Genomic DNA, 57,671 nt, shown 5'->3' with positions numbered 1-57,671 from the left:
TCACCAGTATGACGTTGTAGTCATCGGCGCGGGGCCTGCGGGAGAAGGTGCGGCAATGAATGCTGCGAAGCACGGTAAGCGTGTCGCAGTCATTGAAGATAAACTGCAGGTGGGCGGTAACTGTACCCACATGGGCACCATCCCTTCCAAGGCGCTTAGGCACTCGGTAAAGCAGATTATTCAATTTAATACCAACACTATGTTCCGGGATATCGGGGAGCCACGTTGGTTTTCCTTTCCACGGGTGTTGAAAAGTGCCGAACGTGTTATCGCCAAGCAGGTGAAGTTGCGCACTAGGTTTTATGCCAGAAATCGAGTGGATCTATATCGGGGCAGGGCGCATTTTCTGGATCAGAATCGTGTGGAAGTACAAGGAGGGATTGCTGGTAGGGAAATCCTATGCGCTCAGCAGATCATTATAGCCACTGGCTCACGGCCCTATCTGCCTGAAGATATCAATTTTACTCACCAGCGGATTTATAACAGTGACAGTGTGCTTAGGCTTAGCCATACGCCGCGGTCGATCATCATCTATGGAGCCGGTGTTATTGGTTGTGAATATGCCTCTATTTTTGTCGGGCTTGGGGTGAAGGTCGATCTGATTAACCCGGGTGAAAGATTGTTGTCCTTTCTGGATGGTGAAATCTCGGATGCTCTCAGCTACCACCTAAGGGATAATGGCGTACTTGTTCGTCACAAGGAAAGGTATTCTTCGGTGGAGGCGGATGACCGGTCTGTGGTGCTGACGCTTGAAAGTGGTAAAAAAATTCGGGCAGATGCTTTCTTGTGGTGCAATGGGCGTACAGGAAATACCGATCGACTGGGCCTTGAGAGCATTGGGCTGGAGCCCAACTCACGTGGTCAGTTAGCTGTTGACGAGCATTACAAGACGGAGATTCCTCATATCTATGCTGTTGGTGATGTCATCGGATGGCCGAGTCTGGCCAGTGCTGCATATGATCAGGGGCGCTCAGCGTCTGCCGAGATACTGAAGGATGATTACATTCGATTTGTTAATGATGTGCCGACTGGTATTTATACCATTCCTGAGATCAGTTCCGTTGGAAAAACAGAGGAAGAGTTAACCGACGCCCAAATTCCGTATGAGGTTGGGCAGGCGTTCTTCAAGGATCTTGCAAGAGCGCAAATTACCGGCGATACCGTTGGAATGCTGAAAATCCTTTTCCACCGGGAGACTAAAGAGCTGTTGGGAATCCATTGCTTTGGTGATCAGGCGTCAGAAATCGTACACATCGGGCAGGCAATTATGAGCCAGCCTGGGGATTTGAATACTATTGAGTACTTCGTCAACACCACATTCAACTATCCCACGATGGCAGAGGCTTATCGTGTTGCTGCATTGAATGGGTTGAATAGAATCTTCTGATGGCATCGTAAACCAAAAAAGCCAGGCAAATGCCTGGCTTTTTTGGTTGGCTGTCTTAATCGCGCCTCTTAAGGAGGCGTTAGTAACCTATGCGTTTGCTGCTATTGAAAGTGAAAAGGGAGGTTCTCCTGTGACTGGAAATGCCTCAGAACATGCTGAGGGTAGTCTGTGATCACACTGTGAACTCCGAGCTGTTGTAAATGAAGAATCTCTGGAATAGTGTTAACTGTCCAGGTGGAAACCTGTAATCCGGCTTTCTGGCATTCCTCCATGACAGATTTATCCGCCAGCTTGTAGTAGAGCGCAAGCAGGCTGCAATCATGTTTGATCGCTGTCTGGACAGGACTTGGAAATCTTTTCTGTGCAACGTAACCGGTGTCGATAGTGCTGTTCAGGCGCTTGATCTGCTGCAATACCCAGGTGTTTGAGCTGGTGACGATACAGCGTCCAAATAGTTGACGTTTCTGAATGAGTTCAACCAGTCTGTTGCATAATGTGTTCATCCGGCTCCGGGTGTCTCCCTTAACCTCAAACTGGATAGATCTGAACTCTGGTATGGCGTCGAGAATTTCAGTTAACAAGGGGATGGGAGTCGGCGTGTGCCAGGGAGGGAGGTGTTGTCCGGCGTCCATGGCTCTCATTTCGTCAGCGTCAAGATCTGCGACCTTTCCGGTTTGTCCGGTGGTGCGGTCAACCGTCTTGTCGTGAATAACTACGAGCTGCCCGTCTTTACTCAGTTGAATGTCCAGCTCGAAATGTCTGATACCTGCTTCATATGCATTTGCGAACGACGCTACGGTGTTTTCTGGAGCTTCAGCTTTAGCTCCACGATGACCGACAATGATCATAATTCCCTGATTCCTGGTTTATCGAATGTTAACTGAATGAAATTATTTGCCTGACTGATAGATGTTCTGGCGTTTGAGATAGGTTTCCCGGCACAGAGTCATATCCTCCAGAAAGCGTGGAAGGTCATTCATTGTCAGCGCCTGAGGGCCATCCACGAAGGCTTCTGCGGGATGAGGATGGAAATCGATCAGGACCATGTTGGCGCCTGAAATAACGCCTTGAGCCGCAGCGTGTACGACATCCAGAACGCCGCCCGGATCTTTGTCATGATTTCCAACTGAGTGAGAAGGGTCAACGCATACCGGCATCCGAGTTAAACGTTTAACCACGGGAACATGGGCGAAATCGACCAGGTTACGGTGAGGGCTGCCAGCTTCTGTTTTCATTCCCCGGAGGCAGAATACGACATTGGCATTGCCTTCACTTGCCAAATATTCTGCTGCGTTCAGAGATTCGTTGAGGGTGATGCCGAAGCCGCGTTTCAACAAAGCTGGATAGCGCTTTTGTCTACCTATGGCTTTTAACAACTCGAAATTCTGTGTGTTTCGGGTTCCTATCTGTAGCATGACGCCGGTAGGATTCCCCGTTTTCTCCATGGCTTCGTTAATTTCATCAATGTGGCTTTCATGCGTAATTTCCATGGCAATGACTTTGATGTCGTATTTGCCTGCAAGCTCGAAGACATAAGGAAGGCAGTTCTTGCCGTGTCCCTGGAAAGTATAGGGGCTGGTACGGGGCTTATAGGCTCCCATGCGGGTGCATTGTTGTCCATGCTCCTTCAGTACGCGAATCATCTCTTCAACGTTTTTAGGATTATCAACGGCGCAAAGGCCTGCAAAAACATGAAAGCTGCTTTGATCAAAATGGACACCATTGTATTCAAATCCGGTTGTGCGTTTTTCGTCCTGATGTCGTCCGAGAATTCGATATTCTTCTGATATTCGGATGACTCTCTCAACAGCGGGTAGTGCGCTGATTTCTTCAGTGGTGAGTTTTTTGGTGTCGCCGAGAAGGTAGATCTCTGTCAGTTTCTGCTGTTTGCCCTGTATATCGTGCACCCGATAGCTGACGCCTTTTAAGCACTCCAGATGCTCAAGAGTCAGGCGATAATCTTCGGCACTTTTATCTGTATCAGGGTGAAGAATTAGTAGCATAGTTTGAATCCCGGGAAGAACATGGATTTTACGGTTGGCTATTTGTTACGGATGGCGCGCTTTTCCTGACGATGTAACCAGTCTCGGCGTATTTTTCGCCGCCAAAGATATTCAACAACAGCATAAGAAAGAACAGCAAAAAATATCCCGCAGACCAAGGAGCCGAAATAAAGGGGCAGGCCAACCTCATATAGCTTTTCTGTCACCCAGGAGAGACTGAGTTCAAAGTTGAAATGCATACGCGGTGTACCCAGTATGTAGGCTCCGACCAGGTAGTTGAAGTAAAAAATTGGCGGCATTGTCACCGGATTGCTGATCCATACCAGCGCAACAGACAATGGTAGATTACAGTTGATCCACACGGCCACAAAAGCCGCCAATACCATCTGGAAAGGCATCGGGATGAAACTGCAGAAGATGCCAACCAGAAATGCCTTGGAGACAGCATGTCGATTGATGTGCCAGAGGTTGGGCTCGTGCAGTACGTCACCCAGAAATCCCAGGGCTTTATTGGCTCGTATTTTTTCCGGCGTCGGAAGCCACTTTTTTATGAATTCTTTCGGCATTGATGTTACAACGTCTCTAAAAAGGCCCTGTCAGCCTGTTTAAATGGTAATATATGCCTGCTTTGTGTTGCAGGTTGCTGTCATCAGGGCTGGTGCCCGAAAATCACTGTTAGCAAAGGTAACTTATCTTACACCTGACGCTGCCGACAGGCGGCAGGGAAATATACAGTATTTAATCACGAATATGCAGTTAAATAGCTGGTTTCAGGTGCCGGTTGATAAAACTGCCTGTGTAACCGGACTGGATGCCGGGATATATTAGATTGTAGTCAACTATAAGGAAACCATAATGCGATCATGGATGATTGCGATTCTTTCCGGCTGGTACCTGATACTGGCTGTAGTCCCCTGGTGGCATGCTGCCGAGCGCTTGCTGAAACAATATGATGGGTTTTATCCTGCGCTGTCCCTGGGAATCGTCTTTACCGTACTGATAGTGCTTCTTCGTCGAAAAATATTTTCCTCTGGAAAACAGTATTATCGGCATTTCTTGGTTGTCAGCTCTCTGGTTCTGGTCAGTGGCGCCTTGGCCGCCGGTTATTCCTATCAGAAAGCCCACGCAATTCCAGTACAGCTTGATGGGGCGGTTGTCATTGTTAAGGGCAGGGTTTGTCCGGGAGGCAATGTTGGCGTTAATTCCTCAGGAGTGTCTGGCCCCGGTCATGTCCGGGCTCCATCAGTTCAACGATACCAGTTCTGTGCGGATCAGATTAATGCTGATATAAGAGGATTTAACTGGAAAGCATCCAATGCTGATTACCCGTTATTGCTATCCTGCTACTACTGTGACTATGGATTACAAACGGGCGTTACCTATCAACTGAGTATTCGCCTAAAAGCAAATCGGCCCTTGTTAAATTTCAGTCAGCCTTTCGCTTGGCAAAAAGTGTGGGCGTTACCGTCGATCGCCAAGGGCAGTATTCGAAAGATACTGCATCAGGAAGCGATGTTGGTCAGTGATGAGGTCTTTGATAAAACAAAGCTTCGCCACCGTATATCATCGATTTTGCAACAAAGCTCTCACGCAGCAAGTCTTACTGCCCTGATTCTGGGTGATCGCAGTTTGTTGAGCGACAGGCAATGGGAGCTGTTGAATCAGTCAGGTCTAACCCATTTACTGGTGATCTCTGGGCTACATATCGGGATGATTGCCTCCTTTGGCTTTTTGTTAGCAAAAGTACTGGGGCGCAAGCTTCCAAGGAAATTGCAGTTAGTGTTTGGGTCGATCTTGGCGCTGACATGTGTATTGTCTTTTGTGGCCGTCATCAATGTTGGGGTTCCTGTTGTTAGGGCGGCTTCTGCAACCATTATTGGTTTGCTTCTTCTCTATTGGCGCAAATCTGGCCTCATGTCCTCATGGCTGCTCTTGACCATCTGTGTTTGCAGTATTATCAGCCCATTTGCTGTGTTTAGTTCCGGATTCTGGTTGTCTTTTGGGGGCGTTGCTGTGCTGTTGGTTCTGTTCGGACGACGGCTTGGCAGAGAGAATTCCAAAATTATTGTACTTTGGAGGAGTCAGGTAGGGTTCTTTCTTGGCATGGCAGGACTGCTGGCCTTTTCTTTTGGTGGGGTCTCTTCTGGTTCCGTACCGGCCAATCTTGTTGCCGTTCCGCTCATTTGCCTGTTGGTGTTGCCTTTGGCTGTACTTGCAGTTGTTGCCGGTTTTTTATCTCCCGTGCTCTTGTCGCCTGTAATAAGTCATCAGTTGCTACAGGCGACATCCGCACTTCTTGACTGTTTTTGGTGGGTGGCAGAGAAGTGTTCAGGGTTTCCGGTCTTTGAGTTTTCCGGTGGCTTGTGGTTGGTTGTGGCATTGCTTGTGGTTGGTGGGATCTGTCTGCTCCATTTCAGAATACCGATGGTGGCTTGGGGGGTTCCACTTTTTGTGATGGCGGGTAGCCAGGGCGGCAAGCCAGAAGTAGGGGGGCTGGTAATTGATGTATTTGATGTCGGGCAAGGATTGTCGGTCATGTCGCGACACGATGGGCAAGTCGTGATTTACGATACAGGCCCGAAGTACGCGAAATGGGATGCTGGGAAATATGTTCTGACGCCGGCACTTATAGAGGCAGGGGTGGAGCGTCTTAGTGAAATCATTGTCAGTCACGGAGATCTGGATCATTCTGGTGGGGTGGCAGCCTTGAGGCAGCAGTTCGATATTGATTTGGTCAGAAGTGGAGAGCCGGAAAGGGTGACCGATAGTCGACTTTGTCTTCCGGGTACCACAAATTATTCAGAACTGTCTGTCGAAGTGCTATGGCCTTCTGTGCTTAGCGGAAAAGCAGGTGAAGGGGCCGGTTCAGAAGAAAAGCAAAGCTCAAACGACCGGTCCTGTGTCGTCAAATTTTATTACGGCGCCTTTTCCATGTTGTTGCCTGGAGATATAGAGGGGAAGGCTCAGATCGAATTGGTGAAGCAAAAAGGCTGGCTACTTAAGGCGGATGTACTGATATTACCTCATCATGGAAGTGGCAATGCATTTGTCCCGGAGTTTCTGAGTGCGGTGAATCCCCAGCTTGCAATCGCCACGACTGGCCACCTGAATGCTTTTGGTCATCCGAATAAATTATTTCGAAATTGGTTTCGTAATCGAGAGGTTCCTTTGTTGAACACGGCTGAAAATGGTGCGATCCGGCTCAAGGTCTCGGAAGGTGATTCCGGGAGTGCCTGGTGGGATGTCGAAACCGCCTGGCCGGATTTTGAACAGTATTCCTTTGTTACCAATCAATAATGTGGACCTTTTCACAGTGTTTGTGAAGTGACTGATTCTGTCAGCCTATGCTAAAGTATGGCGATTTTTTGTAGGAGGCAATTGAGTGTACGAATTGTTAAAAGCGGGCGGTCTGATCATGATCCCCATTTTGCTGTGTTCTATCCTGGCTCTGGCGATCATTATAGAAAGATTCTGGACACTGAGACCGGGCAAGATTGCGCCGCAGTCAATCGTGAATGACTTGATGGCCCGCTTAAAGAAAAAGGAACTTAATGGGAAGCGGCTCAAGGAGCTGCAACAGGAATCGCCATTGGGGCGTGTGCTTGCAGCCGGATTGTTAAACGCCAAGCACGGCCGTGAGATTATGAAGGAGAGCATCGAAGAGGAAGCAAGTCATGTCGTGCATGAACTTGAGCGTTTCCTGACGGCTCTGGGGACTGTTGCGGCGGTGACACCTTTATTGGGTCTGCTGGGTACTGTTATCGGGATGATCGATGTGTTTGCTGAAATTCAGGTTGCCGGTACCGGTAATTCCCAGGCGCTTGCCGGGGGGATTTCCAAGGCCCTGATCACTACAGCGGCAGGTTTGACGATTGCCATTCCCGCTTTGGTATGTCACCGCTTCTTTCAGCGTAAAGTGGATGAGATTGTTGTGGAAATGGAACAGCAGGCACTGAAACTTGTTGAAGTTGTCCACGGTGACCGTGATGTAGATATCGAAGGGGCCAAAGCCAAGTGAAGTTCCGACGTCAGAACAAAGAAGAGTTGTCAGTTAACCTGACGCCTTTGATTGATGTGGTCTTTCTGTTGTTGATCTTCTTCATGGTGTCCACCACCTTTACCAAGGAAGCCCACTTGCAGGTGGAATTGCCAAAGGCTTCAGGTACACCTTCTGAGGCCGAGGTGGAAATGATTGAAGTGGTCATCAATAAAGATGGCCAGTATACGGTTAACGACAGAGTGTTGATCAACAGTCAGGTCAGTACCTTGAAACGGGCAGTTGAAAAACTTTCTAAAGGCAATAATGAGCTTCCCTTTATCGTGACCGCGGATGCAAAGACGCCTCATGAGTTTGTCGTGCGGGCAATGGATATTGCCGGTCAATTGGGATACAAGAAGCTTAGCATTACAACGGAACGTTCGGAGGAAGGCAGCAACTAAGCTGCCTTTTCTCCTGTCAGTCAGAGCCTTTCACCAGACTAGAGAGATGCGTTGCCGTGAGTAAAGCGAATGACCAATATGCCGGTTGGCAGGTGTACAAGAGATTGCTTGGATACCTCAAGTCGGCTTGGTGGGCGTTTCTGATTGCGATTGTCGGAAACTTGACCTATGCCCTTGCCAGTGCAGCCATGGCGCCAGCGATGGAATTTGTGGTTGAGGCAATTGAAAACCCCAGTGCTGAAAATCGTCTTTTTGTACCAATGCTGATTATTGTCGTTTTTACAGTAAGGGGCGTCGGTTCATTTTTTAGTACCTATTTTATGGCTTTTGTTGCAAGAGCCATAATACATCGAATGCGGACAGAGTTATTTTCCCAGATAATCAGGCTTCCCTGCAGTTTTTTTGATGCAAACTCCACCGGGCATTTGGTGTCCAAAATTACCTATAACGTTGCGCAAGTTACCGGCGCTGCTACCAATGCCATCACTGTCATCCTTCGAGAAGGGTTTACAGTGATGGGGCTCTTGGGGTTCATGCTCTATTCGAATTGGCGTCTGACACTGGTATTCCTCATAGTGGGGCCAATTATTGGGGTGTTGGTAAGCGTGATAACAAAAAGCTTCAGAAAGGTCAGTAGTAATATTCAGACCTCCATGGGGGAGGTGACTCACGTTGCGTCAGAATCCTTCAATGGCTATCGCGTAATGCGGACTTTTGGAGGCGAGTCTCATGAAGAGACCCGTTTTAGTGACGCCAGTGAGCATAATATTTCACAAACATTAAAGCTGTCGTTTATTCAAGCGATATCAACACCGGTTATTCAGGTGCTGATATCTGTATCCATTGCGGTTTTGGTGTGGCTAGCTCTTTCTCCTCAGGTCTTGCAGAACATGACTTCGGGGGAGTTTATTGCATTTATTACTGCGGCAACGACTTGTGCCAAGCCTGTTCGTCAGTTGACAGAGGTGAATGCGGTGATCCAACGGGGAATTGCGGCTTCCCAGGATGTCTTCTCACAAATTGACCACGAGGTTGAAGCCGATGAGGGGACGGTCGAAACTGATCGATGCAAGGGTGATTTAAGAATCAATCATCTGTCCTTCGCTTATTCTGGAAGTGACAAGAAGGTTCTGGAAGATATTAACCTCCATATACCAGCAGGCAAAACTGTCGCTCTGGTAGGGCGTTCAGGTAGTGGTAAGTCAACTTTGGCAAGTCTTATTCCAAGGTTTTATGACTATGATTCAGGTTCAATTACTCTGGATGACATACCACTGAAGGACCTTAAGCTCGCTAGCCTGAGAGAGCAGATATCATTGGTTACCCAACAGGTAACGCTCTTCAATGATAGTGTTGCCAATAACATTGCCTATGGAACTCTCAAAGGTGCGCCCCTGGAGGATATTGAGAAAGCAGCCGAAGCTGCTCATGCCGTTGAGTTTATCAAAGACCTGGATAAAGGTTATGAGACCAAACTAGGCGATAATGGCGTGAACCTCTCTGGCGGACAAAGGCAGCGTTTGGCGATTGCCCGGGCTCTGCTAAAGGATGCGCCAATACTGATTCTCGATGAGGCAACGTCGGCTCTGGATACACACTCTGAGCGACATATTCAGGCAGCTCTGGAAAATGTCATGAAAGACAGGACGACACTGGTGATCGCTCATCGCCTGTCTACTATTGAGAATGCCGATCTGATTGTTGTCATGGAGCAGGGAAGAATTGTGGAGACGGGGACTCATGATGAGTTGCTGTCAAAACAAGGGGCTTATGCTGCATTGCACCAGCTTCAATTTAGTGAAAATGAGGCATGAACCAGTTTATTGAACGGTTATGGTATGAAAGAAGTCTGTGGCGACTGATTTGCCTGCCTTTTTTCCTGCCATTAACCTTCATATATGTCTTGGTAGTGTATTGTCGAAAGTGCTATTTTCTTTTTTTTGTTCGAAGACAGAGTCAATGTTCTGTTCCAGTGATTGTTGTTGGAAATATTAGTGTAGGTGGAACAGGAAAAACCCCGCTGACGTTGGCTCTCATCCGGTATTTTCATGGCCGAGGTTATAGAGTGGGTGTGATTAGTCGAGGGTATGGTGGTAAGCCAGATGTATACCCGCACAAGGTCCTGCCTACTGATGACCCTGGTACTTGCGGGGACGAGCCGCTTCTAATTTCACAGCGAACCGGCGCTCCGGTTGTGATCGATCCTGATCGGGTGGCCGCACTCAGATTTGTAATGGAAAGCTCTGAATGTGATCTGGTTATCAGTGATGATGGGCTTCAGCATCTAAACCTGCAAAGAGATGTTGAGATCGTGGTCGTGGACGCAAGACGAGGTCTTGGCAATGGGTGGTGTTTGCCGGCAGGTCCATTGCGGGAACCTGCATCTCGCCTGAAGTCCGTCGATTTCGTTATTGCTAACGGCGAAGGGAGTATTCCGGCGAATTATCAAATGCAACTGGCGCCGAGTCGCCTTGTTGCAGTAAGTGGTCATGACAGTAGATTGACTAATGACTTTGCTGGTAAAAGAGTTCATGGGGTCGCCGGAATCGGTAATCCGGAAAGATTCTTTTTGACTCTGGAGGCCCTCGGAATAGAAGTGATTCGTCATGCCTTTCCGGACCACCATAGATATACACGGCAGGATATTGATTTCAATGATGGACTTCCAGTCATTATGACTGAAAAGGACGCAGTGAAATGCCGGGTCTTTGAATTAAGTGATTTATGGTATCTGGAAGTTGAGGGTGTCGTCGATCAGTCATTCTTTGAGAATCTGGAAGCTTGCATTCAGAACAAACGATCCTTGCCGGAAAGGGCGGGTAGATAGCCGGTTCATCGTGGCCGGGCTGATAGAGTATTGATAAAGGCAGATAGTGAGCTATTTTTCCGATGTTGGAACTCCCTGTGCTGCCGAAACATATTAATTAAGTCGTATAGGCGAGTTGATGGATAAGAAACTATTGTCGATTCTGGCATGTCCAATCTGTAAGGGCGATGTTAAGTATGATCGGGAAAAGCAGGAATTGATTTGCAAAAATGATGGCGTAGCTTTTCCGATTAAGGATGGTATTCCTGTGATGCTTGAAAAAGAAGCCAGAACACTGACGACAGATGAGCGATTATCGTAATGGTTGAATTTACGGTCATTATTCCTTCGCGGTATGCCTCAACCAGGCTTCCCGGTAAACCTCTTCAGGATATTGCCGGAAAGCCAATGGTGCAGCACGTATATCATCGTGCTGAAGAAAGTCGGGCATCATCGATATACGTGGCAACTGATGATCATCGAATAGAAGCTGCGGTTACCGCATTTGGTGGAGGCTGTTTGATGACTTCCGCCAATCACCCGTCAGGAACTGACAGACTGGCAGAGTGTGCTGCGCTTCTGGAGTTGGATGATGATCATATAATTGTAAATGTCCAGGGAGACGAGCCGCTATTGCCAGCGGATCTAATCAATCTTGTTGCGGAAAACCTGGCCAGCCACTCGGATGCAGGTATCGCAACCTTGTGCGAGAAAATCCATGATAGGGAGACATTGTTTAATCCCAATGTTGTCAAAGTGGTAAAAGATGAAGCCGGCATGGCGATGTATTTTTCGAGAGCACCTATCCCCTGGGCTAGAGATTTTTTTGCCGAGAATTCTTCCGGATTGGATCAGAGCGTCGATTTTTATCGGCATATCGGAATCTATGCCTACCGCGTAGGGTTTCTAAGGTCATATGTCAATTGGGGGACTTCTCCGATTGAGGTTATTGAAGCGTTGGAGCAATTACGGGCGCTTTGGCATGGAGTGTCAATTCACGTCGGTGTTGTTACGCAATCACCACCCGCTGGAGTGGATACTCCAGAGGATTTGCAACGGGTGCGCAGTTTATTGATGAAGGATAATAACGGATAAATATTTTTGAAGCCTTCGGGGGAAAATATTGTGAAAGTATTGTTTGTCTGTATGGGTAATATCTGTCGATCTCCAACTGCCCAGGGTGTGTTTGAGGTTTTGTTGGAGGAAGAAGGGTTGAGGCGCCGGGTGGAGGTGGATTCTGCTGGAACCGGTCCATGGCATGCAGGCAAACAGCCGGATTCCCGGGCACAGGCAGCTGCCTCCAGTCGAGGATACAAGCTGGATAAGCAGAGAGCCCGGCAAGTCAAGGTTGAGGATTTCGACAAGTTCGATCTGATACTGGCGATGGATCAGGATAATATTGCTGAACTACACAAGATTTGCCCGGAGCATGAGCGGCACAAGGTAAAGTTGTTTCTTTCCTATGGAAACAGCTCTGAGTTTCAGGAAGTTCCTGATCCCTACTATGGCGGGCAGAACGGATTCGAGCTGGTGTTGGATTTGATCGAGGACGCCGGTAAAGGTCTGCTGCAGTCAATAAAGCATAATCTCGTCAGATAATTTTTGGTTCCAATTTAAAGTACCCCTACTTATGGAATATGTCGTCGGCCAGGATTTAACTTCTCTCCATACAATGGGGTGTCGCTCGCAGGCAGAAAAATTTGTCTCCATCAAGGATGTCCACCAGTTGCAGGAGGTCCTGCAGGATGCTCGGCAGAATGGGCTGCCACTGACTGTTTTGGGAGGCGGGAGTAATGTCCTGTTCAAGGAAGTCGTACATGGTATCGTTATCAGGATGGCGAACCAGGGGATAGAGATGCTCGAAGACGGCTGCTATTCAGGAGAGTGCGCCGCGGGATGTTCTTTTGTCAGGGTTCAGGCGGGTGAAAACTGGCACCGGTTTGTAGAGTGGACTCTTGAGAAGAGGTTGGGGGGGCTCGAGAACCTGAGTTTGATACCAGGTACGGTCGGCGCTGCGCCCATACAAAATATTGGTGCCTATGGTGTTGAGGTAAAGGACTCAATCGCTGAGGTGGTGGCGCTGGAAGTGAGCACTGGCGAGACTCTAAAGTTTTCAGCAGATGACTGCGAATTCAGTTATCGTGACAGTGTATTTAAAAGGCATCCCGGAAACTGGATAATTACTGAAGTGGTTTTTCGGTTATCATCAAAGGCGCCTCTACGTCTGGAATATGCTGAATTGAACAGGGTTTGGATGGAAGCTGGTGAGCCATCGAGTTACCAGGCTGTTGGAAAGCTTGTAGAATCTATTCGGCGCAATAAGCTCCCGGATCCAGACCACATCCCCAATAGCGGCAGCTTTTTCAAGAACCCCACAGTTGATGAAGCGTTATATCAGAAAATCTTGTCCAGATATCCGGATCTGGTGGCATTTCCTAATGGCGTTAATCATTGGAAGCTGGCTGCTGGCTGGCTCATTCAGCAGTGTGGCTGGAAGGGCTTTTTAAAAAACGGCGTTGGTGTATATGAGAAACAGGCGCTTGTTATCGTAAACCCGGGTCAGCGTACAGCAGAAGAGGTTAAAGCATTAGCCTCCAGAATTCAGCAGAGTGTATTGGACAAGTTTGACGTCTGCCTCGAAATAGAACCTATTATTTTGTAAACAATTTCCTCACGTTATATTTACGCCATCCTTCTCCCTGTCTTTCAGAGCACTGTAGACTCGTCTAATTGTCTACACTTATGGTCAAAATTCCTAAGAAATCGTCTCTTATTCGAAAATTCTATTTAAAATCGTAAACAAAAGTGTTTACAATTCCTCTCAAATGCGGCTTAAAATTTAAGCGAATCTAAAAACCATTTTGAAAATTGTAAACAAAAATGAAGTCTCCTGATTCCCGTACACAGGCTGATATCGCGTTTGAGTTACTACAGACCGCTATTGTCAAAGGTGAGATTCCGGCCGGACAAAAAATCAGTGAAGCCGACCTGATGCAAAAATTTGGATATGGTCGTGGACCTTTGCGAGAAGCGCTGCACCGGCTTGAAGGTCGAGGCCTGATTATTAGGAAAGCCCATTCAGGCGCTAAAGTGGTGTCCTTGTCGGTTGAAGAATTGATTGATCTCTATGAAGTCAGAGAAGCGCTGGAGGGAATGGCGGCCCGGCAGGCTGCCAGACGTATGCATACGGATGAAATAGACGATCTCAAGCGATTATTGGAAAGCCATGCCCGCCAGATTGAAGAAGAACAGGGAATTGCTTATTGCCAGAGAGAAGGCGATTTTGATTTTCATTTCCGAATCATTTCAGGTAGCAAGAATCAGAAGTTAAGCCAGATGTTAACCGGTGAGCTGTATCACTTGTTAAGACTGTACCGGTACCGGTTGAGTACATTTAGTGGGCGGCCTGAAAAAGCTTTTCGGGAACACTGGAGAATTATTGAGGCGCTGGAAGAGCGTGACGGAGAATTGGCCGAGCTTCTGATGAGGCGCCATATATCTGCTGCCAGGCAGAGTATTGAAAAAAGGTATCGGGAAGGACAGCTCAAGTTGTAGTCCTGAAGCCAAATTAACTATCGTAAACAGCGAAGAGAGGCAAGACATGTCGGCAGGTTTAAGATTTAGAAAAGCCCTGGAAGCCAACAAGCCATTGCAGGTTGTTGGAGCTATTAACGCATATGCCGCGATGATGGCCGAGCGTGTCGGTCATCAGGCAATTTACCTGTCGGGTGGCGGGGTTGCCAATGCCTCCTATGGCTTACCGGATCTGGGAATGACGTCCCTGAACGATGTATTGGAAGATGTTCGCCGAATTACAGCCGCTACAGAATTGCCTTTGTTGGTGGATATCGATACCGGGTGGGGTGGAGCTTTTAATATCGCCCGTACCATTAAGGAGATGATTCGTGCTGGAGCGGCGGCTGTGCATATTGAAGATCAGGTCGCCCAAAAGCGTTGTGGGCATCGCCCTAATAAGGAAATCGTCAGCAAATCAGAGATGGTGGACCGGATAAAGGCGGCGGTGGATGCCAGAAGTGATGAGAGTTTTTTCATTATGGCCAGGACAGATGCATTTGCACAGGAAGGCCTGGAAGCTGCAATTGATAGAGCTAAAGCATGCGTCGAAGCTGGTGCGGACGGGATCTTCGCTGAGGCGGTGACAGAGCTTGAGCACTATCGGGCTTTTAAAGAGGCGCTTAATGTACCCATACTCGCCAATATCACTGAATTTGGTAAAACTCCTCTCTATAACAAGGAGGAGCTGGCTGAAGCTGGAGCCGATATGGTGTTGTACCCTCTGTCTGCGTTTCGTGCCATGAACAAGGCAGCGTTGATGGTGTATGAGTCAATTCTGACAAAAGGTGATCAGAAGGAAGTTGTCGATCTTATGCAGACGCGTATGGAGCTGTATGATTTTCTGAATTATCACGACTACGAGCAACGCCTGGATGCCCTATTTGCACAGGAAAAGCAGTAATTCCGAATAACTCCAAATATACCGATAAGAAGGAGACAATAAATGGCTGAGAAGGTATTGAGCGGAGCTGGCCTACGGGGCCAAGTGGCAGGTCAGACAGCACTATGTACAGTGGGAACGACAGGACACGGTCTGGCCTATCGGGGCTATGGAATAGAAGAGTTGGCCGATAAGGCCGGGTTTGAAGAAGTCGCTTACCTTTTATTGCGCGGGCACTTGCCAACCCAGTCGGAACTGGCAGCATTTAAAGGCAAGCTGAAGTCACTACGTGGGTTGCCTGCAGCATTAAAGGAAGTGCTGGAAAGAATTCCTAAAGATGCTCATCCAATGGACGTAATGCGTACCGGTTGTTCCATGCTGGGTAATCTGGAAACCGAGGCTGACTTCTCTGAACAGGATGACCGTATTGATCGTATGCTGGCGGTGTTTCCCTCGATCATCTGTTATTGGTACCGGTTCACTCATGATGGCGTACGCATAGACACCGAAACTGATGATGATTCCATTGGTGCCCATTTCCTTTCCATGCTGCATGGCGAGAAGGCAAAGAAACTGCACGAACGAGTCATGAATGTCTCTTTGATTCTTTATGCAGAACACGAATTCAATGCCTCCACTTTTACTGCCAGAGTTTGTGCGTCCACATTGTCAGATATTCATTCATGCATTACCGGTGCAATCGGCTCACTGCGCGGGCCTTTACATGGTGGAGCCAATGAGGCGGCCATGGAGATGATTGAGAGGTTCAGCAGCCCTGAAGATGCCGAAGAACAGTTAATGGGAATGTTAGCCCGGAAAGAAAAAATTATGGGTTTTGGCCATGCGATCTATCGAGAGTCCGATCCGCGCAATGCAGTGATCAAGAAATGGTCGCAGAAACTCGCAGAAGATGTTGGTGATCAGGTGTTGTATCCGGTATCAGCAAAATGCGAGGAAGTGATGTGGAGGGAGAAAAAACTATTCTGCAATGCAGACTTCTTCCATGCTTCTGCCTACCACTTCATGGGTATCCCTACCAAATTGTTCACACCGATTTTTGTGATGTCTCGTTTGACCGGATGGGCGGCTCATGTGAAAGAACAGCGAGCAAACAATCGAATCATCAGGCCCAGTGCCGAATATACCGGCCCTGATTCTTCAGAGTGGATACCGATTGAAGAGCGTGGATAAAACCACTAAGGCATATACCGAGACAACAAAGGAGGGGTAGCCCCTCCGCATAATAACCAGGCAGCTTCCAAAGGCCTTATTAAAGTCCATAGTTTGGGGCTGTCTGAATCTGTGAATGCGACATGATGGGACTGATTGCATGAATACCGCCTATCGAAAACCCTTACCGGGAACATCGCTTGATTTTTTTGACACTCGTGAAGCGGTCAACAGTATCAAGCCAGGAGCATACGACAAGCTTCCTTATACATCACGAATACTGGCTGAGAATCTGGTGCGTCGATGCGACTCAGCGTCTCTCCAAGATTCGCTCAGGCAGATTATTGAACGCAAGCGTGATCTTGATTTTCCGTGGTATCCGGCTCGGGTCGTTTGCCATGACATTCTTGGTCAAACGGCGTTGGTCGATTTGGCGGGATTGCGAGACGCTATTGCATTGAAGGGCGGCGATCCTTCAAAGGTAAATCCTGTCGTTCCGACTCAGTTGATAGTGGATCACTCTCTTGCCGTCGAGCATGCTGGTTTTGAGTCAGATGCATTCGATAAAAACAGGGAAATTGAAGATCGTCGAAATGATGACAGATTCCATTTTATTAACTGGACCAAGACAGCCTTTGAGAATGTTGATGTTATTCCTCCTGGTAACGGCATCATGCACCAGATAAACCTGGAGCGGATGTCACCGGTCATTCACTCCCGAGAAGGTGTGGCCTTTCCGGATACCCTGGTGGGGACTGACAGCCATACCCCTCATGTGGATGCACTGGGAGTCATCGCTATCGGTGTCGGCGGGCTGGAGGCAGAAAGTGTCATGCTCGGAAGGGCTTCCTATATGCGCCTGCCTGATATTGTCGGGGTGGAGTTAACCGGTAAGCCTCAACCCGGGATCACTGCGACGGATATAGTTCTGGCGTTGACTGAGTTTCTGCGTAAAGAAAGGGTCGTTTCCTGCTATATAGAATTCTTTGGTGAAGGTGCATCCCAACTGACGCTTGGGGATCGGGCCACAATCTCCAACATGACACCGGAATATGGTGCCTCGGCGGCAATGTTCTACATTGATCAGCAGACGATTGATTATCTCACGTTAACCGGGCGGGATGATGATCAGGTCAGGCTGGTCGAAACCTATGCCAAAGAAGCCGGGCTCTGGGCTGATTCACTGGAAAATGCTGAATATGAGAGGGTGCTAACATTCGACCTTTCCAGTGTCGTGAGGAATATTGCGGGGCCATCAAATCCTCATCGAAGAGTGCCTACCAGTGAACTGGCCAGCCAAGGGATTGCCGGTGAAGTGGAAAGCGAAGAGGGATTGATGCCTGATGGAGCTGTGATCATTGCTGCCATTACCAGCTGCACCAATACCAGTAATCCCAGAAATGTCATCGCGGCCGGTTTGCTGGCTCGTAAGGCAAATGAGCTGGGGCTAACTCGTAAACCCTGGGTAAAAAGCTCGCTGGCACCGGGATCCAAAGCGGTGAAGTTATATTTAGAAGAATCCGGTCTATTGCCGGAACTGGAGTCCCTGGGCTTTGGTATTGTCGGCTTTGCCTGCACCACCTGTAATGGGATGAGCGGAGCTCTGGACCCGGTTATTCAGAAGGAACTGATAGACAGAGATCTTTACTCAACCGCCGTATTATCCGGTAACCGGAACTTCGATGGTCGTATACATCCCTATGCAAAGCAGGCATTTCTTGCCTCACCGCCACTGGTAGTGGCCTATGCGATCGCTGGAACCATACGTTTTGATATCGAAAAGGATGTATTGGGGACTGATGCTCATGGAAATCCCATCAGGCTAAAAGATATATGGCCAAGTGACGAAGAGATAGACGAAATCGTCCGGGAACACGTTAAACCTGATCAATTTCGCCAAGTGTACATCCCCATGTTTGATGTTACCGCGGAAGCTCGTGATCAGACTAAGCCGCTCTATGACTGGCGGCCGAAAAGTACCTATATTCGCCGTCCGCCATACTGGGAGGGAGCCCTCGCAGGTGAAAGGACTTTAAAAGGGATGCGCCCCCTGGCAGTGTTGGGAGACAATATCACTACTGATCATCTGTCCCCTTCGAATGCCATACTAGCGTCCAGCGCTGCAGGAGAGTACCTGGCAAAAATGGGATTGCCGGAAGAGGACTTTAATTCTTATGCGACTCATCGCGGTGACCACCTTACAGCGCAAAGAGCAACTTTTGCCAATCCTAAATTATTGAATGAAATGGTGCAGGAAAATGGCGAGGTGAAGCAGGGGTCTCTGGCCCGAATTGAGCCTGAGGGGAAAGTGACCCGTATGTGGGAGGCTATTGAGACCTATATGGAGCGTAAGCAGCCCCTGATTATTGTCGCCGGGGCGGACTATGGGCAAGGATCCTCCAGGGACTGGGCTGCTAAAGGTGTCCGGTTGGCGGGTGTTGAAGTAATCGTGGCTGAAGGCTTTGAAAGAATTCACCGTACCAATCTGATTGGCATGGGGGTTTTACCGCTGGAATTTAAGCCAGGGACTACCCGCAAGACACTCGGAATAGATGGTACAGAAACCTACGATGTCGCCGGAAGCTTTAAACCAGGCGCAACTCTAACATTAGTGATTCACCGTCGGAATGGAGACGTGGTAGAGGTTCCGGTAACCTGCCGGCTTGATACTCAAGAAGAGGTGTCCATTTACGAAGCCGGTGGTGTTCTGCAGCGCTTTGCTAAAGATTTTCTGGAAGCAGAGGCTGTAGATTAATCACGCAAAAACAGTAGATTGGAAAACAAGATAGGGAGGGATTTTCCCTACCTATCAAAAGTACGGAGAGATGGTTGAATGGGTCATGTTTCTCAAATCAGAATACCGGCGACCTACATGCGAGGCGGTACCAGTAAGGGCGTGTTTTTTCGGCTACAGGATTTGCCCGAGCCTGCGCAGGTGCCTGGTGCGGCAAGAGATGCGCTTTTGCTGAGGGTTATTGGAAGTCCTGATCCTTATGGTAAACAGATTGATGGAATGGGAGGAGCAACCTCCAGTACCAGCAAAGCGGTAATTCTTTCCAGGAGCAGCCGGGCTGACCATGATGTAGATTACCTGTTTGGCCAGGTGTCTATTGATAAACCTTTTGTCGACTGGAGTGGTAATTGTGGCAATCTTTCTGCCGCCGTGGGGGCTTTTGCTATTTCGAGTGGGTTGATCGATCCCGAAAGCTTACCTGAAAACGGTATTGCGACAGTTAGGATATGGCAGGTTAATATTGGCAAGACGATTATTGCTCATGTGCCGGTCACGAATGGTGAAGTACAGGAAACAGGGGACTTTGAGCTCGATGGTGTCACCTTTACTGCAGCTGAAGTGAAAATGGAGTTTATGGATCCTGCTGACGAGGGCGGGGCTATTTTTCCTACCGGAAATGTTGTCGATGAACTGGAAGTGCCTGGATTGGGCGCTCTCAAGGTTACTATGATCAATTCGGGTATACCGACAATCTTTGTGAATGCTGAAGATATCGGTTATGAAGGCACTGAGCTTCAGGAATCGATTAATAGTGATGAAGGTGCTTTGTCCAGGTTTGAGTTGTTACGGGCTCATGGTGCGTTGCGCATGGGCTTAATCAAAGAGCTTGATGAAGCTGCGACACGTCAGCACACACCCAAGGTAGCCTTTGTTTCCAAGCCAAAGGACTATGTTGCTTCAAGCGGCAAGAATGTGGCGGCCGCTGATATTGACCTCCTGGTGAGAGCGCTCTCCATGGGGAAGCTTCATCATGCCATGATGGGGACTGCAGCAGTAGCAATCGGTACCGCCGCGGCTGTACCTGGAACCCTGGTGAATATTGCGGCAGGGGGGGGGCAGCCAGAATCTGTATGCTTTGGACATCCTTCAGGGACATTGAGGGTCGGTGCGAAGGCGGTAGAGACGGTAGAAGGCTGGAAGGTTGCAAAGGCAACCATGAGCAGAAGTGCCAGAGTACTGATGGAGGGATGGGTCCGTATTCCGGGGGATGCTTTCTAGAACTCGAGCCTGTAAGTCAATGTTTTCAGTGAGGCAGGCTAAAGCCTGCCATCAACATCCTCTTTGGGGAGCACGTACTTCACATCAAACAGTACGTGCTTTTCTTTGCCATACTTTCGTATTCCGGACGCTCCAAGTGATTTGAATTGTTCGTGACCGACTGTCAATACAATTGCGTCATACTTTCCTGTCTCCGGGGTAGTGATCAAATTGATGCCATACTCCAACTGACTTTCCGCCGGGCTTGCCCAAGGGTCATATACCTCAATGCTGGCGTTATATGACTGAAATATTTTTATTACATCGATAACGCGGGTATTCCGAATATCCGGGCAGTTTTCCTTAAATGTCAGCCCCATAATAAGAACTTTAGAGCCAGTGACATGGATTTTTTGCTGGGTCATCATTTTGATAACATTTTTGGCGACAATTTCTCCCATGGCATCGTTAATTCTTCTGCCTGAAAGAATCATTTCCGGATGGTGGCCGATGGATTGGGCTTTGTGAGTCAGGTAGTAAGGATCGACGCCAATGCAATGCCCTCCGACCAGGCCAGGGCGAAACGGAAGAAAGTTCCACTTGGTGCCTGCTGCCTCCAAGACCTCAAGTGTATCGATACCAAGCTTGCCAAATAGTAGAGAGAGTTCGTTTACCAGAGCGATATTAACATCCCTTTGCGTATTTTCGATGACCTTGGCCGCTTCGGCGACCCTGATAGAGGATGTCTTGTGAGTACCGGCAGTAATCACAGCTTGATAGAGGGAGTCTACGAAATCGGCAGCCTCTGGCGTCGAACCGGATGTCACCTTAAGAATGTTGGTGACACGATGTTCTTTGTCGCCCGGATTGATTCTTTCCGGGCTGTATCCAGCGAAGAAATCCTGATTGAACTTAAGGCCGCTGGTTTCCTCTATTACTGGTATGCAAACTTCCTCCGTCGCGCCGGGATATACGGTTGATTCGTATATAACAATATCACCTGTTTTGATGACTTTGCCTACTGTCTTACTCGCTTTAATCAATGGTCCAAGATCCGGAGTCTTAAATTCATTGATAGGTGTTGGAACTGTAACGATGAAAACATTGCAGTCAGTAATCTCATCCAACTGAGACGTAAAAGAGAGATGTTGAGCTTCTGAAAGCTCATCGGCGTCGACCTCCAGAGTCCTGTCTTCTCCCTGCTTTAACTCTGAGACACGACCTTGGTTTATATCAAAGCCGATAGTCGGGAATTTCTTTCCAAATTCGACAGCGAGTGGCAGGCCTACATATCCGAGGCCGATCAGGCAAATTTTGCAGTCTTTTAATTGTCTCATGCCAAGTAAAGTCTCAAATCATAACAACTTTTAGTGAGTCCCTGAAAATTTCATGCGCTGTTGATGGAAATGTTAAAACCGAATCAAAGTGCCCATTTATTCGCCAACCGCTATTTATGAAGTAAACCAAGCCTTTACGGCTTTATTTCTCTTCAGAGATATCGGCTCAGAATTTTTCAGAGATACCTAAGGTAAACTTAGGCAAAGATAGCGCAAGTTACCATTATTACTACTAAACCTTAAGACACAGTCGTCACTCTTGTTGTTCTTTGGAAATAATGACGGGATATGAGGTGAAAGATCGCTATTCTGCAATTAACAGGAGGCTGGCTAAAGGGACTATATAGTATGACCTAACTTGTTGTTCTATATATTAGTGTCAACAATTGTTAAAATGCCGGCCCCCACCGATCAAAAGTGAAACCGTTTAGTTAAAATTTCACCTTAGCATCATATATTTATTGAAACCTGCTCGAACAAGTAAGGATCATCGAGGTTATTGCGGACGTGGCTCATATACGTATCTTAAAACACTATGTGCATTTCCCATTTCTAATATTGGGATTACTTGAACTGTGCGCCTGTATGCTGGCGATATATGCCGCGGTTCCGACAAGATTATTGATAGGTGATATCAACTACACCTTCCAGGACTCAGATCTATTCTATTCCGCTCTTGCCTATGGAGCAGTCATTCTGATCAGTATGAATGCCATGGGGGTCTATCAGGCCCGATTGTCTGAAGGGCGGACAGGTATGGCGCTCAGAACACTGGTGGCATTTGTTATCGGCTCTCTGGTCTTTCCAATCTTTTACTACATCTCCAGTGATATCTTTGGGGTGATCTGGCGAAGCGTGTTGGTGCTTGCGACGCTTTACGCAGTGCTCTTCGTGTTGGTCGTTCGCATACTGTTTTATACGTTTGTGGATGAAAATATCTTTAAAAGGAATGTGCTGATTCTGGGAACTGGTAAAAGGGCAAATGGTTTGCTTGAGGATTTCAGAAAGCCTGAAGATTGGAAGGGAGTGCATCTGGTCGGTTTTTATCCTTTTGAGGGTGATGACGTCATCGTTGATGACAGTAAGGTGATTAAAACGCCTCTGGGGATTATGGATTATGTGTTGGCCAATGCGATCGACGAGATTGTCATTGCTGTCGATGATAGACGCAAGAAGCTGCCTCTGGAAGAACTAATGGCCTGCAAACTGGAAGGTATAGAAGTCGTGCAGGAGTCCACTTTTACCGAGCGTGAAACCCGTAAAGTGCCTTTGAATGTCATCTCTCCGGGATGGTTTATCTTTTCTGATGGATTTAAGACTTCTGCGCTTGGCAGTGTATTGAAACGCTCTTTCGATATTCTCGCTTCACTCATTCTTCTTTCTGTAACCTGGCCGTTTATTCTGGTCACTGTTGCCTGTATTAAGTTCGAAGAAGGGTTAAAAGCCCCGATTTTCTACAAACAGGTTAGGGTAGGCGTAAATGGTGAGCCGTTTGAAGTCATCAAGTTCAGAAGTATGGGAGTTGATGCAGAAAAAGGCGGTCAGGCCATTTGGGCGTCGAAAAATGATGATAGGGTGACAAAAGTCGGTGCGGTCATTCGTAAGTATCGTATTGACGAGCTGCCCCAGCTTTTCAATGTATTAAAAGGCGAAATGGCATTTGTCGGCCCGCGTCCGGAAAGACCTGTTTTTGTGGAAAAGCTTGCCAACAGCATCCCTTATTACAATGAGCGCCATCGTGTTAAGCCAGGTATCACCGGCTGGGCGCAACTTTGCTTTGACTATGCGGACAGCGAAGAGGATAGCAAAGAGAAGCTGCGCTACGATCTCTACTACATTAAAAATAACAGCCTCATGCTGGATTTCCTAATTCTGCTCCAGACTGTAGAGGTCGTCCTCTTTAAGAAAGGTGCGCACTAAGGTGGCGTGATACAAGTTTCAAAAAAAGGCCTTCATTTGAAGGCCTTTTTTATTTTGAACAGGGCAGTCTGAATGGCCTTGTTCTACTTAATGTATATGGACCATGCCTCTCTTGCTCGAAAGAGAGGTAATGATGTTATTGCTTGAGCTTGTCCCTGAGCGTTCGTCTCTTGCTGATCAGGGTATCAATAAGTTTTGTGTAAGCAATTTTCTGCTCAAGTACCAGTTCGAGAATATCGTTGAGGTCTTGCACCAGTTCCTGCACATACACTTCACTAACACTGCCATCTGCCTGAGATGGGCTGACGGTCTTGATATCCTTGCCTTCTTGTTGAAACTCTTCTTTCAGTTCACCGGCAATAGCTTCCACTACTTTGGTGTCGACCAAGTCTTTCTCTTCCAGATAGGCCATCAGCAAAGTGCGGTCCATAAAGATATTAATTCTTCTGGGGATGCCGCGGGTGAATTCGCTCATTTTGTTTAGAGCCTGCTCTGTAAAGGCAGGTTTGTCTGTCCACCCAACCTGGGTCAAGCGGTGGAGGACGTATTGCTTGGTTTCATTTTCATCAAGAGAGCGAAGATGGAAAGAGGCGATAATCCGTTGCTGAAATTGCACCAGACTGGGGTGCTGAAGCTTTGAACGGAGTTCTTCCTGGCCAAGTAGAAAGGTTTGCAACAGAGGTTTGTTGTTGACCTGATAGTTGGACAGTAGTCTAAGCTCTTCGAGAGATTCATGGGAAAGATTCTGGGCTTCGTCTATGATCAGCAGTGCCCGACGCCCTTCTTTGCTCAATCCATGCAGGTAGGTTTCAATATCCTTGATAATCTGAGCTTTGTTATCACCGCCGGTACTCAATCCGAAGGCGTTGGCAATATGCTCCAACAATTCATAAGGATTGAGGTTAGAGGTGCTGACCTGTGAGGCGACGATTTGCGAGTCAAGCGAGTTCAGGATATTGCCTGCCAGCATCGACTTACCGGTGCCGATAGGACCAGTGATAACAATGAAACCCTCACCTTGCTGCAGACCATATAAAAGATAGTAGAGTGCTTTCTTATGGCACGAGCTGGCAAAGAAAAATTTAGGGTCAGGAGTCAGTTGGAATGGCTTGGCTGTAAATCCAAAGTGTTCTTCATACATAGAGTTAACCTGAAACTAAGTCGAATTCGTTAATAACGCGTTGTTCCTGACTAAAAATTGGCAATGATGGAAGTCGAGATGCGATTCTCTCTGATGTCTTGAGATGAATCATCCCCCCGTCTATCCGAGTGAGAATAGCTCACAGTGCCGTTTACATTCTTACTAAAGCTCCGTTGCAAGGAAATGCGCTGGGTAAAGTCTCTTGTGGTGACAGTGGTGCCGACGGTTTCCCTGTCTTCAACTTCTCTTGCAGTCGAGCTCAGAGTCAAATCAGTTCGGCTCCCGAGCTGCCAATTCCAGGAGACAGTTCCACTCAGTTGTGTGGTGTAGTCACGTGAACTGAACTGACTGTCGAGGGTTTTTGATCGATTCCAGAGAATGGTGCCAGTGATCTTGGATTTGGCCGTGCTATAAACAGAGCTATAGCTTAGAGTCCGGTTAAGTACTTGAGATTCTGATATCGAGTTAAGTGGGATGTCGGCTTCAACAAGCTCAAACTTACTGGGGTCAAAGCTGGCAATATCCGCCTGAGTAGGAAACTTACACTCAGAAGGGTCGGTATTCCCCTTTGGGCAAATTAGGAATGTGACCAACTGGCCACTGACGATACTTTCTGAAAAGTCTGACACTGAATCTGAGTACTTCAGGGTGTGTTTGAGCTTTCGTGTCTGGTGAGTGAGTTCCAGGCCATAGGTTTCACCGAAGAAACGCTCGCCGTAGTTGGCGCTTAAACTGGTTCTGCGGGTAGGGTTCCAGCTTGCATTGGCTGTCAGGAAGTGGCGATTATCATCCTGCCCACCTTTTTCATACGTGTTATAGGCTACTGATAGAGAGGAGTTGGCCCTTGTAACCCGTAAACCAAGCCCCCATGACTCAGTCACAAAGTTGGAGCCACTTTCCAAATCGTTTTCTTCACGGTTTGCCTGGGCAAAAACACCCAGGGTGGATGTGATGTTGACGCCTATGAGGCCATCATTAATAGCTTTTCTGTTTTCATTGTCGTCTTCAGTGTAAGTGCCGCCGAAATCCCAGAACGCATTATCAAAACGTTTTCCGTTAATGGCTCGCAGATTGGCCGATATGGAATCGACATTGACATTGTCGTCATCGGTTTCGGTATGCCTGTATAAGGCGCCGGCTTTCAGATCGTAGTACTGACGTGCTCCTGTAGAGTAATCAAAGCCAGCCGATGAGGTTCTGGTTTCAGTGCGTTCGCTCCCGGTATCGCCATCGCCAAATCTTGGGGAGCCGATATCGGTCTCCACGTTCAGAATTCGTGCGTTGGCAAACAGTTTAAGAGATCGATTGAACTCGTATCGGTTAACCGATGCGTTCAGAGAGTTCTCATTCCGATCATCAAAATTGGAATTCGAATAGGAAGAATGCTTGAAGTTATAGTCGACAAGATAATCGGTCTTTGCGCCTGAGTCTTCAATCGAAATGCCAGGGGCGACTTGGTGTATAAAGCTGTCCTCTTCGTCTTGGGCGGTCAGCCCGGCGTTGTCGGTGTATTGCTCCGAAACGCTGAGTGATGGCGTTATTTTTGGGGTAGCCCAGGTATATGGAGCTACCGTTGCCACCAATAAAATTGGAGAAAGGATACGTCTATCCAAGAACATGATTCTTTCCGTAGTTTTTTAATTGTAAGGGATATTGAGTAGTTTAGGGGTACCAAGAAAGAATCAGTCTTTTCTGTAATACCCGTATCCATAGCCATATTGGTCTTTTGCTTCGCCTCTGGACTTGTTAACCAGGAAGCCGATAGCAAGTTTTTTCTCCAACTGTTCTACGGCAACTTGCACGTCGTTCAGTCTGGTTTTGTTTTCCTCTACGACGATTACGGCCTGTCCAACAAGGTTGGCCATAATATGGGTTTCATTCACGCCAAGAAGAGGAGGGGCATCAAATATGACAACACGGTCAGAATACCTTGATGCCAGCTCTTCAGTTAACTTCGCCATTTTCTCTGAAGCCAGTAGCTCTGTTGAGAGGTCATGGGGAGTGCCGGCGGGGATGAATTTAAAATTTTCAATGTTGGTGTTATGAATAATTTCAGAGACATCTGTTATCTGACCTGAGAGAAATTCAGTGAGCCCGGATACCGGGGGAACTCCAAGCTCTCGTACAACATTTGGGCGCAAGACGTCTGCATCCACCAGCAATACTGTTTTGTCTTGTTCCAGAGCAATGCTCAATGCCAGATTGATTGAGCTGAAGGTTTTACCTTCATTGGGATTGCAACTGGACACAATGATCAGGTTGGGGTGATGCAGGGTTTTAGAGATTGCGCCAAAGGCATTATTGAGCAGCTTGCGTTTTACGGCTCTGAACTGTTCCTTTAACTGACGGTTTTCATTTTGCTGTGTAATGAAACCTTTCTTGGTCAGTAACTCAATATCAATGACAGAGTTCTGAGAAGTCCTGCCGTTATCACTGTCGACAATTTCTTTTTTCTCGGTGTCTGCCACTCTTTTGGCTGTCTGAACAGGCTCGGAAATCTCTTCCTGAACAAGTGCTTTATGGGTCTTTGGCTGAGGAGCGTCTCTTTTATCGACTGCTTCACTTGTCTCTACGGGTTTACGCTTTTCTGTTTTTTCAGCCTGAGGAGACGTCGTTTGCTCCTGACTTTCCACTTGTTTGATTTCTTCCTGAATCAGTTTGGCTGACACGGGTGACGAATCAGGTTTCGCAGTCTCTGCTTTCGCTGTGGAATTGTCGTCTTCCGGGGTCGATGGTGATGCCTTAGGTTCATCTGTCTTGAGACCTTTAAGTTTGGCCATCGCTTTGTCGATAGTGCTCATTAATTGTTACTCCTGGAAAACTGTTTAGCCAAACTTAAGGTTAATCACTACAAGTGCAGCATAGACTGCCAGAATTGCCATCAATGCCCCAATAAATACCCATTTCTGAAGTCTTTCTTTGGATACAATGGAGTTTCCGTTTGCCAGCGAGACAGTGCCGAATACCGGATGGCCCGTAAGAAGCGTCAACTGAGAACCAGATAATACGACAGGGCGAATCTGGCTTAACAGGAAAGAAACCGCAACACCTGCGCCAATGCTAAGAACAAAGATTGCTGTCATGAGCAACAGTCGATTGGGCCCCGTGGGCTCTTGGGGCACCCTTGGGGGATCGACAACTTTGAACTGAATATCGTCTGCAGCCAAATCAGCATTTTGAGACAGGCGTGCCTGTTCCCTTCGGGATAATAATTCGTTGTATTTGGATCTGGTGATTTCGTAGCCTCGATTAAGGGCAATAACCTGAGATTCAATTTCCGGAACCAAGTGAATCTTCTCTTCGATTTCTTTCACTTTTGTCTGGTATTCTTTCACCCGCACTTCCAGTGAAACCTTTTCGTTTTCGAGTTGTGTCACGGTGAGCTTTAACTGCTGATATACGGGGTTGCTACCAACACCGGGGCCACCAGAGGCAACTTGTTTTTGAGCTTCTTTATACTCTTCGATAACTTCTTCGCGACTTTTTTCGAGATCCTCAAGCCTTCTGCGGATTTCGATAATGTTAGGGTGTTTGTCAGTATATTTTAGAGATAGCTCGTCAAGCTGAACCTGTAGTTGTTCAATTCTGGCATCGAACTCTGTTTCGATACCCGGACCACTTGAATCTGCAGAGTTGTCCAAATTGGCTTGCTCGCCCCTTAGCTGTGCCTGAGCGGAAGTTAGCCTGGACTGTACTTCTCTGAGTTGAAGTTGTGCTTCTTCGAGTCTGGACTTGTTGGTTTGGAGAACACCATAGAAGTTGCCAACATTGGTGCCAACCACTTCGGCATTGGCTTGCTTGAACTCCGTCAGACGTCTTTCGTCTTCGAGAAGTCTTCTTTCATACTCCGCAATCTGGCGTTCAAGGAACTGCTCAGCGGTATCGGCTTCGTTTCGGGTTTCTCCCAAAGTATTTTCTACAAAGACGTCCAGGGCTGCCTGGATAACGTTTCTGGCGGTTTCCGGATGTTCAGAGGAGTAGGAAAGGCGGAAAAAGTTCTCCCTGGCTGAGGAACCAATTCGCAGGTTGTCCTCAAGGTCACGAATGATTTCATCAAACCCACTTTGGTCTTTGGACATAATGTCCAAATCAGACATACGCGCTATTTTTTCAAGGTTTGGTCTGGTCATCAGCGTTTTGACCATCAGACGAATCTGTGAGTCAGAGTTGGGCTGAATTGCCAATCCTCTTAGCAGTGGGCGAAGCAGGGATTGAGTGTCGACATAGACCTGGGCGTTTGCCTGATATTGGTCCGGCATTTTCCATATAAAATACCAGCCAACCGGGCAGATAACCCAGATGGCTAAAACAATAAATATCTTGTTCAGCCAGATTCCCTTCAAATAGTTGATGAATTGTTCAATCAACTCCTGCATACAAACATACCTCTAAAATGTCGACACCTGATATAACAAACTTTCCATGTGCGTTCGGTACCTGAAACCATTCTTCGGTTTCAAAAGTGCACTACTTCGGAAAGTTTGTTTTTAGTTCATGTAGTTTTCTTCGTTTAGTCTAGAACCAGGCTTCTGGAATGATGACGATGTCCCCGGGTAGCAGGTCGACATTGGCTGCGACGTTACCGTCTTTAATCAAGTCATCAATCTTCAAACCATATTCCCTGTATTGTCCATCCTCAATACGCGCGAGTGTGGCGCGATTCCCGTCGGCGAAATCTGTCAGGCCATTTACCTGGATCATGACATCCAGCAAAGTCATATCTTCAATATAGGGAAGAGCCTTGGGATTGGCCGCTTCGCCGATCACCCGGATCTGCTCGCTGAATGGCCCGGTAAAATCTGTGACGCTGACAGAGACAATGGGGTCTCTGATGTAGGTTGCCAGTACTTTTTCAAACTCCCTTGCCACCTGGGTTGGGGTTTTTCCGGAAACAGGGATGTCCTCAACCAATGAAGTGGTGATCATGCCGTCCGGGCGTACTGTAAATGACCCACTGATTTCCGGATTACCCCAAACGAAGACGTTCAGTTCGTCATTCGGCCCAATCAGGTATTTGTACTGTTGTGGGTTCACCGTTGTGGACGGTTTAAGTGTTGCCATAGGGAGAGGCGGCGCCACACTACAGGCTGCCACGGCCGCAGCCAAAGGCAGAATGCTTAGTTTGATGGCTTTTTTGAAGGTACTGATATTCATCTCGGCGTCCCTTGTTCCATAGTTGCCCTAAGTATAAGATGCTAAGCGTCTGGATACGATGCTCAGGCTATTGATTTTTCGAACTTTGTGTTAACAATTGCAAAATTCATGTCAAAGTCGCAACGCAATTTTAATTTTAGTGCAACATAATAGCTATGAGACTTTAAATGCATTTTGTTCAACTGGTTCTAGAGTAAGTGCCTGCGACTGAATTTTCTAACAGCTCATTTTGACCTCAAGTAAGTTGATAGTTCTTCTATTCAAGAAAATGGCCTGTTAGAAAATTTGTCTTAAACAACCTGGTATCTGTTGTTATCATTTCATCTAAATCAGACGTGTTGATTATAATCATTACGTCAGCAAGATCATTCGGTAAAATGATCTATTTGAACATAATGTTGCCGGCCTGATAACTGCCTGTAATTGTTAAACAATAGACCATCGACCATAAATGGCTAAGCCAAATGGTCGATATATCTATATGAGAAACAGGCGGCTTTCGGGCCGGGTGTCGTTTTAAATGCCGGAAACATTTGTTGCCGGTTGATCAGAATACAGGCCGAAAGAACTTTAAAGGTCGATTCAAGCAGGGCAAAAGGATATATGAATTCGGAAGTAAATAATATTACACATGCCATGACCGTGGATGTGGAAGACTATTTTCAGGTATCGGCCTTTGAAAAGATTATAGATCGCAACGATTGGGATTCCTTGCCTCATCGTGTCGAAAAAAATACGCAACGTTTACTGAAGCTTTTTGACGATTACGGTTATAAGGCAACTTTCTTTACCCTGGGCTGGGTTGCAGAGAGAAATCCGTCTCTGATCAAGGCTATCGTGGATAATGGCCATGAGCTGGCCAGCCATGGTTACGGTCACATGAGGGCAACTGAACAGAGTCAGGAGGAGTTTCGTCAGGATGTTGATCGCTCCAAGAAGCTGCTTGAGGACATGTCTGGCCAGCAGGTAATTGGATACCGGGCGCCAAGCTTCTCGATCAACGACGGGAATCGTTGGGTGTTCGATGTGCTGGCCGACCTCGGATTCAAATACAGTTCCAGCACTTATCCGGTAAAACACGATCTGTATGGTGTGCCTCATTGGCCCCGCTTCCCATACCAGCTTGAAAACGGATTAACTGAAATTCCCTTGACCACATTGAAACTGGGATCCAGGACGATGCCGATGTCTGGCGGAGGATATTTTCGGCTATACCCCTACTTTGTCAGCCGAATGCTGTTCCGGAAATTTGTTCAGGCCGAAAAAAGTCCCGCTATCTTCTATATGCATCCCTGGGAAATAGATCCCGACCAGCCGAGGCAGCAAGGAATTTCTGCAAAAACGGCTTTTCGCCACTATCTGAATCTGTCAAGGCATGAATCCCGTTTTAAGCGCCTGCTCGCTGACTTCAAATGGGGACGTATGGATAAGGCTTTCGGTATATCCATATAAAGTGACAGCCCTTTTTGTGATCAGGATATAGAATTTCTCCCGATGAGTCGGGAGCAGGAGAACCAGTGGCAGATGATGCTTCTTGTCGAAGAGAAAGTTATCGACCAAAAGCACCTCGCTGAAATCGAGGTGCTTTGGCGAGAATTGACGCCAGTATCAGATCATCATTTTTTCACCAGTTGGTGGTGGATCGGTGCGTGGCTGAGAACTTCCGTTTGTGATCCAAGATTGCTCATGTTCTATCACGGTGAAAACCTGGTTGGGGCGGCGTGTATTCATTATTCTGAATTCAAGCGCAATGCCTTTGTCTGGACGCAGGCAAACCTGAATAGAACCGGTGAAACGGATTTTGACCAAGTCTGGATCGAGTACAATGATGTGCTGGCACACCCTGATTATCAGTTGGCTGTTCGACAAAAACTCGTTGAATATGTGTTCAATGTTAAAGGCGTTGCTGAGTTTCGCTTTGGTTTGTCGCTAACTACAGCTCTGGAGTCCATGGAATCAAATGAGCTGGAATGTGAGTTTGAGTTTCGCACAAAAGGATATCTGCTGAATCTGCGACCAGAATATGCTGACTTTGAGCAATTGCTACCGGTCTTTTCCAGCAATACTCGCAGTCAGATACGTCGTTCCAGAAAAGCCTATTCCAATTCCTATGGCGAGCTGGAAGTGGTGCAGGCCGCCAACGTTGGAGAGGCACTGGATTTTTTTGATCATGCGGGGCGTTTTCATCAACGAAAATGGGATGATAGCGGGTTCCAGAATCGCAACTTTAAGAGCTTTCATCACGATTTAATTGCCAATGCCTTTGATGCTGGCATGGTCAGTTTATTAAAAGTGACTGCCGGAGATCAGGAATTGGCCTATCTTTACAATTTTATTTACCGCGGGCGAGTGTATTTCTATCTTTCCGGCATTAATTATGATTTGTCGGGGAATCAGTTTAAGCCCGGTGTGTTGTCTCATACTCTGGCGATCAGTTGGTATGCTGCTCAAGGGCTTGATGTTTATGATTTTCTGGCGGGAGATGCCCGCTATAAAAGATCATTGAGTGACACCGAGTATGACATGGCATTGTTGTCGCTCAAGAAAAAGACGATTAAAACATCTGCATACAAGCTGTTGAAAAGGGTTCGCACACAGGTTAAGCGTGGTTTGAATAATAACTGATGTTCTCTATACCAATACAAATTGACGGCCGGGAGGCCGGTTCGGGTAACCGACGCATGGCGGCGTTTGCATGCCCATTCCCAAAGGGTGCGCTGCACCAATGTACTAATCTTGTGTTGACCGGGGATTCTTCACAGCTGCCTCTGGTGGCTGAGGTGACTGCACGGTGGCCTGATAGTAGTGTTAAGTGGTTGCATTTCGAAACAATGGTCAATGTGACATCTCAAGACCGGACACTGTTTTTGGAGATTGATAAAACCGCTAATCATCCAGATTCCGAAGTTAATGAGCCTTTTTCAGGGGCTGAGGATATTGTTCTGCTTGATGTGGCAACGTCCGATGGAATAACTACTCTGTTTCGCGGGACTGAGAAGTATGAATTCAGTGGCGCTGAGCAAGACTTTGAACTGCGCATCACCGGTGTGGCGGGTAGTACCTTTTTGAAGGGCCCTGTCATTAAAGGGAAAGACGGAGCAAAAATTCCATTCGATGTCGAGAATGTTTCTCACGAAGAAATCGGTGAAGGTCCTCTGAAGAAAGTGGTGGTCACAGTTAATGGGGCTTTCGAGGCAAATCACCTTAGAAAGCCTGTAAATGGTCGGTTGAGATTTGCCTTTCTTCCTTTTACTTCCTTGGTTGAGCTCGAGTTCACAGCTCATAATCCCAACGCAGCCAAACACCTTAATGGTCATTGGGATCTTGGGGATCCAGGGTCATTCGTGTTTGTCGGATGTCATATGGATATGCAATGTGAAGTAGCCAAAGCCTTCTTTCAACTGAATGAAGGTGCGGAATGGCAGAGTAGTGAGTCTGCTGTTGTAATTTACCAGGGAGGGAGTGGTGGCGAACGCTGGAATAGTCCTGTTCATGTGAACGCGGATAATAAGATTCCGGTACAGCAAAGAGGTTATACCGTTCATGCTGGTGATGGAAAGAAAATTCTGGAAGGCTTGAGAGCATCGCCGGCTCTTTTGTTGGATAGTCCTGGTGGTAGGCAGAAAGGAATATTTATCAGACCGGTACAGTTCTGGCAAAATTTCCCGAAGTCACTAGAGCTGACCGAACAGGGAGTCAGTCTGGAGTTCTTCCCAAGCAGATATTCAGGCCCCCATGAACTGCAGGCAGGTGAGAAAAAGACGCATCGATTGTTGTTCTCCGCTGAGGCTGTTGCTGGTCAGTTTGATTGGTTGTCTGAACCTGTTTCTCTGGCTGTTGACTCTGGCTGGGTGGCGTCTTGCAGGGTTATTCCCGGATTAATCCCGGCGAGTCCGCTGGATGAAATGGAAGAGATTATTAATCTGGGCTTGAGTCATCCGCAGCATTCGTTTATGCAAAAGCGTGAAGCCATCGATGAATATGGGTGGCGGAACTTTGGGGATATTTACGCTGATCATGAAACAGCGGAGCATAAGGAAGACAGTCTTTTTGTCTCCCATTACAACAACCAGTACGACCCTGTTATGGGGATGCTACGTCAGTATCTGGCCACAGGAAACCCCGAATGGTTTCATCTCGCGGACGATCTGGCCCGGCATGTTTCAGATATTGATATCTATGACACTGAAGATGATAAGTTTGAGTACAACAGGGGGCTTTTCTGGCATACGGATCATTATGTCGATGCTCAAACAGCCACTCACAGGACGTATTCTAGTCGCCAGAAAAAGGGGGTTTACCAGGATCATGCCGGAGGGGGCGGTCCAGGGGGGCAGCATTGCTATACTACAGGTTTGATGTACCACTACTTCCTGACCGGGAATAGAACTTCCAAAGAATCCGTTCTGCAGCTAACGGAATGGATCAGGGCTGTTTATGAAGGCGATAATGGCCTGCTGGAATATGTATTGGCTCTAAAAAATGCCAGTAATCCAGGGCTGAAAAATCCTCTTTCCCGGCGTTATCCTCTGGATCGGGGCACTGGTAATTACCTGGTGGCGCTGCTGGATAGCTATCAAATCACTTTGGATGATCGTTATCTGCAACACTCTGCCCAAGTGATCAGAAACACGGTAAATCCGGCTGAGGATATTGCTTTAAGAAATCTTCAAAATGTAGAAGAAACATGGTTTTATACGATATTCTTGCAAGCAGTTGTTAAGTATTTGATGGTGAAAATCGAGGCTGGCCAGTTTGATGAGGATTTCTATTATGCCAGAGATTCCTTGTTGCACTTTGCCGACTGGATGTTGAAATACGAATATCCTTACCTGGAAAAGCCTGAGATTCTGGAGTTTCCAAACCACACATGGGTTGCGCAGGATGCTAGAAAACCATACCTGCTCACCTATGCTGCAATGTTTTGTAGTGATCTGGATAAACGCCAACTCCTGATAGAGAAGGCGGCATTCTTTGAGCATTATGTCATTGAAAATCTAAAGCACGAGCAAACTAATTACTACACGCGTATTCTGGCAATTCTAATGCAGAATCATGGTCCTGGCAGAATGCTTAAGTGTATGAAAGAACATGAAAACTGGCAGGAGTTACTCGGAATTCCAGCACCTGCGCTCTCTGATTCAGGTGTCAGTTATCCGGCACCTCAGGCTAAAGGCAGAGGGAGCCTGTGGGCCGCCGCTTTGCTTGAGTTGTCTAGAAGGATGCTTGGTCTTTCGATAAGTCGAGAGCTTGGCTGGCTTGCCAAACGTTCAGAAAAAGTGGCGGCTTGGTTAAACCGTTAGATTAAAATATATGAAAGTGCCTGGCAGCGCATTTTCGAGCGGAGTCAGGCCATCTTAAGTTATTAATATGTCAGCAGAAATAGAAACTAGCCCAATGATTGTGTCGTTCATCATCCCGCACAAAGGCAGAACAGAGATGCTCGAGCAGACCGTTGCTTCTGTGTTGAACCTTCAGCATACGAATATGGAGCTGGAGATTCTGATTGTTACCCAGAATGACCATCTTGATATCGGATTTCCAGAGACACCCGGAACCCATGTTCGCGTATTTCAGCAGCCAGCTTCGTTGACAATTTCGCATTTGAGGAACTATGGCTTCAGTCAGTCAAAAGGAGAATATATTGCATACCTCGATGCTGATGTTGCTTTGTCAGAAAACTGGCTGGAGGCGATGGTAAACCTTCTGCAGCAGGACCCGGGAAGAGTTTTGGTCAGTGCTGTACAGAAGAATAGTGAAGAAGCTCCTGTTCTTGAAAAAATTCGCACTGCTTTAAGCAATGCCGATATTGACTGCGAACTGAGTTTTCTTCCTGGTCGAAATCTCTTTATGCGTCGTGATACTGTCGATAGGGTCGGAGGGTTTCCTGAGCACTTGACGACCTGTGAAGACTATTATTTTACCTATCGGGTCAGTGAGCTGGGGGTGATGTACTACTCCTCTGATGCTGACTATGTCCATCTTGGTGAAGACAAAGAGCTCAAAGCCATGTTTGACAAGGAAATATGGCGAGGGCAGTCAAACCTGCATTCTATTAAGGGGCGAAAAATTCCTTTGTCGGAGATTCCGAGTTTCCTGGTGCCAATGTGGATTCTGTTCTTCGCTCTGGCGTTTGTTCTTTCCGGGTTAATGGGACATTTATCGCTTTCTGTGATTTGTCTGGTATTTGCATTCCTTCCAATCCTGGCCTATAGCGTCAGGTTGTACGGTGTGGCAAACCGGGAGATTGAGTTCACTGAAATTTTTAAGTTTTATCTTGTTTACTTTCCTGCCCGAATCATCGGAACTCTGGTAGGGCTATTTAAATCCATTGGCGCCGGCAGCTGATTAACTATTGAAAACTGGGAATCTGTCAATTAATGAATGTATTGCAATTTATCTGTCCAACCGGATTCTATGGCGCGGAACGTTGGATTCTGGCCTTGGCCAAGCACCTGCCGAGAGAGTCGGTTCAATGTGATCTTGCGGTCACACTGGAAGACAATTCCCGTGACCTGGAGTTGGTTAAACAATACAGGAAGCTGGGACTGGAGGCATTCGAGCTTCCGATGTCTCACCGGTTTGACTATAAGGTGATCAATCGGTTGGTCGATTTGATTAAGGAAAGGAATATCCAGGTCATCCATACCCATGGTTACAAGTCCGATATCCTTGGAGTGTTGGCAGCCAGAAAAGCCGGAATTCCCTGTATAGTGACACCCCATGGATTTGAAAACGCCTCCGATCTGAAGCTCAGGCTGTTCATATGGCTGGGCAATCTGTCTATGAAATATGCTGATGTTGTTGCGCCTCTGTCTCCGGCATTGATGGAAGATGTGAAAGTAATCGGTGTCCCGGACAGAAAGGTGACTTACATTCAGAATGGTGTGGATCTATCTGAAGCAGAAGCTGAACTGGAAAATGAAGTGACCCTGGCAAAGCCTGGAATTAAGAGAATAGGATTTATCGGACAATTGATAAGCCGCAAGAATCTCTGGGATATGCTGGATGTATTCGAGAGCCTGGCTTCAAGGTACGAGAATGTCACCTTGTCATTGCTTGGGGACGGTGATGAAAGAAAAGCACTGGAAGAGCATGCTGCCAGCCTGAAGCACGGAGATCGGATCGAGTTTCTGGGATTCAGAGATGACAGAATGGCCTATCTCAGAAGTTTTGATATGTTCGTTATGACGTCAACTCTTGAAGGGATTCCTCGCTGTCTGATGGAGGCGGCGGCAATGGGGGTGCCGGTTGCCGCGTACAATATCCCAGGAATTGATCAGTTGGTATTTGATGGGGAAACCGGCTTGCTGGCTCCACCGGGAGACAAGGCCAAGCTGGAATCTCAATGGGAAAAAATCCTGTTTGATGAAGGCGTGGCCAAAGAGCTTGCGCAGAACGCAAAAGACTATGTATATCAACATTATTCCGCTCAGAGAATGGCAGAAGAATACCGCCAGCTATTTGAGCGGGTTGTAAAAAAAGATGGGATAAATCGTTGAATAAAAAAGAAAGCGTGGATTTCATCCTATCCATTGATACGGAGGAGGAGTGGGATTGGTCCGGCACATTCCCAACCCGGGATTTTCGCCTGGATAATATCAAGCTGATTCCAGAGCTTCAGGAAATGTGTCATGCGCTTGGGATCAGAACGACCTACTTCGTTGACCATGCGGTCGCAGACAATGAAGAATCTGTCGCGTTGATGAAACCATTTTCGGATAGGGGGGAGTGCGAAATTGCTGCCCACCTGCATCCCTGGTGTAATCCTCCGATAGACGAAGAGATTAACGAACGAAACTCCCATGTGGTGAATCTGGATATTGCACTTGTGGAGAAGAAACTGGCGGAATTGACTGTGACGCTGGAAACAGCCTTTGGATGCAAACCAACGGCATTCCGAACCGGACGCTGGGGGATCGACGGACCGATTTTGAAGCTTTTGGCAGATTACGGGTATACCGTGGATTCCAGTGTCTATCCTTTTTATTCCAATGAATTCTTTACTTGCCAGGGGGCCAGTCTTAACCCTTACTGGCCGAGTTTTTCTGATTCACTGAAAGAAGATCGTCAGCAAAACCGAATCATTGAGATGCCTGTGACCGTTGGCTTCAACAGGGTGAATTTTGAGTTGTTTAACCACTTGCAGGAAAAGCTCTCAAATAAACCCTATAAATGGTTTCACCCAATTGGGCTGGCCTGGCATACAGGAATCTTCAAGAAGATCTATCTGTGCCCGGAAATGTCGACAACCTCGGATATGCAGTCGTTGATCGACAAATCTCTCATACGAGGTCAAAGGGTATTCCATATGTATCTGCATAGCTCCAGCCTCCTGTCCGGTGCGACAGGGTTCATGGAGAGTAAAGATGCCTTTAATGATATCGCCATAAGAATCACCAATATTGTGAAGTATCTCAGTACGAAGGCTGAGATTAACTTTTGCACCATTACAGAGTCCGCTAATCAATATATGAAGCGCGACGGCCAGTGACACGACTGCAGATAAAGAAAACGCGACGTGACAGAAAAGAATGTGATTAGTATTAAAGAGCTTAAACCCGGTGAAGATGTCATGTGGGACGACTATGTACGGTCCCACCCATGCGCGAGTCCGTATCATTTTTCTGCCTGGGGAAAATCTGTTCAGCAGGCCTATGGGCACACAGGCTGTTATTTAGTGGCCTGGCAAGGTGGTCAGCAGGATCCCGATGGCCCCAAAATCGTAGGTGTGATGCCTGCTGTCAAAATGAGTATCCCTCTGAAAGGGAATACCCTTTGCTCTCTCCCTTTTTGTGACATTGGAATGGGGCTGGGGGATTCTGATCAAGTGGAGGCTCAATTGATCAGCCACCTGCAAGATTCACTTGCAGGTTATCGTGTGAAGAGCATGGAGGTTCGTTTTTCGACAAACACCCCCATGGAGGTCCTAACGGCAGAGGGGGGAGATGATTCTCCGACCGAGGCTGGAAAGGTCAGCATGATACTCGACTTGCCCGAGACTGCGGAAGAGCTGTGGAAGGGCTTTAAGTCCAAATTACGAAGCCAGATCAGAAAAGCGGAAAAGAACGGTTTAACCCATGAACTTGGTAACCGACCCGATCTTGTGACCGAGTTCTATGAGGTGTTTGCCCGCAATATGAGAGACCTGGGCTCTCCGGTGCATTCTCAGGCTTGGTTTGAAGCGCTCAGCGAGAACTATGGCAATGACATGGTGATCTCAATTGTCCGTAAGGACGGGGTGCCGGTGGGAGGTGGCATAGTGCTTTACTGCGGCGGCAAAGCATCCATTCCCTGGGCCTCCACAGTGGCTGAATATAATCGCCTGGCCCCTAACATGATGCTTTACTGGTCGTTATTGGAAGAAACTTGCCGCCGGGGATGTACCAGATTTGATTTTGGAAGATCCACTTACGGTGAAGGAACTTATAAGTTCAAGTCCCAGTGGGGCGCCAGGCCTTATGCCTTGGTATGGCGTGAATTTGACCATGCCGGTCAAAAGCCCCAGGAAGCAGACAAGGAAAACTCTGTCAGCCGAATCCGGCCATTGATTGAAGCTTTCTGGAGGAAGCTGCCGCTATCTATAAGCGTTATTCTGGGGCCTAAGCTGAGACGGTATATCAGCTTGTGATAAAACTCCGGGCTCCGACGATTATCTGACAAACGGAGAAATCGTTCAGAGTCAACAATCATGAAATATACAATTGACGGAAACATTTTGAGGGCCATTTAGACAATGTGCGGGATAGCTGGATTTACCAGGTTTGATCAGTCGGTACCCAGTGAGTCAGTGCTCAAAGCGATGGGTGACGTGATTCAACATCGGGGACCGGATGCCTATGGTATCCACGCCGAAGAAGGTGTCGGACTTTGCCACCGTCGATTGAGTATTGTTGACCTCTCTGAGGCCGGTAACCAGCCGATGAAGTCCGCCAATGGGCGGTATGTGATCGTCTTTAACGGCGAAATATATAACTTCCTGGAACTGCGTGAGATGCTGGTTGAGGAAGGCTATCCATTTCAGAACCGGACTGACACGGAAGTTATACTTGCGTTGTATGAAAAAGAAGGTACCAAGTGTCTGGACAAGCTGAATGGCATGTTTGCTTTTGCAATCTGGGATCGACAGGAAAAGTCGGTCTTCCTGGCCAGAGATAGGATTGGAAAGAAACCCCTATACTACCATTTCGACGGCGCAAACCTTTACTTTGCATCTGAATTAAAGTCTCTTTTGACCATTCCAGAAATCCCAACGGAAGTTCGCCTGGACTCGGTTTACGATTTTTTTGCTTACCAGTATGTGCCCGATCCCAAGACCATTTTTCAGGATATATACAAACTGGAACCAGGGCATTATCTGACCCTGACCGGGAATCATTTGTTGAAGCAGCAATATTGGGATGTGACTTTTGCCAATCACACCTCCAAGAGCGAGCCTGAACTGAAGCAGGACCTTCTGCAATTGCTGACAGATTGCACCAAAAGACGGATGATTGCCGACGTACCACTTGGGGCTTTTCTGAGTGGAGGGATTGATTCGAGTGGTGTTGTTGCGTTGATGGCTCAGAACAGCGATAAGCCGGTGAAAACCTGTTCAATCGGATTTGATGAGAAGAAATTTAACGAAACAGAGTTTGCCAGGGTGATCGCAGAGCAGTATCACACAGAGCATCATGAGTTCACGGTACATCAGAATGTGAAGGACAATCTGGAAAAGATAGTATCGTTTTTTGACGAGCCATTTGCCGATCCTTCTCTGGTGCCAACCTATTTTGTTTCAGAGCTGGCCAGACAGCAGGTGACTGTGGCGGTTGCCGGTGACGGCGGGGATGAAGTCTTTGCAGGATATGAAAAGTACTCCATTGACGATATCGAAAACCGTTTGCGGAGCAAATTTCCACGTTTTCTTCGAAAAAAAGTCTTCCCGCATCTGGCGAATCTATTGGCTAAATCTAACAATACTTTGTGCAGGAAAGGAAAGACGTTACTGACGAGTCTCAGCCTGGAGCCCGAAATGGGATTCTATCTATCTAATGCCCAGATAGATGACCGACAGTGGGAGAGGCTGGTATCAGATGACACGCGAAAACAATTGGGAAGCTATCATCCCTCAAAAATCACAACGGATGCCTACCACCGGGCGGACGGTGAAGACCATGTCGCGAAAATTCTTTATACGGATATGAAGACCTACCTCCCTGGTGGAATTCTGGTCAAGGTAGATCGTATGAGTATGGCCAACTCACTGGAAGTGCGAGCTCCCATTCTTGATAAGGAGGTACTGGAATTTTCCGGAACATTACCTTCTTCGCTCAAATTTCGAAATGGTGAGAAAAAGTACATTCTGAAGGAAACTTTCAAGCAATTGCTTCCCGATGAGGTTTTGTATCGGAAGAAAATGGGGTTTTCGGTGCCCCTGGCCACTTGGTTACGCACGGAGCTGAGAGAGCTGGCATCAGACTATTTGTTCCATAAGGGAGAGGGAATCCAACAGTTTTTCAATATGGACGAAGTAAAAAACATGTGGACTCAGCACCAGAATGAAAAAGCGGATCATTCTGCGGTGTTGTGGAGCATGCTGATGTTTCAGATGTGGTGGTACCGATATATGCAGAAAAGGGCAGAAGCGCCTGGCAGTTTCACTGCAAATAACGTCTCAGAGGTAACTGGCTAGTGACCATGATGATTTTCAGAGGCGTCAGAAAGTGAGACCGATCAAAGTATTGCACGTGACCTATGATATGCGCATAGGCGGAACTGAGCAGGTTATTAAAAGTCTGATAGAAAATACTGACGCCACGAAAGTGGATATGTCGATATTTTGTATTGAATCGCCACTTGGTCCCTTTGCCGACGACCTGCTGAAAGAGGGTGTGCAGATCACGGCTTTGTCGCGCCAGCCAGGGTTTGATGTCAATCTGATTAAGGGAATTAGACAGCATATTCAGGACCACGACATCGACATCGTGCATTGTCATCAATACACCCCCTATGTCTATGGCGTTATTGCGGCCTTATTTTCGCGGGCTCGTGTGATCTTTACTGAGCATGGTCGGTTTTATCCGGACAGAAGTAGCTGGAAACGAAAGTTGGTCAATCCCTGGCTGCATAGGATAACGGCTGCCACCACAGCGATTTCGGCAGCAACCCGTACAGCTCTGGCAGTGTACGAAAATATTCCTGAATCAGACATACAGGTGATTTATAACGGAATCAAAGCATTGCAGGCAGATGAAACGCAGGTAAAAGCGCTTCGTGAGGAACTCGCAATCCCGAAAGACGCGCTATGTCTGGGCACGGTCGCCAGACTGGATCCTATCAAAAATCACCCCATGATGCTGAAGGCGTTCAAAAGAGTGCTGGGGGCGGGGATTTCTGCCAGGTTGATTATTGTCGGGGATGGTGATGAAAGAAAGACAATTACAGACCTCATAAAAGAGCTGCAGCTTGAGTCTCACGTTATCCTGACCGGTTATGATCCAAAGCCTCAACGCTACCTGGCTCTGATGGACGTTTACTTGCTGTCTTCCTTGAGTGAAGGCACCTCGATGACATTACTGGAAACCATGTCATTGGGAAAAGCCTGTGTAGTAACTGATGCTGGCGGAAACCCCGAAATCGTCGAACATGGAGTCACCGGTCTGGTTACTCCGAATGATGACGCGGAGGCCTTTGCCAACGGTATTATCGAAATATGCTGTGCTGAAGAGACAAGACTTGAGATGGGAGTCAAAGCCCGTAAACGTTTTGATCAGTTGTTCTCGGTAGAAAGTATGGTATCTGCATTTCAGCAGCTCTATTCAAAAGCGCTCGGAACCAAGTAACTAGTTATGTCATTCAAGACTCAAGTAAAAGACCTGTCGGTCAAAATCTTTCAGAAATTTCTGTCTCAGCCACCTGTGCAAGTGATGCTGGACGATAAGATTGCGGATTCAAATCAGCTGCTCCCGAGTATTCATAATCAGGCGCAGCCGTATTTTACGGTTAACTCGACTGGCCAAACGGTGTCAGAACGGGACGATATTGTATTTATTTCCAGTCGTTTCAGAAGCGGCTCAACGCTTTTATGGAATATCTTTCGGCAAACCGAATCCTGTACATCCTATTATGAGCCATTCAATGAAAGGCGCTGGTTTAACTCTGCTGTCAGAGGGGAGCGTGTTGATAATACTCATCGTGGAGTGAACGACTACTGGCGTGAATACGATGGTATGGATGACATTGATTCACTCTATAATGAGGACTGGATACGTTCCCGGTTGCTTATGATGGAGGATGTCTGGGATCCACAGATGAATCGGTTTATCGACCAATTGGTGACAAGAGCGCCATTGAGGCCTGTATTACAATTCAATCGGATTGACTTTAGATTGCCCTGGTTGCGTAAACATTATCCGAATGCCCGGTTTCTGCACCTGTACCGTCATCCAAGGGATCAATGGTGCTCGTTCCTGACGGATGAGCAGGTAATGAATAGCCGGGTTGTAGAGCAAACCTATCAGGATGCCTTTTATCTGGATGTCTGGTGCAACGATTTGGCCAAGTATTTTCCTGTCCTCGATAAACGGCACACCCCACACCCCTATCAGCGTTTTTATTACTTATGGAAGCTGTCGTTCCTGTTCGGTCAAAAATACAGTGACCATAGCATCAGCTTTGAGTCTCTTAATGAGAATCCAGAGCAAGAACTGGAAAAGATGTTTGATGTGATTGGTCTGCAAGATGCGCCAATGGAAAAGCTTTGCGGAATATTTCAGGCTCCGCCGAAGGAAAGGTGGAGAAAATACGCCGACGAACAGTGGTTTTCTGAGCATGAAATGGAATGCGAGCATAATTTAAACCAAATGTTAGGCAAGAGTTCCTGAACAGGGCCCAAAATGAAAAAGACTCTACTGTTAAGTGAAATTTTCCCTCCGGTAAAAGGGGGGAGCGGCCGCTGGTTCTGGGAAGTTTATAACCGGTTGCCAAGAGAAAAAGTGGTTGTCGCTGCCGGTCAGGCTAATAATGCAGCCGATTTCGATGCAAACAGTCCCTTGAAGACTTACAGGCTTTCTCTCAGCTCCTTAAGTTGGGGGTTGAGAAGCCTGATCGGCCTTAAGTTTTATTGGAAGGCCTACTGGCAGGTGAGAAAGCTGGTAAAAGAGGAAAGCATCGAAGTCATTCATTGTGGACGTTGCCTGCCCGAAGGTTTCATTGCCTACCTGATCAAAAAGACCATGGGGATTCCTTATATTTGCTACATACACGGCGAGGATGTGGAAACAGCAGCAACCAGTCGCGAATTGACCTGGATTGTCCATCGGGCCCTGGCTGGCGCTGAAAAACTTGTGTGTAACAGCAAAAATACCGCAGACATTGTCCTCAATACCTGGCAGGCCGAACCAAATAAAACTCATGTGGTTCATCCAGGTGTTGATGCCAATTATTTTGTTCCAGCAGAAACCGATTTGGCTGTTCGTGAGCGACTGGGCTGGGGAGAGCGTCCGGTGATCATTACAGTGGGCAGGCTTCAATTGAGAAAGGGCCAGGACATGCTGATACGGTCACTCCCAGAGATTAAAGCCAGATTTCCGGATGTTCTTTATGCCGTTATTGGGGAAGGGGAAGAGAAACCGAATCTGGTGAAGTTGGCTCAGGAGCTGGGGGTTGCTGAGAATGTTGCGATGATGTCTGAGTTGAGTGATGAACAGATGTTGCAGTGTTATCAACAGTGTGATCTGTTTGTATTGCCAAATCGGACTATCGGGTGTGATATCGAAGGTTTCGGTATGGTGCTGGTGGAAGCTCAGGCCTGTGCCAAACCGGTCATCGCCGGTGACTCCGGAGGAACAGCGGAAACCATGGTCATTGGTAAGAGTGGGTTTGTCGTGGACTGTACTCGGCCTGAGCCGCTGGCTAAAGAGATTACTGAGCTTCTGGAAAATAGGGAAAAGCGCGAAAATATGGGGAACCTAGGCCGTCAACACGTGGAGAGTAGCCTCGATTGGTCGCAGCTGGCTGAGCAAGCCAGACAACTTATGCTCTCGGTGAAGTAGCAGGGAATATGGCAAAACTGGCTGCGAGTCTGCTGGGGAGTTCATCCCTGTCTGTAGCAGCCAAGCTTTTTCAGAGGATTGTTGGTTTTGTCAGCATGTTGGTGCTGGCGAGGCTCTTAACTCCGGAAGACTTTGCTATAGCGGCACTGACCTCTATTGTTATCTACTTCTTTGATGTGCTGTCCAACGTGGGAAGCGAACAGTACATTATTCAGAAAAAGGAAGTGTCCGAGATAGACCTGAATACGGCCTGGACACTCGATATCCTCGTCAAAAGCGCTCTGTTCATGCTCTTGGTTGCCTGCGCGCCCCTTGTCGCAGGATGGTATGAGAATCCTGATCTCCTTTGGGCACTCATTGTCGCTTCATGTGTTTTACCTATTAACGCGTTGAAAAACCCGGGGTTGATCTGCCTTAAACGAAACTTGGAATACAACGCCATATTCTGGCTATCTGTGATTCAGAAGCTCGTGTCATTTGCGGTCGTCATGGCTGTTGCGTTCACTTATCGCAGCTATTGGGCAATGATTATTGGAGATGTGATTGCAGCTTTGGTTATGACTCTGGGAGCCTTTGTTGCACATCCCTTCAGGCCAAAGTTCTCCCTGGTCACATTCGGCAAACAATGGTTGTTTTCTAAATGGATGATCGTTAAGGGAATAGTCGGATACGCCCGCTCGCAGACAGATACCTTCCTGGTTTCATTGTTTTTCCCTCAATCCACCCTTGGGCAATACCATGTTTCTCGAAACATTGTGATGCTCCCCAGTCATAACTTGATGATGCCAGCGATTGAGCCTTTATTGGCTGCATTCTCCAACAATGCCGACAATCGCAGTGCTTTGGAGTTTCAGGTGAGGGTTTGCCTGTTACTGGTTGGCATATTGATCACCCCAATCGTTGCATTTATGTGGTGGTTTCCAGGGCCGATTGTTGACACTTTGTTGGGCGATCAGTGGAAACAAAGTCATGGGATCATCAGTAATCTCTCTCTCATCGCTTACTATTTGCCATTTTTGCTGGTGCTCGAGCAAATGCTTATAGCGTCGAACAGAGTTAAAACCGCATTTGTTTTTGATCTTCTCAGTCTGCTGGTCGTCGTAACAGGCTTGGTACTTATCAATCATGAGGATGTTGAGGCATTCGCTCTGGCGCGGGGTTTACTGGGAGGCGGGGCTACTATACTTCTATTTGGTTACCTCTCATCGCAATACAATCTGTTTTCATGCAGGCTGTTGGCTTGGCTGCTGATGATTTTTGGGCTGTCGATGGTGAGTGTGTTAATTGCAGACTCTTTACCTTTGGAGAAATTTCCTGCGGTAGTTCAACTTTTTGGTTACGGAAGTGCATTTGTTATTTGTAATGTTATGTTAGTTGTGGTTACTATTTGTACTGTTCGCCCGTATTCCGAGGAAGCTACATATCTGGTAAGCGCACTGCGAGCACTGCTGAAGCTTGAGAGGAAGCAATAACCGGGCATTCAAATTCTGTTGGTGATTGGTGTAACTTTTGCCAAATAAGGAATAATAATATGAGCTCAAGCGTGCCTTTGGTCAGTGTTATTGTGCCTGTCTACAATCGACTGCAGTTTCTCCCGCAGCTCTTCAATACGATTTTCTCCCAGGATTATGACAATTATGAGGTCATCATCGTTGATGACGGCAGCACGGACGGTACTGCGGAGTGGATTGAGGAAAATCGACTTAAGTTTTCCAAGCCCATTCATCTTATTCGGCAAGAAAATGCTGGTCATTACGATGCCCGCAATAATGGGCTGGATCATGCCAACGGAGAGTTGATCGCCTTTCAGGACAGTGATGACGAGTGGACTCAATACCATATTTCCCAACTGGCCAGGCTATTTATAGACAACCCGGATGTTGACTGGATATTTGGGAGGATTCAGCGAATAGATCACTTCACAGGCAAGGTGGTTGAGGATTCAAACTTCAAACTAAAAGATGGAAAACTCCATCCTTTTCTCAAACTCAATAGCGACTCCAGGGCTGGGGGGTTAAGGGTATTTGAAGATCCCAAAATTGGTGAAACGGCGATTACTCACAGAGTACCGGGTAGCACCTAATGTGCGATGATGAGGAAGAAAATCTTTAGTAGTCTTCGTTTTGACCCCAGTTACAGGACAGCTTACGACCAATTTTTTGCTGTACGTGTTGTCCTGGCGGGATTCAAATTTGGATATGTTGAAGAAATTCAGCAGATTTATCACATCCACGACTCCCATATTTCACTGGTTGCAGGTGGTGACGCAGAGAAAAGGGAGAGAAGTGCCAGGACGCACATAAAGGGTTACGGAAGCTTGGCGCCCTACGTACGAACAAAACGCGAGCTTAATGCGTTAAATAGCAGGCTGGCCGATGAATGGGCCTGGATGTTGTCAATTTCATTACGGGATCAAAAGCGACACGGGCAAGAGTGCAAGGCGCTTTGGCGCGCTGTTGAGCTTCAGCCAGTTAATGTCTTGTTCTGGAAAAGCTTCTTACTTTCTGCTGTTAGGGCTGCAGGCAGTTACGCATCAAGGTTAAATGTATTGAATTTGGTGAAATTTTTTAAAATTTTGCGTCAATTTGTTAGGCCATAGTACTTTCAGTCCTTATAATACCGCCCTGGTAAGTGGGCATCAAAAGAAAGCGGAATTTAACCGCTTTTTTTTATGGGTGCCCTTTTAAAGGAACAAGTAGTCCGCGTTTCCCTGACAGGTGCCTTCAATCAGAGCCTCAGCATGGATGATCGGGCTCAATACTTTCCCTACGTTTTTTAAATTGGATTAACCAGAAATTGGTATGAGTAAAGTACATAAGGCACTGGCTTATTCGGTATTTTCAAAATACATCAATCGTGTAGTCAATCTTGCTTCAGTTGTCATAATTGCCCGTCTATTGACTCCCGATGAGTTGGGGCTTTTCGCGATTGCCAGCGCGATTGCTCTGATCGCCAGTGAGTTGAAATCATTCGGTGTTGGCGGGTATCTGATCAGGGAAGAGGAAATTGATGTTGACAAGGTTAAGCGAGCACTTGGCCTGAGCGTGCTGATTTCCTGGGGGGCTGGTTTTGCTCTGGTGGCCGCGTCATGGAGCATTGAGTCGTTTTATGACAAGGACGATATTGCTCTCCTCATACAAATTCTCTCATTAAGCTTTTTCCTGTCACCGCACATCGGTGTCGCCAAATCACTTATGGCGAGGGATTTTCACTTCAAACATCGCTTTATAGCTGAAACATCAAGCCAAATTGCTCAGTTTGGAGCAGCGGTACTCTTTATATTACTGGGGTACAGCTATTATTCATTGGCGTATTCAACAGCGACAGGGTTTATTGTGGAATTGATCGCCGTGGTGATCCTGAAACCCAAGCTTTTTGTGTTTACGCCAAAGTTCCAGGGATTGAAGTCTATTGCCAAGTTTGGGGTATTTGTGACGTTTTCCAACTTGTTCAATAAAATAGCGGCAAATGTTCCGGATTTGATTATCGGTAAGCTGGGTACAACCTCCGAAGTTGCCTACTTTTCGCGCGGGATAGGATTTCTCAGTTTTCTGAAAATGACGATCAACAGTGGTGTAAGGCCAGTGGTGACCCCCTATCTTGCTGATAAGAAAAGAGAAGGAGGGAATGTCGAAGAGGCATACTTGAATGCTATCAAAATGCTGAGCGCTATTCTCATACCGGTACTTCTCGTGTCCGGCTACGCGAGTGAGCCGGTGATAGTGTTGTTTTTTGGTGATCAGTGGTTACAAAGTGCACCTCTGGTTTCAATCTTGTGTATTTGGGCGGCTCTCAGGGAGATGCATACTATCAGTCCATCCTTGTTCATCACTACAGGGCATGAGCGACAGCTGTTTTATCGGGATTTGGGGTATTTGCTGTTTATTATTGCTGTGGTCTATTTCACTTATGAATATGGACTGGAGGGTATCGCCTGGGGAATGGTGTTTACAGGGTTTGTTGATTTTCTGGTCATTTGTACCATGTTGCAGGTGTTGGTGAATATATCCTTGAAAAAGCAATTTCTGGCATTTTTACCCAACCTTATTCTGGCAGGTATTTGTGTGTTTTGGGCGTTCCTGGTTGACCAGTGGATTGATTTCAAGGAAACCAGTGTCTTTTTGTCAATGCCGATACTAGGAGTGACCACGGGTATTGTGTGGCTTGCCACGCTGATCTTGATGAAGCATCCGCTGGCATCGGAGCTACAGTATATGGCCAGAAAATTACTCAAGAGATCGTGAGGAAAATATTACATGGTTCTGAAACCCTAGTATTCAAACCAAATTATTCAGATTTTGCTGGGAAATACGAAAGAGCGGGAAAATTAATGTCCATCAACAGACAGTCACAACCTTTATTCATACTGGGTACTCAGAGATCCGGAACGACATTGCTCGCCCGGATTCTTTCCAGCCATAAAGATATATTTATTCAGAACGAAATCAGCGTGGAAAAGGTTTTCGAGGGAGTGAACGATCCTGCGAAAATGTTGTCGTTAATGGATGTTCAGATTCAAGAGAGACATGGCGACAGCTTGGAAGATGTGCTGCAAAAAGAAGGGAAATCTGTTTGGGGAGTCAAAGATCCCGAGTTGACCTACCATCTGGAAAAGCTTGAGCAGTTTATTCCTGAAAGCAAAATGCTCCTGATCCTTAGAGATGGCCGTGGGGTGGTGAACTCCTACATGGAAAACAAATGGGGGTTGGGAACCAACGCATATACGGGCGCAATAAGGTGGAAAGAGGAAGTTGAACAACTTCTAGATTTTGCCGAACGCCACAAAGAGCAGGTCTTAGTTGTACGTTTTGAAGACCTGATTACAGGCATGGAAGCAGAATTAAGAAGAATTTGTTCACATTTTGGCGTGGAATTTGATCCTGAAATGCTGAAATATGACAAGAAGAAGGCAATGTTCAAAGAAAACCCGCACAATGTGAACACCAATAAGGCGCCTGACATAACCTTGGCAGAGAAGTGGCAGTCGAGGTTGTCTCCTCGTGAAGTGGGGATTATCGAGTATGTTGCAGGGGATACGCTGAAGGCTCATGGATATGAATTAGCAGGAGAGAAGGTTTGTCCTTCTGCTATTGAGCGTGCTTACTATCTGGTACATCAGAAGATTATTGGCGAGATCCAATTACAATGGCAATGGCGAAGATCTCTTATCAGGAAAAAGAAAAAAGCCGGAACTTCGGTTTCCTGAAGTAATAAGCGAGATAGTTTGATCACTGATGCTTAACGTTTTACTTTTTTTCATAACCTATATCAGCGGATTTATTGGCGGCCTGCTGCTTCATCCTGCCTATATTTTCGTACTGTACGAGGCGGTTTACTTTTTTAACCCGCAGAGACGCTGGTGGGGACCGTTGGTCCCTGATCTCAGCTATTCCTATTTTGTCGTGATCGTGATGATTGGGCTTCTGGCGGTCAAATATAAGCAGTTCAAATCTAACAGGTTGCTTGATATTCCACAATTCAAGTGGATGTATTTCGTACTGTTGCTTTACGTCGTTGCTTATTTCTATGCCGTAATGCCTCAGTATCACATGGAATATATGACTAACTACATCAAGCTAATAGTCATTGTTTCTGTTGCCTATAAGCTCATTGACTCTGTATCAAAGCTTAACTGGATCATTTATGGCTATATATTTGGAAGCTGGTACATAGGATGGGTTGCATTTCAAACCGGACGAAACTCAAGCGGCCGGGTGGAGAAAATCGGTACCGTTGACTCGCCAGATGCTAATGGTATTGCCGCAGCGATTGCTCCATCGCTGGTGTTCTGTCTTTACTACTTCTGGACTCATCAAAAAAAGTTGGCCAAAGCTATTTTTGTGTTTGCGGGCATGTTTATCGCCAACGGAATCGTTCTGATCAACAGTCGAGGGTCTTTTCTCGCGATCGCGGCCAGCATGATGATATTTATGTATCATATGTATTTCTCCAGTTTCCAACGCAAATACCAGAAAGCGACCGCTATCATGATAACCCTGTTCGGTTTAATCGGGGCTGGTACACTGATGGACGATGCCTTCATCGAGAGGATGAAAACGATCACCAATACTGAGGTCAGCGCGGAGAAAGAGAATGCCGCAACCCGGACCATTTTCTGGAAGGCTGCTTGGGATATGGCGAAAGATCATCCTTTTGGAGCTGGGTATCACGGATTTAACCATTATGCAGAGTTTTATATTCCTCATGGTTATGACACAGGGGGTTCTTTAAAAAGAACGGTGCACTCCACTTGGTTTGAAACGTTGTCAGAAGTCGGATACATGGGGCTGATAGGTTTTATCTTGATGCTGTTCACTGCTCAGCGAAGCCTGGCAAAGTGTAAAAAAGAACTGCGGCGACGACAGGAAGTGGATGAATATTTCAAGGTCATTGCCATAGAAGCGGCTTGTGTGGCCTTTATTGTTGCTATGACATTCTTAAACAGAATGAGGGCGGAAACACTGTATTGGTTGCTGCTGTATACAGGCTGCGCATACAATTTATATGTGCTGAAATATAAGGAGCCAAAGGGGATAAAGTCTCCGGCCTCCGCTAAGTCTTCGGCCCAGGTGTCGACCTGAAAGGTATGAGGTAGATCAGAATATTATGAAAAATCGTATTTTGTCGATTTTTGGTGTTGTTGCATTACTGGTCGGTATTGGGCTAACGGGAGTTAATGTATACGGCCTGTTCCGGGATGTTAGACCAGCAAATCTGGAAGGAACAGATACCCGTTTTCATGAGGATCTGACCATGGATTTCGACCAATCCATGACAGAAATCATTCGTAAGTCAGGCGAATCAGAAGAGCAATATGCGGAGAGAGTAACCAATGTTATCTCCAAAAGTCTTGCTCACATTCATTGGAAGGAAGAAACGGATAATACCCGGTTTAATCAGCTAATACCGATTTGGGAAAACTACTTCCTCTATTTTATGGGGATTTTTTCCGGTATTCCTGAGTATCAACGCTACCATTATGCGGACTATGAACGTAGCTTAAGAAGAGGTATTGGGATATGCGGTGATGCCTCGATGATTATGTCCCAATTACTTGATCAAAATAATATTCCCAACCAGATTCTGACTTTCCCAGGGCATGTTGTGGTCGCAGCGAGCTTTGATGGGGGGAGGGAGCTGACATACGATCCTGACTTTGGCGTATTTCTACCATATTCGCCTGATAGTATTCAGCAGTCGCCGGTGTTAGTCAGAGAGCACTATGCAGGTCAAGGGTATACAGAAAAAGAAATCAATACTCTGAACTGGCTGTATGGTAAGGATTATCAGCGCTGGAACGGTGTTTCTCACTTCATCACCAAGAAATACTATTTTGAAAAAGTATCCTATTGGCTCAAATGGCCGTTTCCTTTTGTATTAATTGCATGTGGTCTCTTTTTTGTCCTGAAACGAAAATCAATGACACCGGCGAAAAATGCTAAGCTACGAGAATCTCTTACGTAAGAAAAAATCATGATTCAATACAGAAAGGAAATTGATGGCCTCAGGGCCATAGCGGTTATTCCTGTCCTGCTGTTTCATGCAGGAATTGGTTTTGTGCCTGGCGGGTTTTATGGCGTAGACATATTTTTCGTTATCAGTGGTTATTTAATCACGTCGATCCTATTGAAAGATCTTGAAAATGGTCATTACTCCATTCTCGACTTTTATGAACGAAGAGCCAGGCGCATACTGCCGGCTTTGACAGCGGTATTGGTATTCACCAGTGTTGTTGCGTTCTTGGTGATGTCTCCCGAAGATCTGAAGTCCTATAGCCAGAGTGTCGTCTCGGTTGCGTTGTTTTCTTCTAATATTTATTTTTATCTGACAAGTGGTTATTTTGCCACGGCTTCGGAGGAGTTACCTCTCCTTCACACATGGAGTCTGGCAGTTGAAGAGCAGTTCTACTTATTCTTTCCTGTACTTCTATACCTCTTATGGAAATGGGGCCGATCTTCCAAAAAGGTCATATGGGGTTTAAGTGTTTTGTCTTTTATTGGCTGCCTTTGGTTTGCAGAAAAGGATAGCTCTGCCAATTTTTATCTAATCCACACCCGGGCTTGGGAGTTGTTTTCCGGGGCTTTGGTGGCAATGAGCTACACGTCATTGGCGCGATATTCCAGTACACTGAGAGAGATTTTCAGTTGGTTTGGGGTAGGTCTGCTGTTTTTCAGTATCTTGGTTCTAGATAAAACCTATAGCCATCCTGGATGGGCGACTTTGGCTCCTGTATTAGGGACTTGTCTTATTATTGCCTTTTCCAATCAAACGCATTCCGCGAAGTTTCTTGGCAACAGAGGCTTCGTGTGGATAGGTTTGATTTCTTATTCACTCTATTTGTGGCATCAACCAATATATGCATTTATCAGACTGAAGTTTGAGTCTGAACCTCCGTTGGACATATTTTTAATCGCAACCCTTGTATCTATTGCATTGGCCTGGGCTAGTTACAGATACGTTGAAAGGCCCTTCCGGAACCGTAAGTTCATGACGAGACAAAAGATCTTCGGTGTGTCTGGATTTGCCCTGAGCTTGTTTATGTTGCTGGGCGTTGCCGGGCACTTGGGTGAGGGTTGGAGCAAGCGTTTCTCATTAGGGATGGATTTGGCATCGATTGATTATAGCCCTGCTCGGTATTCCTGTACTTCGAGTTCCGGTAACTATATTGCGCCTGAAAGCGCTTGTCGGCTAAATAAAATGAGTTCAGCACAGTGGGCTGTACTTGGCGATAGTCACGGGATTGAAATCAGCTATTCATTGGCTAAAAAGTTAAGTTTCAGCAACCAGGATGTTGTGCAGCTAACTTATTCTGGTTGCCCGCCTGCCTATCAGTTTGAGACTATCGTTAAAGGGTGTTCGGGGTGGCTCAAAGAGACAATGGAATACATTAAAAATGAAGATAAGATACAAAATGTGATTTTAGCATACCGACACACGGCTTATCTGTATGGGTATAAAGAAGGAAAAGCGACAAAAGAAATGCCGAGAAAAGTGAAAGGGGAAGAGGGGGCGTCTGTCGCAGAATTGCATGAACTGTACTGGAGTAGCTTTGAATCGATGGTGAAAGAACTCAAGGGCAGTGGTAAAAATGTAATTCTTTTATACCCAATACCTGAACTGGTGGCAGATGTTACCAAGTTGGTTATTCCGCAGACTATTTTCGACACAGAGATCGATGAGAATAAGATCCGTGTAGATATCTCCCGGTATAAGGAAAAAAACTTTTACTCCGTAGAAAGGCTGAATCGACTAAATTCCAAGTACCAGTTGGAGGAAATATTCCCTTCTAATACATTGTGTGATAGCAGCAACTGTTATGCAGTAAAAGATAGCAAGGCTCTGTATTTTGATGATAACCATCTCAGTGTTGCAGGAGCAGACCTGGTATTGACGGAGCTTTTGGTCCAGTAATCGCCTAACTTGAGCACTTGCTGGTTATCAGGTTTAAACGGATTAAGGTAACTGAATGTTTGTATTTTTATTGTCGCTAAAACACCCGGAAACGGCTAATAACTACCAGAGAGTGGAGGAGCTTCTTGAACTCACTCTTAGATCTATATGTGGTCAGTCCTGCGCTGAGTTCAGGGTGGTCGTAGTATGTAATAAGGTGCCTCAAATCAATTTTAGCGATGATAGGGTGCACTTTCATGTTGTCGATTATCCTGCGGTAAGCAAGTCAGGAGGCAAACTGGATAAGGAAGAAAAGTTTACAGACAAGGGCACAAAATATATGTCTGGCTTACTTTTCGCCAAGCAGTTTGCCCCCAAATATGTCTACATATTTGATTCGGATGATTGGGTTAATCGCAACCTGGTTTCCTATATGAAATCAGCGCCGGATTACCCTCTATGGTGTGTGGATAAAGGGTATTTTGTTAACTTTGAGTCCAAAGAATATAAGAAAAGAAGTGGCTTGTTGAGATATTGTGGTAGTACCTTTATCTACGATTATAACTTTCTTATGAGAGAGGCCAATGTTCAGGGTGCTATTGATGAGAAGTCCTCGCAGAAGGAGCTAATAGAGGCAACTTCGCATCACTTTATAGTCAAATTACTCTCAAATCATACGATTAATTATGTCTATTTTAAGGATAAAGGAATTGTCGCAAAGCCGATTCCTTTAAGAACAGCCTGTTGGATACAAGGTACTGGTGAGAATGTCTCGAATACTGCAGGTGGTTATAAAGGACTTTCAATCGATGACGAGTTTTGTCATACCTTTAGTTTGCCGGATTCGTGTAAATCGAAAGATAAAGCAGAGTTCTCAAACTGGATTCGGGATCTGTTCGCTGGGATCTACTCCTCATTAACCTGGTACTATTCAAAATATACTGGAAAGCGAGTGTTCTAAGCGGTTTATTATGATGTTATATCGCTGTACGAAGAAGGGAAATTCCTTTTTCGATAAATAATTATTACGGTCAGGCGGCTTGTTAGAAGGCTCTCAATGTTGTTAAACGTGATGACAGCAGAGCTGCATGGTAATTAAGCCTGGTATTTTGATGTTGCAGGTAGACTATATGTAATTAAGTGGTTCTGATTGAGTGATAAATAGTTTAAAACCAAAACGAGAGTCATATGATGAAGGATTTTGGATGGTACAAAAAACTGTTTGTCTTACTTTCAAATCCCAGATTGTTGAAAAATGATAAGGAGTACATATTTGTTTTAGGGCATATGCGAAGCAGATCTTCCGTACTGTCTCATGTACTGGGAAGCCACGATGATATAATCGGGTATACGGAGCTTCATCGATCATATGCGAATACAGACTCTTTATTGAAAATGCGTGTTGATCTATATGAAGAATTTGGACAGCAGTTTGGGAGTCGTTATTTGCTGGACAAAGTACTTCATAATGGACTTGATCCTAGTGAAGCAGTCATCAGAAGAGCGAATCCGAAGCTGATTTTTTTGCTTCGTGAACCTGTCGGCTATGTTAACAGCTTGATCAAACTCGGCAAGAAGGTTGGAAAGGCTCATTATGCCAATCTTGATTTTACCATTGAGCATTATGTTCTCAGGGTAAACTTCCTGGCGCAATTACCAGAAAAATATGGCCTGCCATTCTTTTACATTGATTCAGATGAACTGGTGAGCAATACAGACGAGATCTTGGAGGAACTTAGTCGATTCCTGGATCTTTCAACACATCTTTCTCCAACTTATAAAAAGTTCGAAAAAACCGGTAAGCGTAGATTCGGTGACTCATCTGAAAATATTAATTCAGGTGCCATTGTGGATACGTCAAAACACCGTGATGAATCTGACAAGATTGAAATCCCTGAAGACAAAATTGCACCCGCTATGGATGCCTATCACGCCTGTCGAGAAATACTGATTAACCAGTCAGTAAACCAAACCGGTTAAGAAAGGCCTTATAAATGATCAACAAGCATGCAGGATAGGGCGGCGATGGTATAAGTGGGGTTGTGACTGCCACCGGTTGGCATTGTCGAACTGCTCGATATATAGAGGTTGTCCTTGCTGTGAACTTTCAGAGCAGGATCTACGAATGAGTTATCAGATGATGTCCCCATAATGGTTCCTCCCATATGGTGGGAGGCATCAGTCGCAATAGGCCAGTCACCGTCTTTATCGATGGGAACATTTAACCTACCTATACCCTGCTCCTGCAGATATTGGTTAATTTCGTCATGAAGAGTAAGAATAGACTGCTTTTCTCTGTTACTTAGAGAATATTCAATATGAGCCTTCTTATTACCGAGGGAATCTTCGTCATTCGATAAGGTGATCTGATTTTCGTAACGGGGCTCCATTTCAAGATAGTTCCGGATACGAAACTTCTTTACATTAGGCTTTTTATTAGTAATTCGGAAAAAAAGGTATTGAATTGCCAACGATATCGATTTAATTCGATCGTTTGATTTTGCCCGTTCGAGGTGATCGGTATCACCGGTCTCGCTAAAGTCCAGCATGGCCACTTCTTTATTCTGGTAGAGGGCCAGGAATATTTTGTGGAAAGTCCTTTTATTCTTAAGAAAGGTGATAACTGCTGAAACTAACTTGTCATCACTCCAGAGCATAATGGGTTCGAATCTTATGTAAGCATTCAGGAGTTGCTTCTTTTCCTGGACCTCCCAGGGGAGACTCAATCCTATATACTTATAGAGATTGTTTTCGATAGTGCCGACATAGTCGTTAATATTGGTCGAATTGAACAGCTCCAGAAAGCCATACTCACTTTTCGGGTGGTTCATGAAGTACTTGCCCAGATATTTGCTCTCCCTCCCAAGAATCAAAGAGCCTTTTTCCTCTGCATTGAGGAGTAGGCGAACTGTTTCAATCCCTCCAAGTGCCAGAATAAACCTTCCAGCCATGACAGTGGATTGAACGAGAGTTCCCGCATGGGCAATCACAATATTTTTAACTCTTCTGTCATCTGAGCAAATGTCAGTGACATGGGCGTTGTAAATCAGCGTTATGCTTTCATCCAGATAGGTCGCATAATTGATTGGCTCTGGATGACCATAGAATGCGCGCTTTCTGAATTGCTCAAATAGAGTGCTATGTTGAGTGGGTTTATTCTGAGTATCTACAAAGCCATAGTGACGTGGTCAACTGATTTGTGACAACCCAGTTAAGCAACTTCTCGTAATTCTTTCCAGGCCGTTTCATATTGATTCGGGCTTTGGTAATCCAAATATGAATGTAGCCGAAAGCTGTTGTAGAACATCGTGATGTAATGCAACACATCTTGCTGTGCTTCTCGTCGAGTCTGGTAGTGGTGCCATTGAATCCGTTCTTGCTTCAGGCTACCGAAGAAGCTCTCCACTACCGCGTTATCCCAGCAGTTCCCCTTTCGACTCA

At 46.5% G+C, this 57,671-nt stretch carries 48 protein-coding genes (1 of these 48 running past the window's edge); 37 read left to right on the top strand and 11 right to left on the bottom strand.

All coding sequences use genetic code 11. The features are described from left to right. Nucleotides 1-1,387, top strand: partial view of a Si-specific NAD(P)(+) transhydrogenase gene (sthA, locus tag F566_RS0119760; protein WP_020408762.1) — the 3' portion only. The gene continues 8 nt to the left of window position 1, outside the view; only the last 1,387 of its 1,395 coding nucleotides appear in the window; its start codon lies off the left edge, out of view; its stop codon occupies nucleotides 1,385-1,387. Between the two features lie 101 nt (nucleotides 1,388-1,488). Here sthA and F566_RS0119755 read toward each other — a convergent pair whose 3' ends face one another. From F566_RS0119755 to F566_RS0119745, 3 genes are read right to left on the bottom strand one after another with little or no spacing between them, the layout of a single operon-like run. Further along, nucleotides 1,489-2,235: a glycerophosphodiester phosphodiesterase gene (locus tag F566_RS0119755; protein WP_020408761.1), complete on the bottom strand. Its 747-nt coding sequence runs from the start codon at nucleotides 2,233-2,235 to the stop codon at nucleotides 1,489-1,491. A 42-nt stretch (nucleotides 2,236-2,277) separates the two neighbouring features. After that, a complete protein-coding gene (locus tag F566_RS0119750; protein ID WP_020408760.1) occupies nucleotides 2,278-3,390 on the bottom strand; it encodes a 3-deoxy-7-phosphoheptulonate synthase in 1,113 nt (370 codons plus the stop codon). A gap of 38 nt (nucleotides 3,391-3,428) precedes the next feature. After that, complete coding sequence (locus F566_RS0119745) at nucleotides 3,429-3,956, bottom strand: DUF2062 domain-containing protein (RefSeq protein ID WP_020408759.1); 528 nt, start codon at nucleotides 3,954-3,956, stop codon at nucleotides 3,429-3,431. Between the two features lie 289 nt (nucleotides 3,957-4,245). Between F566_RS0119745 and F566_RS0119735 the strand changes: the two genes are divergently transcribed. The 14 genes from F566_RS0119735 (at nucleotide 4,246) to prpF (ending at nucleotide 20,274) form a co-directional block, all read left to right on the top strand. After that, nucleotides 4,246-6,687, top strand: a complete 2,442-nt coding sequence (locus F566_RS0119735) for a DNA internalization-related competence protein ComEC/Rec2 (RefSeq protein ID WP_020408757.1) — start codon at nucleotides 4,246-4,248, stop codon at nucleotides 6,685-6,687. An 85-nt stretch (nucleotides 6,688-6,772) separates the two neighbouring features. Continuing rightward, nucleotides 6,773-7,408: a MotA/TolQ/ExbB proton channel family protein gene (locus F566_RS0119730; protein WP_020408756.1), complete on the top strand. Its 636-nt coding sequence runs from the start codon at nucleotides 6,773-6,775 to the stop codon at nucleotides 7,406-7,408. Continuing rightward, the gene (locus tag F566_RS0119725; protein WP_020408755.1) at nucleotides 7,405-7,830 is read left to right on the top strand and encodes an ExbD/TolR family protein; all 426 of its coding nucleotides are present in this window, start codon (nucleotides 7,405-7,407) and stop codon (nucleotides 7,828-7,830) included. The genes F566_RS0119730 and F566_RS0119725 overlap by 4 nt, the downstream gene beginning before the upstream one ends. Nucleotides 7,831-7,886: 56 nt before the next feature. Continuing rightward, a complete protein-coding gene (gene msbA, locus F566_RS0119720) occupies nucleotides 7,887-9,644 on the top strand; it encodes a lipid A export permease/ATP-binding protein MsbA (protein ID WP_020408754.1) in 1,758 nt (585 codons plus the stop codon). Continuing rightward, on the top strand, nucleotides 9,641-10,657 hold the full coding sequence (gene lpxK / locus F566_RS0119715) for a tetraacyldisaccharide 4'-kinase (RefSeq protein ID WP_020408753.1): 1,017 nt from the start codon (nucleotides 9,641-9,643) through the stop codon (nucleotides 10,655-10,657). Before msbA ends, lpxK begins: the two co-directional genes overlap by 4 nt. 118 nt (nucleotides 10,658-10,775) lie before the next feature. Then, on the top strand, nucleotides 10,776-10,958 hold the full coding sequence (locus F566_RS0119710) for a Trm112 family protein (protein ID WP_020408752.1): 183 nt from the start codon (nucleotides 10,776-10,778) through the stop codon (nucleotides 10,956-10,958). Beyond that, nucleotides 10,958-11,731: a 3-deoxy-manno-octulosonate cytidylyltransferase gene (gene kdsB, locus F566_RS0119705; protein ID WP_020408751.1), complete on the top strand. Its 774-nt coding sequence runs from the start codon at nucleotides 10,958-10,960 to the stop codon at nucleotides 11,729-11,731. Before F566_RS0119710 ends, kdsB begins: the two co-directional genes overlap by 1 nt. A gap of 27 nt (nucleotides 11,732-11,758) precedes the next feature. After that, entirely contained in the window at nucleotides 11,759-12,235 is a 477-nt protein-coding gene (locus F566_RS0119700) for a low molecular weight protein-tyrosine-phosphatase (protein WP_033416612.1), read from the top strand. Nucleotides 12,236-12,266: 31 nt separating this feature from the next. Then, a complete protein-coding gene (gene murB, locus F566_RS0119695) occupies nucleotides 12,267-13,298 on the top strand; it encodes a UDP-N-acetylmuramate dehydrogenase (protein ID WP_026180155.1) in 1,032 nt (343 codons plus the stop codon). 218 nt (nucleotides 13,299-13,516) lie between these two features. Beyond that, nucleotides 13,517-14,191: a GntR family transcriptional regulator gene (locus F566_RS0119690; protein WP_020408748.1), complete on the top strand. Its 675-nt coding sequence runs from the start codon at nucleotides 13,517-13,519 to the stop codon at nucleotides 14,189-14,191. Between the two features lie 46 nt (nucleotides 14,192-14,237). Then, on the top strand, nucleotides 14,238-15,113 hold the full coding sequence (gene prpB, locus F566_RS0119685; protein WP_020408747.1) for a methylisocitrate lyase: 876 nt from the start codon (nucleotides 14,238-14,240) through the stop codon (nucleotides 15,111-15,113). A gap of 42 nt (nucleotides 15,114-15,155) precedes the next feature. Continuing rightward, entirely contained in the window at nucleotides 15,156-16,283 is a 1,128-nt protein-coding gene (prpC, locus tag F566_RS0119680) for a bifunctional 2-methylcitrate synthase/citrate synthase (RefSeq protein WP_020408746.1), read from the top strand. Nucleotides 16,284-16,422: 139 nt separating this feature from the next. Continuing rightward, on the top strand, nucleotides 16,423-19,017 hold the full coding sequence (gene acnD / locus F566_RS0119675; protein WP_020408745.1) for a Fe/S-dependent 2-methylisocitrate dehydratase AcnD: 2,595 nt from the start codon (nucleotides 16,423-16,425) through the stop codon (nucleotides 19,015-19,017). A gap of 78 nt (nucleotides 19,018-19,095) precedes the next feature. After that, on the top strand, nucleotides 19,096-20,274 hold the full coding sequence (prpF, locus tag F566_RS0119670; protein ID WP_020408744.1) for a 2-methylaconitate cis-trans isomerase PrpF: 1,179 nt from the start codon (nucleotides 19,096-19,098) through the stop codon (nucleotides 20,272-20,274). A gap of 38 nt (nucleotides 20,275-20,312) precedes the next feature. Here the strand turns inward: prpF and tviB are convergent, their stop codons facing one another. After that, on the bottom strand, nucleotides 20,313-21,590 hold the full coding sequence (gene tviB, locus F566_RS0119665) for a Vi polysaccharide biosynthesis UDP-N-acetylglucosamine C-6 dehydrogenase TviB (protein WP_020408743.1): 1,278 nt from the start codon (nucleotides 21,588-21,590) through the stop codon (nucleotides 20,313-20,315). Between the two features lie 507 nt (nucleotides 21,591-22,097). Between tviB and F566_RS0119660 the strand changes: the two genes are divergently transcribed. Beyond that, complete coding sequence (locus F566_RS0119660; protein ID WP_026180154.1) at nucleotides 22,098-23,510, top strand: TIGR03013 family XrtA/PEP-CTERM system glycosyltransferase; 1,413 nt, start codon at nucleotides 22,098-22,100, stop codon at nucleotides 23,508-23,510. 136 nt (nucleotides 23,511-23,646) lie between these two features. On the opposite strand, the gene F566_RS0119655 is transcribed toward F566_RS0119660, so the two are convergent. From F566_RS0119655 to F566_RS0119635, 5 genes are all read right to left on the bottom strand, one after another. Then, nucleotides 23,647-24,651, bottom strand: coding sequence for an XrtA/PEP-CTERM system-associated ATPase (locus tag F566_RS0119655; RefSeq protein ID WP_020408741.1), 1,005 nt, complete (start codon nucleotides 24,649-24,651; stop codon nucleotides 23,647-23,649). A 50-nt stretch (nucleotides 24,652-24,701) separates the two neighbouring features. Beyond that, the gene (locus tag F566_RS0119650; RefSeq protein ID WP_020408740.1) at nucleotides 24,702-26,270 is read right to left on the bottom strand and encodes a TIGR03016 family PEP-CTERM system-associated outer membrane protein; all 1,569 of its coding nucleotides are present in this window, start codon (nucleotides 26,268-26,270) and stop codon (nucleotides 24,702-24,704) included. Nucleotides 26,271-26,333: 63 nt separating this feature from the next. Then, entirely contained in the window at nucleotides 26,334-27,452 is a 1,119-nt protein-coding gene (locus F566_RS0119645) for an XrtA-associated tyrosine autokinase (protein ID WP_020408739.1), read from the bottom strand. Between the two features lie 24 nt (nucleotides 27,453-27,476). Then, nucleotides 27,477-29,027, bottom strand: coding sequence for an XrtA system polysaccharide chain length determinant (locus F566_RS0119640; protein ID WP_020408738.1), 1,551 nt, complete (start codon nucleotides 29,025-29,027; stop codon nucleotides 27,477-27,479). A gap of 139 nt (nucleotides 29,028-29,166) precedes the next feature. Beyond that, nucleotides 29,167-29,805, bottom strand: a complete 639-nt coding sequence (locus F566_RS0119635; protein ID WP_020408737.1) for an XrtA/PEP-CTERM system exopolysaccharide export protein — start codon at nucleotides 29,803-29,805, stop codon at nucleotides 29,167-29,169. Between the two features lie 603 nt (nucleotides 29,806-30,408). On the opposite strand from F566_RS0119635, the gene F566_RS0119630 reads away from it, so the two are divergent. The 21 genes from F566_RS0119630 to F566_RS0119530 all read left to right on the top strand — a co-directional run bounded on the left by F566_RS0119630 (nucleotide 30,409) and on the right by F566_RS0119530 (nucleotide 56,210). Then, nucleotides 30,409-31,257 carry an XrtA system polysaccharide deacetylase gene (locus F566_RS0119630; RefSeq protein ID WP_020408736.1) on the top strand — a complete coding sequence of 283 codons (849 nt, stop codon included), beginning with the start codon at nucleotides 30,409-30,411 and terminating at the stop codon, nucleotides 31,255-31,257. A 72-nt stretch (nucleotides 31,258-31,329) separates the two neighbouring features. Beyond that, a complete protein-coding gene (locus F566_RS0119625) occupies nucleotides 31,330-32,430 on the top strand; it encodes a GNAT family N-acetyltransferase (RefSeq protein ID WP_157496926.1) in 1,101 nt (366 codons plus the stop codon). Next, complete coding sequence (locus F566_RS0119620; RefSeq protein WP_020408734.1) at nucleotides 32,430-35,108, top strand: RIFT barrel domain-containing protein; 2,679 nt, start codon at nucleotides 32,430-32,432, stop codon at nucleotides 35,106-35,108. Before F566_RS0119625 ends, F566_RS0119620 begins: the two co-directional genes overlap by 1 nt. Nucleotides 35,109-35,175: 67 nt before the next feature. After that, nucleotides 35,176-36,153, top strand: coding sequence for a glycosyltransferase family 2 protein (locus F566_RS0119615; RefSeq protein ID WP_342662562.1), 978 nt, complete (start codon nucleotides 35,176-35,178; stop codon nucleotides 36,151-36,153). A gap of 32 nt (nucleotides 36,154-36,185) precedes the next feature. Continuing rightward, nucleotides 36,186-37,307, top strand: a complete 1,122-nt coding sequence (locus tag F566_RS0119610) for a glycosyltransferase (RefSeq protein ID WP_020408732.1) — start codon at nucleotides 36,186-36,188, stop codon at nucleotides 37,305-37,307. Then, nucleotides 37,304-38,299 carry a polysaccharide deacetylase family protein gene (locus F566_RS0119605; RefSeq protein WP_020408731.1) on the top strand — a complete coding sequence of 332 codons (996 nt, stop codon included), beginning with the start codon at nucleotides 37,304-37,306 and terminating at the stop codon, nucleotides 38,297-38,299. Before F566_RS0119610 ends, F566_RS0119605 begins: the two co-directional genes overlap by 4 nt. A gap of 27 nt (nucleotides 38,300-38,326) precedes the next feature. Next, nucleotides 38,327-39,436, top strand: coding sequence for a GNAT family N-acetyltransferase (locus F566_RS0119600; RefSeq protein WP_020408730.1), 1,110 nt, complete (start codon nucleotides 38,327-38,329; stop codon nucleotides 39,434-39,436). A 105-nt stretch (nucleotides 39,437-39,541) separates the two neighbouring features. Continuing rightward, nucleotides 39,542-41,479 (top strand): asparagine synthase (glutamine-hydrolyzing), encoded by a 1,938-nt coding sequence (gene asnB / locus F566_RS0119595; protein ID WP_020408729.1) that lies wholly within the window; start codon nucleotides 39,542-39,544, stop codon nucleotides 41,477-41,479. 31 nt (nucleotides 41,480-41,510) lie between these two features. Continuing rightward, nucleotides 41,511-42,629: a glycosyltransferase gene (locus tag F566_RS0119590; RefSeq protein ID WP_020408728.1), complete on the top strand. Its 1,119-nt coding sequence runs from the start codon at nucleotides 41,511-41,513 to the stop codon at nucleotides 42,627-42,629. A gap of 6 nt (nucleotides 42,630-42,635) precedes the next feature. Further along, a complete protein-coding gene (locus F566_RS0119585; protein WP_020408727.1) occupies nucleotides 42,636-43,670 on the top strand; it encodes a sulfotransferase in 1,035 nt (344 codons plus the stop codon). A gap of 12 nt (nucleotides 43,671-43,682) precedes the next feature. Beyond that, nucleotides 43,683-44,840: a glycosyltransferase family 4 protein gene (locus tag F566_RS0119580; RefSeq protein WP_020408726.1), complete on the top strand. Its 1,158-nt coding sequence runs from the start codon at nucleotides 43,683-43,685 to the stop codon at nucleotides 44,838-44,840. A gap of 8 nt (nucleotides 44,841-44,848) precedes the next feature. Then, entirely contained in the window at nucleotides 44,849-46,312 is a 1,464-nt protein-coding gene (locus F566_RS33520) for an oligosaccharide flippase family protein (protein ID WP_020408725.1), read from the top strand. A 59-nt stretch (nucleotides 46,313-46,371) separates the two neighbouring features. After that, nucleotides 46,372-46,923, top strand: coding sequence for a glycosyltransferase family 2 protein (locus F566_RS35665; protein WP_020408724.1), 552 nt, complete (start codon nucleotides 46,372-46,374; stop codon nucleotides 46,921-46,923). Between the two features lie 6 nt (nucleotides 46,924-46,929). Further along, nucleotides 46,930-47,439: a hypothetical protein gene (locus F566_RS0119565; protein WP_020408723.1), complete on the top strand. Its 510-nt coding sequence runs from the start codon at nucleotides 46,930-46,932 to the stop codon at nucleotides 47,437-47,439. A gap of 202 nt (nucleotides 47,440-47,641) precedes the next feature. Continuing rightward, entirely contained in the window at nucleotides 47,642-49,084 is a 1,443-nt protein-coding gene (locus F566_RS0119560) for a lipopolysaccharide biosynthesis protein (RefSeq protein WP_020408722.1), read from the top strand. Beyond that, nucleotides 49,000-50,046 (top strand): sulfotransferase family protein, encoded by a 1,047-nt coding sequence (locus F566_RS0119555; RefSeq protein WP_157496924.1) that lies wholly within the window; start codon nucleotides 49,000-49,002, stop codon nucleotides 50,044-50,046. Before F566_RS0119560 ends, F566_RS0119555 begins: the two co-directional genes overlap by 85 nt. A 28-nt stretch (nucleotides 50,047-50,074) precedes the next feature. After that, complete coding sequence (locus F566_RS0119550) at nucleotides 50,075-51,421, top strand: O-antigen ligase family protein (protein ID WP_020408720.1); 1,347 nt, start codon at nucleotides 50,075-50,077, stop codon at nucleotides 51,419-51,421. Nucleotides 51,422-51,446: 25 nt separating this feature from the next. After that, nucleotides 51,447-52,304, top strand: coding sequence for a type 2 periplasmic-binding domain-containing protein (locus tag F566_RS33510; RefSeq protein WP_020408719.1), 858 nt, complete (start codon nucleotides 51,447-51,449; stop codon nucleotides 52,302-52,304). A 9-nt stretch (nucleotides 52,305-52,313) separates the two neighbouring features. Further along, entirely contained in the window at nucleotides 52,314-54,251 is a 1,938-nt protein-coding gene (locus F566_RS0119540) for an acyltransferase family protein (RefSeq protein ID WP_020408718.1), read from the top strand. A 55-nt stretch (nucleotides 54,252-54,306) separates the two neighbouring features. Then, complete coding sequence (locus F566_RS0119535) at nucleotides 54,307-55,191, top strand: glycosyltransferase family A protein (protein ID WP_020408717.1); 885 nt, start codon at nucleotides 54,307-54,309, stop codon at nucleotides 55,189-55,191. Between the two features lie 227 nt (nucleotides 55,192-55,418). Further along, nucleotides 55,419-56,210 carry a sulfotransferase family protein gene (locus tag F566_RS0119530; RefSeq protein ID WP_026180148.1) on the top strand — a complete coding sequence of 264 codons (792 nt, stop codon included), beginning with the start codon at nucleotides 55,419-55,421 and terminating at the stop codon, nucleotides 56,208-56,210. A gap of 8 nt (nucleotides 56,211-56,218) precedes the next feature. Here F566_RS0119530 and F566_RS0119525 read toward each other — a convergent pair whose 3' ends face one another. Further along, on the bottom strand, nucleotides 56,219-57,220 hold the full coding sequence (locus F566_RS0119525) for a GMC family oxidoreductase (protein ID WP_020408715.1): 1,002 nt from the start codon (nucleotides 57,218-57,220) through the stop codon (nucleotides 56,219-56,221). A 221-nt stretch (nucleotides 57,221-57,441) separates the two neighbouring features. Continuing rightward, on the bottom strand, nucleotides 57,442-57,671 hold a 230-nt coding region (locus F566_RS33505), incomplete at its 5' end, for an IS3 family transposase (protein WP_020408714.1).

This window comes from Hahella ganghwensis DSM 17046 (genome assembly GCF_000376785.1).
GTDB lineage: Bacteria > Pseudomonadota > Gammaproteobacteria > Pseudomonadales > Oleiphilaceae > Hahella > Hahella ganghwensis.
Note: the sequence above shows the minus strand (reverse complement) of the source record. Positions and strands in the feature narration are given on the sequence as shown.

Excerpts from the sequence above, each read along its gene's own strand:
- F566_RS0119755 (WP_020408761.1), bottom strand. The coding sequence starts at position 2,235 with ATGATCATTGTCGGTCATCGTGGAGCTAAAGCTGAAGCTCCAGAAAAC.
- F566_RS0119750 (WP_020408760.1), bottom strand. The coding sequence starts at position 3,390 with ATGCTACTAATTCTTCACCCTGATACAGATAAAAGTGCCGAAGATTAT.
- F566_RS0119745 (WP_020408759.1), bottom strand. The coding sequence starts at position 3,956 with ATGCCGAAAGAATTCATAAAAAAGTGGCTTCCGACGCCGGAAAAAATA.
- F566_RS0119735 (WP_020408757.1), top strand. The coding sequence starts at position 4,246 with ATGCGATCATGGATGATTGCGATTCTTTCCGGCTGGTACCTGATACTG.
- lpxK (WP_020408753.1), top strand. The coding sequence starts at position 9,641 with ATGAACCAGTTTATTGAACGGTTATGGTATGAAAGAAGTCTGTGGCGA.
- F566_RS0119710 (WP_020408752.1), top strand. The coding sequence starts at position 10,776 with ATGGATAAGAAACTATTGTCGATTCTGGCATGTCCAATCTGTAAGGGC.
- kdsB (WP_020408751.1), top strand. The coding sequence starts at position 10,958 with ATGGTTGAATTTACGGTCATTATTCCTTCGCGGTATGCCTCAACCAGG.
- murB (WP_026180155.1), top strand. The coding sequence starts at position 12,267 with ATGGAATATGTCGTCGGCCAGGATTTAACTTCTCTCCATACAATGGGG.
- F566_RS0119690 (WP_020408748.1), top strand. The coding sequence starts at position 13,517 with ATGAAGTCTCCTGATTCCCGTACACAGGCTGATATCGCGTTTGAGTTA.
- prpB (WP_020408747.1), top strand. The coding sequence starts at position 14,238 with ATGTCGGCAGGTTTAAGATTTAGAAAAGCCCTGGAAGCCAACAAGCCA.
- prpC (WP_020408746.1), top strand. The coding sequence starts at position 15,156 with ATGGCTGAGAAGGTATTGAGCGGAGCTGGCCTACGGGGCCAAGTGGCA.
- acnD (WP_020408745.1), top strand. The coding sequence starts at position 16,423 with ATGAATACCGCCTATCGAAAACCCTTACCGGGAACATCGCTTGATTTT.
- prpF (WP_020408744.1), top strand. The coding sequence starts at position 19,096 with ATGGGTCATGTTTCTCAAATCAGAATACCGGCGACCTACATGCGAGGC.
- tviB (WP_020408743.1), bottom strand. The coding sequence starts at position 21,590 with ATGAGACAATTAAAAGACTGCAAAATTTGCCTGATCGGCCTCGGATAT.
- F566_RS0119655 (WP_020408741.1), bottom strand. The coding sequence starts at position 24,651 with ATGTATGAAGAACACTTTGGATTTACAGCCAAGCCATTCCAACTGACT.
- F566_RS0119650 (WP_020408740.1), bottom strand. The coding sequence starts at position 26,270 with ATGTTCTTGGATAGACGTATCCTTTCTCCAATTTTATTGGTGGCAACG.
- F566_RS0119645 (WP_020408739.1), bottom strand. The coding sequence starts at position 27,452 with ATGAGCACTATCGACAAAGCGATGGCCAAACTTAAAGGTCTCAAGACA.
- F566_RS0119640 (WP_020408738.1), bottom strand. The coding sequence starts at position 29,027 with ATGCAGGAGTTGATTGAACAATTCATCAACTATTTGAAGGGAATCTGG.
- F566_RS0119635 (WP_020408737.1), bottom strand. The coding sequence starts at position 29,805 with ATGAATATCAGTACCTTCAAAAAAGCCATCAAACTAAGCATTCTGCCT.
- F566_RS0119630 (WP_020408736.1), top strand. The coding sequence starts at position 30,409 with ATGAATTCGGAAGTAAATAATATTACACATGCCATGACCGTGGATGTG.
- F566_RS0119625 (WP_157496926.1), top strand. The coding sequence starts at position 31,330 with ATGATGCTTCTTGTCGAAGAGAAAGTTATCGACCAAAAGCACCTCGCT.
- F566_RS0119620 (WP_020408734.1), top strand. The coding sequence starts at position 32,430 with ATGTTCTCTATACCAATACAAATTGACGGCCGGGAGGCCGGTTCGGGT.
- F566_RS0119615 (WP_342662562.1), top strand. The coding sequence starts at position 35,176 with ATGTCAGCAGAAATAGAAACTAGCCCAATGATTGTGTCGTTCATCATC.
- F566_RS0119610 (WP_020408732.1), top strand. The coding sequence starts at position 36,186 with ATGAATGTATTGCAATTTATCTGTCCAACCGGATTCTATGGCGCGGAA.
- asnB (WP_020408729.1), top strand. The coding sequence starts at position 39,542 with ATGTGCGGGATAGCTGGATTTACCAGGTTTGATCAGTCGGTACCCAGT.
- F566_RS0119585 (WP_020408727.1), top strand. The coding sequence starts at position 42,636 with ATGTCATTCAAGACTCAAGTAAAAGACCTGTCGGTCAAAATCTTTCAG.
- F566_RS0119580 (WP_020408726.1), top strand. The coding sequence starts at position 43,683 with ATGAAAAAGACTCTACTGTTAAGTGAAATTTTCCCTCCGGTAAAAGGG.
- F566_RS33520 (WP_020408725.1), top strand. The coding sequence starts at position 44,849 with ATGGCAAAACTGGCTGCGAGTCTGCTGGGGAGTTCATCCCTGTCTGTA.
- F566_RS35665 (WP_020408724.1), top strand. The coding sequence starts at position 46,372 with ATGAGCTCAAGCGTGCCTTTGGTCAGTGTTATTGTGCCTGTCTACAAT.
- F566_RS0119565 (WP_020408723.1), top strand. The coding sequence starts at position 46,930 with ATGATGAGGAAGAAAATCTTTAGTAGTCTTCGTTTTGACCCCAGTTAC.
- F566_RS0119560 (WP_020408722.1), top strand. The coding sequence starts at position 47,642 with ATGAGTAAAGTACATAAGGCACTGGCTTATTCGGTATTTTCAAAATAC.
- F566_RS0119550 (WP_020408720.1), top strand. The coding sequence starts at position 50,075 with ATGCTTAACGTTTTACTTTTTTTCATAACCTATATCAGCGGATTTATT.
- F566_RS33510 (WP_020408719.1), top strand. The coding sequence starts at position 51,447 with ATGAAAAATCGTATTTTGTCGATTTTTGGTGTTGTTGCATTACTGGTC.
- F566_RS0119540 (WP_020408718.1), top strand. The coding sequence starts at position 52,314 with ATGATTCAATACAGAAAGGAAATTGATGGCCTCAGGGCCATAGCGGTT.
- F566_RS0119535 (WP_020408717.1), top strand. The coding sequence starts at position 54,307 with ATGTTTGTATTTTTATTGTCGCTAAAACACCCGGAAACGGCTAATAAC.
- F566_RS0119530 (WP_026180148.1), top strand. The coding sequence starts at position 55,419 with ATGATGAAGGATTTTGGATGGTACAAAAAACTGTTTGTCTTACTTTCA.